The sequence below is a fragment of the Fannyhessea sp. C0108B2 genome (genome assembly GCF_056583915.1).
Genome location: NZ_JBWPJQ010000001.1, coordinates 115,343 through 173,013, shown reverse-complemented (window position 1 = coordinate 173,013; position 57,671 = coordinate 115,343). Strand labels below are relative to the sequence as shown.

The 57,671-nt window shown below is 42.0% G+C and carries 50 protein-coding genes and 2 tRNA genes (2 of these 52 running past the window's edge); 35 read left to right on the top strand and 17 right to left on the bottom strand.

What is annotated here, in order from left to right; genetic code table 11:
• The 4 genes from aroA to AC1DBT_RS00780 all read right to left on the bottom strand — a co-directional run.
• Positions 1–59, bottom strand: partial view of a 3-phosphoshikimate 1-carboxyvinyltransferase gene (aroA, locus tag AC1DBT_RS00795; RefSeq protein WP_480018212.1) — the beginning only. Its footprint begins 1,294 nt before the window's first position; the window shows 59 of its 1,353 coding nt (coding positions 1–59); the start codon lies at positions 57–59; the stop codon falls past the left edge of the window.
• A 155-nt stretch (positions 60–214) separates the two neighbouring features.
• Positions 215–1,327: a 3-dehydroquinate synthase gene (aroB, locus tag AC1DBT_RS00790; protein WP_480018211.1), complete on the bottom strand. Its 1,113-nt coding sequence runs from the start codon at positions 1,325–1,327 to the stop codon at positions 215–217.
• On the bottom strand, positions 1,324–2,289 hold the full coding sequence (locus tag AC1DBT_RS00785) for a prephenate dehydrogenase (protein WP_480018210.1): 966 nt from the start codon (positions 2,287–2,289) through the stop codon (positions 1,324–1,326). The genes aroB and AC1DBT_RS00785 overlap by 4 nt, the downstream gene beginning before the upstream one ends.
• Positions 2,290–2,307: 18 nt before the next feature.
• Positions 2,308–2,384: transfer RNA gene (locus AC1DBT_RS00780), tRNA-Arg, on the bottom strand.
• A 155-nt stretch (positions 2,385–2,539) separates the two neighbouring features.
• On the opposite strand from AC1DBT_RS00780, the gene AC1DBT_RS00775 reads away from it, so the two are divergent.
• From AC1DBT_RS00775 to AC1DBT_RS00710, 14 genes are all read left to right on the top strand, one after another.
• The gene (locus AC1DBT_RS00775) at positions 2,540–4,984 is read left to right on the top strand and encodes an HAD-IC family P-type ATPase (protein WP_480018209.1); all 2,445 of its coding nucleotides are present in this window, start codon (positions 2,540–2,542) and stop codon (positions 4,982–4,984) included.
• Between the two features lie 153 nt (positions 4,985–5,137).
• Positions 5,138–6,160, top strand: coding sequence for a zinc ribbon domain-containing protein (locus AC1DBT_RS00770; RefSeq protein ID WP_480018208.1), 1,023 nt, complete (start codon positions 5,138–5,140; stop codon positions 6,158–6,160).
• 129 nt (positions 6,161–6,289) lie between these two features.
• Positions 6,290–6,823 carry a peptidylprolyl isomerase gene (locus AC1DBT_RS00765; RefSeq protein WP_480018207.1) on the top strand — a complete coding sequence of 178 codons (534 nt, stop codon included), beginning with the start codon at positions 6,290–6,292 and terminating at the stop codon, positions 6,821–6,823.
• Positions 6,824–6,849: 26 nt separating this feature from the next.
• Complete coding sequence (locus AC1DBT_RS00760) at positions 6,850–8,169, top strand: tetratricopeptide repeat protein (RefSeq protein ID WP_480018206.1); 1,320 nt, start codon at positions 6,850–6,852, stop codon at positions 8,167–8,169.
• A 41-nt stretch (positions 8,170–8,210) separates the two neighbouring features.
• The gene (gene mreB / locus AC1DBT_RS00755) at positions 8,211–9,254 is read left to right on the top strand and encodes a rod shape-determining protein MreB (RefSeq protein ID WP_480018205.1); all 1,044 of its coding nucleotides are present in this window, start codon (positions 8,211–8,213) and stop codon (positions 9,252–9,254) included.
• 21 nt (positions 9,255–9,275) lie between these two features.
• Positions 9,276–10,322 carry a rod shape-determining protein MreC gene (gene mreC, locus AC1DBT_RS00750; protein WP_480018204.1) on the top strand — a complete coding sequence of 349 codons (1,047 nt, stop codon included), beginning with the start codon at positions 9,276–9,278 and terminating at the stop codon, positions 10,320–10,322.
• 1 nt (position 10,323) lies between these two features.
• Positions 10,324–10,881: a rod shape-determining protein MreD gene (mreD, locus tag AC1DBT_RS00745; RefSeq protein WP_480018203.1), complete on the top strand. Its 558-nt coding sequence runs from the start codon at positions 10,324–10,326 to the stop codon at positions 10,879–10,881.
• A gap of 9 nt (positions 10,882–10,890) precedes the next feature.
• On the top strand, positions 10,891–12,927 hold the full coding sequence (gene mrdA, locus AC1DBT_RS00740) for a penicillin-binding protein 2 (RefSeq protein WP_480018202.1): 2,037 nt from the start codon (positions 10,891–10,893) through the stop codon (positions 12,925–12,927).
• A gap of 9 nt (positions 12,928–12,936) precedes the next feature.
• Positions 12,937–14,223: an FtsW/RodA/SpoVE family cell cycle protein gene (locus AC1DBT_RS00735; protein WP_480018201.1), complete on the top strand. Its 1,287-nt coding sequence runs from the start codon at positions 12,937–12,939 to the stop codon at positions 14,221–14,223.
• Positions 14,224–14,298: 75 nt separating this feature from the next.
• Positions 14,299–15,639, top strand: coding sequence for a hypothetical protein (locus AC1DBT_RS00730; protein ID WP_480018200.1), 1,341 nt, complete (start codon positions 14,299–14,301; stop codon positions 15,637–15,639).
• A 226-nt stretch (positions 15,640–15,865) separates the two neighbouring features.
• Complete coding sequence (rplU, locus tag AC1DBT_RS00725; protein WP_006303003.1) at positions 15,866–16,216, top strand: 50S ribosomal protein L21; 351 nt, start codon at positions 15,866–15,868, stop codon at positions 16,214–16,216.
• 51 nt (positions 16,217–16,267) lie between these two features.
• Positions 16,268–16,516 carry a 50S ribosomal protein L27 gene (gene rpmA, locus AC1DBT_RS00720; protein ID WP_006303002.1) on the top strand — a complete coding sequence of 83 codons (249 nt, stop codon included), beginning with the start codon at positions 16,268–16,270 and terminating at the stop codon, positions 16,514–16,516.
• 145 nt (positions 16,517–16,661) lie between these two features.
• Complete coding sequence (gene trpS, locus AC1DBT_RS00715) at positions 16,662–17,711, top strand: tryptophan--tRNA ligase (protein ID WP_048597108.1); 1,050 nt, start codon at positions 16,662–16,664, stop codon at positions 17,709–17,711.
• A 204-nt stretch (positions 17,712–17,915) separates the two neighbouring features.
• Positions 17,916–17,990, top strand: a tRNA-Val gene (locus AC1DBT_RS00710).
• A 130-nt stretch (positions 17,991–18,120) separates the two neighbouring features.
• Here the strand turns inward: AC1DBT_RS00710 and AC1DBT_RS00705 are convergent.
• The 3 genes from AC1DBT_RS00705 to AC1DBT_RS00695 form a co-directional block, all read right to left on the bottom strand.
• A complete protein-coding gene (locus tag AC1DBT_RS00705; protein WP_480018199.1) occupies positions 18,121–19,401 on the bottom strand; it encodes a lysylphosphatidylglycerol synthase transmembrane domain-containing protein in 1,281 nt (426 codons plus the stop codon).
• Positions 19,402–19,488: 87 nt separating this feature from the next.
• On the bottom strand, positions 19,489–20,721 hold the full coding sequence (gene mnmA / locus AC1DBT_RS00700; RefSeq protein WP_480018198.1) for a tRNA 2-thiouridine(34) synthase MnmA: 1,233 nt from the start codon (positions 20,719–20,721) through the stop codon (positions 19,489–19,491).
• A gap of 84 nt (positions 20,722–20,805) precedes the next feature.
• On the bottom strand, positions 20,806–22,023 hold the full coding sequence (locus AC1DBT_RS00695; RefSeq protein WP_480018197.1) for a cysteine desulfurase family protein: 1,218 nt from the start codon (positions 22,021–22,023) through the stop codon (positions 20,806–20,808).
• Positions 22,024–22,344: 321 nt separating this feature from the next.
• Here AC1DBT_RS00695 and AC1DBT_RS00690 point away from each other — a divergent pair, with 321 nt between their 5' ends.
• The 3 genes from AC1DBT_RS00690 to AC1DBT_RS00680 all read left to right on the top strand — a co-directional run bounded on the left by AC1DBT_RS00690 (position 22,345) and on the right by AC1DBT_RS00680 (position 24,100).
• Positions 22,345–22,908 carry a TetR/AcrR family transcriptional regulator gene (locus tag AC1DBT_RS00690; RefSeq protein WP_480018196.1) on the top strand — a complete coding sequence of 188 codons (564 nt, stop codon included), beginning with the start codon at positions 22,345–22,347 and terminating at the stop codon, positions 22,906–22,908.
• A gap of 86 nt (positions 22,909–22,994) precedes the next feature.
• Complete coding sequence (locus tag AC1DBT_RS00685) at positions 22,995–23,672, top strand: hypothetical protein (RefSeq protein WP_480018195.1); 678 nt, start codon at positions 22,995–22,997, stop codon at positions 23,670–23,672.
• Complete coding sequence (locus AC1DBT_RS00680; RefSeq protein ID WP_480018194.1) at positions 23,612–24,100, top strand: DUF2871 domain-containing protein; 489 nt, start codon at positions 23,612–23,614, stop codon at positions 24,098–24,100. Before AC1DBT_RS00685 ends, AC1DBT_RS00680 begins: the two co-directional genes overlap by 61 nt.
• Positions 24,101–24,460: 360 nt before the next feature.
• On the opposite strand, the gene AC1DBT_RS00675 is transcribed toward AC1DBT_RS00680, so the two are convergent.
• Positions 24,461–30,400 carry a SpaA isopeptide-forming pilin-related protein gene (locus AC1DBT_RS00675; protein ID WP_480018193.1) on the bottom strand — a complete coding sequence of 1,980 codons (5,940 nt, stop codon included), beginning with the start codon at positions 30,398–30,400 and terminating at the stop codon, positions 24,461–24,463.
• Positions 30,401–31,064: 664 nt separating this feature from the next.
• Between AC1DBT_RS00675 and AC1DBT_RS00670 the strand changes: the two genes are divergently transcribed.
• Both AC1DBT_RS00670 and AC1DBT_RS00665 read left to right on the top strand, forming a co-directional pair.
• Positions 31,065–32,198 carry an ABC transporter substrate-binding protein gene (locus tag AC1DBT_RS00670; protein ID WP_480018192.1) on the top strand — a complete coding sequence of 378 codons (1,134 nt, stop codon included), beginning with the start codon at positions 31,065–31,067 and terminating at the stop codon, positions 32,196–32,198.
• A 32-nt stretch (positions 32,199–32,230) separates the two neighbouring features.
• Positions 32,231–32,872 carry an IMPACT family protein gene (locus AC1DBT_RS00665; protein ID WP_480018191.1) on the top strand — a complete coding sequence of 214 codons (642 nt, stop codon included), beginning with the start codon at positions 32,231–32,233 and terminating at the stop codon, positions 32,870–32,872.
• A gap of 118 nt (positions 32,873–32,990) precedes the next feature.
• Here AC1DBT_RS00665 and AC1DBT_RS00660 read toward each other — a convergent pair whose 3' ends face one another.
• On the bottom strand, positions 32,991–34,514 hold the full coding sequence (locus AC1DBT_RS00660; protein ID WP_480018190.1) for a C1 family peptidase: 1,524 nt from the start codon (positions 34,512–34,514) through the stop codon (positions 32,991–32,993).
• 187 nt (positions 34,515–34,701) lie between these two features.
• Here AC1DBT_RS00660 and AC1DBT_RS00655 point away from each other — a divergent pair, with 187 nt between their 5' ends.
• Complete coding sequence (locus AC1DBT_RS00655; RefSeq protein ID WP_480018246.1) at positions 34,702–36,132, top strand: CCA tRNA nucleotidyltransferase; 1,431 nt, start codon at positions 34,702–34,704, stop codon at positions 36,130–36,132.
• An 82-nt stretch (positions 36,133–36,214) separates the two neighbouring features.
• On the opposite strand, the gene AC1DBT_RS00650 is transcribed toward AC1DBT_RS00655, so the two are convergent.
• From AC1DBT_RS00650 to AC1DBT_RS00640, 3 genes are all read right to left on the bottom strand, one after another.
• Positions 36,215–36,745 carry a dihydrofolate reductase gene (locus AC1DBT_RS00650; protein ID WP_353584731.1) on the bottom strand — a complete coding sequence of 177 codons (531 nt, stop codon included), beginning with the start codon at positions 36,743–36,745 and terminating at the stop codon, positions 36,215–36,217.
• 66 nt (positions 36,746–36,811) lie between these two features.
• Positions 36,812–37,660, bottom strand: a complete 849-nt coding sequence (thyA, locus tag AC1DBT_RS00645) for a thymidylate synthase (RefSeq protein ID WP_006302985.1) — start codon at positions 37,658–37,660, stop codon at positions 36,812–36,814.
• Positions 37,661–37,769: 109 nt separating this feature from the next.
• Positions 37,770–38,189 carry a (deoxy)nucleoside triphosphate pyrophosphohydrolase gene (locus AC1DBT_RS00640; protein ID WP_048596975.1) on the bottom strand — a complete coding sequence of 140 codons (420 nt, stop codon included), beginning with the start codon at positions 38,187–38,189 and terminating at the stop codon, positions 37,770–37,772.
• Positions 38,190–38,309: 120 nt separating this feature from the next.
• On the opposite strand from AC1DBT_RS00640, the gene rnd reads away from it, so the two are divergent.
• The 6 genes from rnd (at position 38,310) to AC1DBT_RS00610 (ending at position 43,808) form a co-directional block, all read left to right on the top strand.
• On the top strand, positions 38,310–39,512 hold the full coding sequence (rnd, locus tag AC1DBT_RS00635) for a ribonuclease D (protein WP_480018189.1): 1,203 nt from the start codon (positions 38,310–38,312) through the stop codon (positions 39,510–39,512).
• A gap of 127 nt (positions 39,513–39,639) precedes the next feature.
• Positions 39,640–40,335 (top strand): zinc metallopeptidase, encoded by a 696-nt coding sequence (locus AC1DBT_RS00630; RefSeq protein WP_353584732.1) that lies wholly within the window; start codon positions 39,640–39,642, stop codon positions 40,333–40,335.
• Between the two features lie 106 nt (positions 40,336–40,441).
• Complete coding sequence (gene xseA / locus AC1DBT_RS00625; RefSeq protein WP_480018188.1) at positions 40,442–41,794, top strand: exodeoxyribonuclease VII large subunit; 1,353 nt, start codon at positions 40,442–40,444, stop codon at positions 41,792–41,794.
• A 97-nt stretch (positions 41,795–41,891) separates the two neighbouring features.
• Complete coding sequence (gene xseB / locus AC1DBT_RS00620; RefSeq protein ID WP_174220914.1) at positions 41,892–42,185, top strand: exodeoxyribonuclease VII small subunit; 294 nt, start codon at positions 41,892–41,894, stop codon at positions 42,183–42,185.
• Between the two features lie 8 nt (positions 42,186–42,193).
• Positions 42,194–42,544: an HIT domain-containing protein gene (locus tag AC1DBT_RS00615; RefSeq protein WP_480018187.1), complete on the top strand. Its 351-nt coding sequence runs from the start codon at positions 42,194–42,196 to the stop codon at positions 42,542–42,544.
• 94 nt (positions 42,545–42,638) lie between these two features.
• A complete protein-coding gene (locus AC1DBT_RS00610) occupies positions 42,639–43,808 on the top strand; it encodes an acetate/propionate family kinase (protein WP_480018186.1) in 1,170 nt (389 codons plus the stop codon).
• Positions 43,809–44,080: 272 nt separating this feature from the next.
• On the opposite strand, the gene AC1DBT_RS00605 is transcribed toward AC1DBT_RS00610, so the two are convergent.
• Positions 44,081–44,260, bottom strand: a complete 180-nt coding sequence (locus AC1DBT_RS00605) for a 2-hydroxymuconate tautomerase (RefSeq protein WP_006302975.1) — start codon at positions 44,258–44,260, stop codon at positions 44,081–44,083.
• Positions 44,261–44,455: 195 nt separating this feature from the next.
• On the opposite strand from AC1DBT_RS00605, the gene AC1DBT_RS00600 reads away from it, so the two are divergent.
• The 6 genes from AC1DBT_RS00600 (at position 44,456) to AC1DBT_RS00575 (ending at position 49,834) form a co-directional block, all read left to right on the top strand.
• Positions 44,456–44,902 (top strand): hypothetical protein, encoded by a 447-nt coding sequence (locus AC1DBT_RS00600; protein WP_480018185.1) that lies wholly within the window; start codon positions 44,456–44,458, stop codon positions 44,900–44,902.
• 14 nt (positions 44,903–44,916) lie between these two features.
• Positions 44,917–45,552, top strand: coding sequence for a dephospho-CoA kinase (gene coaE, locus AC1DBT_RS00595; RefSeq protein ID WP_480018184.1), 636 nt, complete (start codon positions 44,917–44,919; stop codon positions 45,550–45,552).
• A 2-nt stretch (positions 45,553–45,554) separates the two neighbouring features.
• Complete coding sequence (locus AC1DBT_RS00590; RefSeq protein ID WP_480018183.1) at positions 45,555–46,142, top strand: lytic transglycosylase domain-containing protein; 588 nt, start codon at positions 45,555–45,557, stop codon at positions 46,140–46,142.
• A gap of 10 nt (positions 46,143–46,152) precedes the next feature.
• Positions 46,153–48,381, top strand: coding sequence for an excinuclease ABC subunit UvrB (uvrB, locus tag AC1DBT_RS00585; protein ID WP_480018182.1), 2,229 nt, complete (start codon positions 46,153–46,155; stop codon positions 48,379–48,381).
• A gap of 405 nt (positions 48,382–48,786) precedes the next feature.
• Positions 48,787–49,434 carry a GntR family transcriptional regulator gene (locus AC1DBT_RS00580; protein ID WP_480018181.1) on the top strand — a complete coding sequence of 216 codons (648 nt, stop codon included), beginning with the start codon at positions 48,787–48,789 and terminating at the stop codon, positions 49,432–49,434.
• 109 nt (positions 49,435–49,543) lie between these two features.
• Positions 49,544–49,834, top strand: coding sequence for a PTS sugar transporter subunit IIB (locus tag AC1DBT_RS00575; protein WP_480018180.1), 291 nt, complete (start codon positions 49,544–49,546; stop codon positions 49,832–49,834).
• A gap of 53 nt (positions 49,835–49,887) precedes the next feature.
• Here the strand turns inward: AC1DBT_RS00575 and AC1DBT_RS00570 are convergent, their stop codons facing one another.
• The 3 genes from AC1DBT_RS00570 to AC1DBT_RS00560 all read right to left on the bottom strand — a co-directional run bounded on the left by AC1DBT_RS00570 (position 49,888) and on the right by AC1DBT_RS00560 (position 53,990).
• Positions 49,888–51,642, bottom strand: a complete 1,755-nt coding sequence (locus AC1DBT_RS00570) for an NAD(P)/FAD-dependent oxidoreductase (protein WP_480018179.1) — start codon at positions 51,640–51,642, stop codon at positions 49,888–49,890.
• 2 nt (positions 51,643–51,644) lie between these two features.
• Entirely contained in the window at positions 51,645–53,027 is a 1,383-nt protein-coding gene (locus AC1DBT_RS00565) for an aminoacetone oxidase family FAD-binding enzyme (protein WP_480018178.1), read from the bottom strand.
• A gap of 93 nt (positions 53,028–53,120) precedes the next feature.
• Positions 53,121–53,990 (bottom strand): Mrp/NBP35 family ATP-binding protein, encoded by an 870-nt coding sequence (locus AC1DBT_RS00560; protein ID WP_480018177.1) that lies wholly within the window; start codon positions 53,988–53,990, stop codon positions 53,121–53,123.
• 267 nt (positions 53,991–54,257) lie between these two features.
• On the opposite strand from AC1DBT_RS00560, the gene rfbA reads away from it, so the two are divergent.
• From rfbA to rfbB, 3 genes are read left to right on the top strand one after another with little or no spacing between them, the layout of a single operon-like run.
• Positions 54,258–55,160, top strand: a complete 903-nt coding sequence (gene rfbA / locus AC1DBT_RS00555; RefSeq protein ID WP_480018176.1) for a glucose-1-phosphate thymidylyltransferase RfbA — start codon at positions 54,258–54,260, stop codon at positions 55,158–55,160.
• Complete coding sequence (rfbD, locus tag AC1DBT_RS00550; RefSeq protein ID WP_480018175.1) at positions 55,160–56,089, top strand: dTDP-4-dehydrorhamnose reductase; 930 nt, start codon at positions 55,160–55,162, stop codon at positions 56,087–56,089. Before rfbA ends, rfbD begins: the two co-directional genes overlap by 1 nt.
• A 52-nt stretch (positions 56,090–56,141) precedes the next feature.
• Positions 56,142–57,245 carry a dTDP-glucose 4,6-dehydratase gene (gene rfbB, locus AC1DBT_RS00545; RefSeq protein ID WP_480018174.1) on the top strand — a complete coding sequence of 368 codons (1,104 nt, stop codon included), beginning with the start codon at positions 56,142–56,144 and terminating at the stop codon, positions 57,243–57,245.
• Positions 57,246–57,298: 53 nt separating this feature from the next.
• On the opposite strand, the gene AC1DBT_RS00540 is transcribed toward rfbB, so the two are convergent.
• On the bottom strand, positions 57,299–57,671 hold the 3' portion of the coding sequence (locus AC1DBT_RS00540; RefSeq protein ID WP_480018173.1) for a DUF2304 domain-containing protein. Its footprint extends 26 nt past the window's final position; the window shows 373 of its 399 coding nt (coding positions 27–399); its start codon lies off the right edge, out of view; it ends in the stop codon at positions 57,299–57,301.

The window sequence follows — 57,671 nt, the reverse complement described above, 5'->3', positions numbered from 1 at the left end:
TTAGACGCTATTGCACTTACGGTACCTTGTAAACCATGCGGTTGAATAACTACATTCATGTAAACCTCGAACTTTTATCAATTTTCATTCATTACATCATACTCGATTTGTAGCCATTTTTGACCGCGTAATTGTTGTTGATAAGAGTATCTAAGACGCGGACATTTTGCGCCGCTTTGTAAGCTGAGACGCATAAGTTAGGCGAGCGCTTAAGCTATGCGCGCGCATACGAAAGAAATGCCTTAAATTCGTCGAGCGACATACGCTGAATATATACCTGTCCAATTTCTTGGGGGATAACAACATTTATCGAATTACCATGGCGTTTTTTATCGTGTGTTGCATAGTGGTAGAGAACATCTGTTTCTATATTGGTAGTAGTTGGGAGTTGATAGGTACGTACAAGGTTAATAATTTCGTTCATTGTTTGCGCGCTACACAGATTTTCGTGATAGGCGGCGCGTGCGATACAGCACATACCTGCTGCAACGCATGATCCGTGCCCTTGTTCAAAGTTCATAGCTGCCTCAATGGCATGACCTATGGTGTGTCCAAAATTAAGAATCTGTCTTAAACCGCCTTCAGTTTCGTCTTTACTTACAACAGAACTTTTTATTTCGATACAGCGTTTAATAATTTCACCAAGTTGGTGTAGGTCTTGAGACGTTCCTTGAGTGCGCTCTTTGTCGTAGAGTTTCACCTGATTATGAGTAGCTAAGAGATGCCACAGGTTTTTGTCGGCAATAACTGCATATTTAAGAATTTCACCCCATGAATCACAAAAAAGCTTTTGATCAAGGGTAGTAAGAACAGACGTATCTACAAAAACGCCAACAGGTTGTGTAAAGGTGCCTGCAAGATTTTTGCCAGCTTTAAGATCAATAGCGGTTTTTCCTCCTATCGAAGAATCAACCATTGATAGCAGCGAGGTTGGCACATGGATGAGCTTAATTCCTCGTAGGTAAACAGCAGATGCCAATCCTGCAATATCACCTACAACACCTCCGCCCAACGCAAGAATTGCATCGTCGCGCGTAAGTTCGCCTGCTGCAAGCTCTTCTAAGATAAACGAGAGTGTCTGAATATTTTTATGTGCTTCACCATGAGGAATTACTATATGAGATACGCGATAACCTGCGTTTGTAAGCGACTGCGTAATACAAGATCCATACAGAGGATATACATGATCGTCACTCACGATGCAAATTTTGGTAGCTTTCATAAGAGGCACGAGATAGTTTCCTATGGAATCGTAAAAAGCTGAGCCAACATACACCTTATACGAGTGCGAAGGTGTTGATACCGGTACAGTGGTAAGGTTATTCATGATTGTTCTGCCTTCTTCTTTAAAGCATCGCCTTCCGCGAGCAAACGATGAAGCATGTGTTCATCTGCGGTGTCTAAGGCGTCTTTGTATTCTTGTAGATGAGAGATCATAAGGCTTATCTCGTGTGAAAGATTATCTTTATTAGCCAAAAAGAGCTCGGTCCACATATCGGCATTAAGCCTTGCCACACGGGTGAGGTCTTTATATGAACCAGCAGAAAATCCTTTGTGAGCTTGTGCGGCAGGACTTTTAACATAAGCATTAGAAACAACGTGAGCAAGTTGAGAAGTGTATGCAATTTGCTGGTCGTGAAATTGAGCATTTGTGCAGCGATAACTTCCAAACTTACACGAAGCTAGGAGCTTTTGTAGGCGCCAGCACAACTGTTCTTGTTGCCCAGAGGTGTACGAATCGGGGAAAACTACCACCATGGGAGCATGGTGGAACATGTTTGCGCGCGCATGCGCAAAGCCTGAATATTGCGTTCCTGCCATGGGATGACAACCAATAAATTCCCATGGATAATCGTGCGCGAGTGCAAAACAGCGCTTGCAGGTAGTTCTTTTTACACCGCCCGTATCAATGACAAGAGCATCTGGCGAAATTTGGGATGCGTGTTGCTCAAGCCATGTTTCATTTGCATGAGGATAAGCTGCCAAAATGATAAGTTCGCACTTAGATATGTTTTCATTATCAAGCGCAAGCGCGTGACAATCCGCACATGCCTGCTTCATAACTTCTTGGTTTCTATTAAAGAGATAGAGTTTTTGCGCGTCCTGGCAAAGTGCTTTTGCAAACGATCCACCAATAAGACCAAGTCCTACAATTCCTACGGCACCAGGAATAAATGACGTTGTATGCTCACAGGTAGACGGCTTGTCTTGTGGGGATTTTTCTGCGCGTGTTGGGGTGTGAGTGACAAAGGTAGAAGAACTTGTTTGTTGTGGATTTAAACGCGCCACCTATATCACCTCAAAAAATGGTGACTCCAGCGGGGTTCGAACCCGCGACCTTTCGCTCCGGAGGCGAACGCTCTAATCCACTGAGCTATGGAGCCGCGTTGTTGTACATAGACGTATTTGCATGACACTATGGTACCTGATTATACGTACTTTGTTAGTAATTTATTTATTTTTCTTAAATGTCACGATATTAGTGCAAACTTATGAAATATTATCAAGTTGTTTTTGTATAGGTGTATAAGGAGCGTGCATGAGTGTTAAATCTTCATCTACGATAGCCGATGAAACACCCAATCCAGGGCTTAGTGCAGCCGAGGTTGCACAAAGAGTATCTCAAGGTTTAAGCAACGTTAATGCCGATGTCAAAACACTTTCAATTCCTCAGATTTTTGCAAAGCACGCATTGACACTTTTCAATGTAGTCAATTTATTTCTTGCGTTCTTGGTGCTTACTACCTATGAATTTAGAAACATTCTTTTTATGGTTATCGTTGCGCTTAACTTAGGGATAGGCGTGTTTCAAGAGATTCGTGCCAAACTTTTAGTTGATAAACTTTCTATTCTTACCACCAAGCTCGTGCGCGTACGCCGCGAAGGGCGCGTTATAGAAGTTGGTATTCAAGATATCGTTCGCGATGATCTGGTGCTTTTGTCGCGTGGCGATCAAGTTCCTGCCGATGGAGTGGTTGTCGAGGGCTATGCATCTATGGACGAAAGCCTGCTTACAGGAGAGAGCAACCCCATTGAGAAAAAGCCAGGTAGCACCATTCTTTCTGGTTCATTTGTTGACTCAGGAAGCATTGTTTTACGTCTTACCAAGGTTGGCCTTTCCTCCTATGCTGCACGCATAAATTCCGAGGCAAAATATCTTAAACCCGTTCGCTCCGAAATACTTGATACCGTGCGTATGATTATTCGCTTTTCAACCTGTATTCTGATTCCTTTAGGAATTTGTTTGTTTGTGCGCATTTACTTTTTTAGTGGCAGGTCCTACGACGACGCAATTTTACAGTCTGTTGCAGCTACGGTAGGTATGATTCCGCAAGGTTTGGTTTTGCTCACCTCAACCATTTTTGCCATTGCAACTACCAAGTTGGCGCGCAAACAGGTTTTAGTCCAGCAAAGCTATTGTGTAGAAACACTTGCGCGAACAGATGTTGTTTGTTTGGATAAAACTGGTACGATTACTACAGGTTCTATGGAGTTAGCTCATATGTGTGACGCTAGCGGAAATGATTCTAGCTCTGCTTGCGCCGAGCTTACACAGGCTTTGGCAACTATCGTATATGCTGGTAAAGATTCTTCTAACGAAACAGCACGCGCGCTCATGCATGCAATTTCTCAGCAAAACGTTAAACCTGCTGAAATTTCGCGCGTTATTGCGTTTTCCTCGCGTACTAAATTTTCGGGTTGCGTAACTGCTGCAGGTGAAGCTCTTGTTATGGGAGCTGCTCAATTTGTTCTGCGCGATGAATATCACAAATATCAGCATGTGCTTAATACGTTTGCGCCCACGCATCGCGTGTTGGTTGTTGGTCGTGCACCGGGTTTTGACAAACAAGGGGCGCTCATAGGAACTGGTGCGGATATTGTTGTACTTGGTTTTGTAACAATTCGCGAAGAAATTCGTCCAAGTGCAGCTGCAACAATTGCTTATTTTGCACGCGAAGGTGTGGATGTGCGCGTTATCTCTGGCGATGACCCAAAAACCGTTTCTCATATTGCGGGAGAAGTTGGGGTAGCTGCTGCTCAAGATTATGTTGATTGCACGAGTCTTTCGCGCGATGAGGATTTTTTGGCTGCTGCTGCTAAGTATCACATCTTTGGCCGCGTAACGCCTGCTGCAAAACGCAAACTTGTACGCGCCCTGCAAACGCTTGGACATTGTGTAACTATGACTGGTGACGGCGTAAACGATGTACTAGCTCTTAAAGAAGCAGATTGTTCGGTGGCAATGTCTTCGGGCTCAGCTGCGGCACGTAATGTTTCTGAGCTTGTGTTAGCTGATAATGATTTTTCGCATTTGCCTGACGTTGTGTCTGAAGGTAGACGCTCCATCAATAATTTGCAACGTTCAGCTGCACTCTTTTTAACTAAAACCGTCTATTCTGCTTTGTTAGCATTGGTTTGTTTGCTTATTCCACCATATCCGTTTATCCCCATTCAAATGTCATTGATTAACGTGGCAGCTATTGGTGTTCCTTCATTTTTATTGGCGCTTGAGGTAAACCACGAACGCGTGCGCGGCTCGTTTGTGGTCAATGTTTTTGAGAGAAGTTTGCCTGCCTCAGCTGCAATTGTTGGTGAACTTATGGTGACCATGATTTTATGTCGCGTGTTTGAGATACCTCAAGAAACCATGTCTACGCTGTGCATGATAGAGATGGCATTGGTTGGAATTGCGCTTATTTATAAAATATCGTTGCCGCTTAATAAGCTTCGTAGTGCTGTTCTTGTATTGTGTATAGCACTTGTCTTTGTAGGCTGTACGTTCTTGCATGACTTCTTGCGCATTGGTGTGTTGGGTATGTCCGAACTTGGTTTATGTGCTGGTTTGTCGGCGTGTGGCCTGGTGCTTTTTCATGTATTGTATAAAGCAACGGTTGAGCATAAAGCACTTGATGGATTTTTTAGCCTGGTAAAGCGCGCAACTTCGACAAGAACATTTGACGCGCTCAAGCGTGCCTCTAAGTAAGTGTACGCATGTATAGAGAGCCTTGCCTTTGCAGGCGTATCATCTAAGAATGAAATTACCGCATGATTTGTTTTGTTTTCTTCTTGTTTTACGCTTTAGCTAAGTAGGGTAGTATGAATATGCAAAGATTGATTAAGGAAAGAAAGGTATGCTGTGATTTGTCCTAATTGCGGAGCACATATTGCCTCATCTGCACTTCGGTGTCCTTCGTGTCGTGCCGATGTGGATTGCACACGTACACTTCCAAAACAATCTACATCGTATTGTGCCCGTTGTGGCAGTAGAGTTCCAACGGGTTTGCGCGCGTGTCCGTATTGCAATTGTCCTGTTGTGAGTGATGTGTTTACCTCAAAGGTAAATGCGCGCGCACCTCATACGCACGTTACAGATCGCGCCCTTGATATCGAGCAAGAATTATCCGAGGCCGATCTTACAACAAGTATTCCTCGAATTGGCAGCGCAATACCTTGTATGCCAACTGGTAACGGCTCAGATGATGTGCGTGACCGCTTGCCGCGTTTGCGTATTCTTATGGTTTCTTTGTGTTTTGCGGTAGTTTTTGTCAGTGGAGTTGTGCTCTATATTACCCACCCTTGGAATCCCAATATTTACGATACCAAAGCTAAAGTCGCAGCCGATACAACACATGCTGGTTTTCCGGGAACAAAAGATGAGCTTCAAAGCCAAGATAGAAGTAGTGTTGCTCAAGAAGACGTTACCCAATCTGCCGATGATGCTACCTACGATAAGTTAAAGGATGCTTACGAATCGTTAGGTAAACTTTCTACTGCGGTAGAAGATAACGAAAAGCTGTTTCGTGATAGTTATGCAACAGCTTCGAAAGACGACCTACAAAAAGGTATAGCTACCGCAAATGATATTTCGCTGAAAATTAGTAATACCGTAAAACAAATTAATGCAACAAATATAGAAAGCGGTACGTATCAACAAGACAGATCGCATCTGATCTCGCTTTCAAACTGGCTGCGCAATCATATGGACAAGCTTAAGCATGGATGGGATACAGCTTATAAGTATTATGGAAAAAAATCCTGCGCTGCGCGAGTAAACGCCGTGTTTCCTATGGGCGATCAGGCTGCTTCTGGTTCATTTAAAACGCTGTTCGACCAACACTATCAAGAATATAAACCTGTTTATCGTGAAGCTACGCAATAATTGATCTGCCGAAAATGTGAATAGCGCATCAACTTGTTAAAATTTAAGGATATAATAAGATGCATGTATGTAGTTTGTTTACATGATTAAAAGTTGACATAAGCTTTTCAAGGAAAGAATGAGGATTATATGGCTACCTATACACCAAGTTATCAGCTTCAAGGAGACGAGATTGCAGTTTTTACCACGAATAAGGGGGAGATTCGTGTAAAACTTGATGGCGAAGGTGCTCCTATTCATGTTGCAAATTTCTGCGAACTTGCAGAAAAGGGCTTTTACGACAATCTTAAGTTTCATCGTTTTGTTCCTGGCTTTGTTATTCAGGGAGGTTGTCCTTTTACAAGAAATATGACTTCCGAAGAAGTTGCCCAAGGAGCAATGGGTAAAGATGGTATGCCTGGTACAGGCGGCCCTGGTTATTGCATTAAAGAAGAGTTTACAACCAATCCTCATAACTCCCATGTAGATTGCGCACTTGCCATGGCACGCGCTCAAGATCCAAATTCTGCTGGTTCACAATTTTATTTTTGTTTAGGCGCACAACATATGCTTGATTCAGGATATACTGTCTTTGGAACAACCTTAGAAGGTAAAGATGTGATTTCTGCTCTTCGTCAAGGCGATGTGATAGAACATATCGTAATTAAGCATGAAAGAGTTTAATGTGAGAGGTGAGGTGAGGAGATATCGTGAATTATCAGGCATTCGAACAAGCTAAACAAGCTTATAAACAGGGTAATTTTTCTGCAGCCATTAATTTTTTGCATCTCGCTAAAGCTGATGGTAAACCTTGCGGTGTTGTAGATCACTTACTTGGTAATTCTTATATGAAGCAAGGCTTATTTGAGCTTGCTTCCCAAAGCTATGAACTTGCTTTATCTGATGCATCCTATGGTCACGTTGGTTCACTTGCATGTAATAGAGGTAGGGCACTATTGGCTCTCAAGAAGCCATCAGAAGCTGTAAGCGTGTTGCGTATGGCGTTAAAAGACGATTCATATAAAACACCTTATAAGATTTACCTTGCACTTGGTAGTGCATATATGCAATTAAATAATCCGCGTGATGCTGGTGTTTCGTTTCGAAGTGCGGCAATTGACGAAAACAATCCGCAACCTGCCGTTGCTCTTAAACAACTTGGTCATTGCTTTATGCTTTTAACGCGCTATGTTGATGCAATTGAAGCATACCGAACGGCTTTGGATTTTTCATCCCCTGCAAGCGATCAAAATGCGGTGTATTCAGAACTTGGTCTTGCTTATGTTGCAGCAAATCGCATGAATGAAGCGGTTGATGCATTTACTAAGGCTACATCTGATGGCTCGTTTAAACTGTCTGACGATGCACAAGCTGCTTTTGAGGGTGCTCAAAAAGCAGTTGCAGCTCTGTCAGGATCAACACCATCACAAACAGATGCTATGCTGGCTCAGGCTGGTTATGCTGCATCAGGTATTGATCCACTTGATCCTACTGGTAAATCGGGTACGTTTATGCCATCTCCAGAAGATACGGGCTTTTTCTCGCTTTCTGAGGCTGAACTTGTTGAGCAAGATAAAAAAGAGCAAAAAGCAAAGAGGAAACATAAGCATACGTTCCTTAAGGTATTCTTAACTTTGCTGGTTTTGGTTCTTATTCTTGCTGGCGTTGCTGGGTTTGCCTTTTATAAAGGTTATGGTTGGCCTACTCAAGAAATGGTTACCGAGCAGCTTTTTGCATCTAAAAGCCAAGGTTCGCTTAACTCTGAGCTTATCGCATCGTCACTTACTCCTAAGCAACGAGATGATTTATCTAACTTGCTTCCTGATGGTTCGTCTTCGGTAAGTGTTACTGGTATCGATCGTAGCATGAATGAATCTTTGGTATACGCAACTGCTTCACTTTCAAAAGGTGGTAAGCAAGATTATAAGATTTCGTTCGTTCGTGAAGGCCTTCAGTGGAAAGTGTACGGCGTTGAGGTTGTATACGCTGCTAAGTCTTCACCTGCTCAGACGCAAAAGACGTCCCACTAGAAGATTAAATTGGTATCAGTGTATGTTTGTTAGGATATAACATGTCTTTGCTCGATTCATTGTTTGGTCAATACGAAGGCGATCTAGCTATCGATCTTGGTACTGCAAATACTCTTGTTGCAGTACGTGGTCAAGGCATTGTACTTAACGAGCCGTCGGTTGTAGCTATTGATAAAAGCGAAGACCGCGTTTTAGCCGTTGGCGCAGATGCTAAACGTATGATTGGTAGAACGCCAGGTTCAATTGCTGCCGAGCGGCCTCTTAAAGACGGCGTTATTGCAGACTTTGACGTCACAGAAGTAATGTTGCGTTACTTTATAGAAAAGGCGCGCGGTACCAGAAGATATCCTTGGAGTCCTCGTCCAAGTGTTGTTGTATGCGTGCCATCTGGTGTTACGTCTGTCGAAAAACGTGCAGTTTTTGAAGCAACTATTTCTGCTGGTGCACGTCAGGCTTACCTTATCGAAGAGCCTATGGCTGCAGCTATCGGCGCCGATCTACCAATTGAAGATCCTACAGGGTCTATGGTGGTAGATATTGGTGGCGGTACTACCGAAGTAGCGGTTATTGCTATGGGTGGTATTGTTGTTTCGCAATCCATTCGTACCGCCGGCGACGAGTTTGACCAAACAATTCTTGAACATGTTCGTGATGCCTATAATCTCTCTATTGGTGAGCGAACAGCAGAAGATATTAAAATTAAAGTTGGTTCGGCGGCTCCTCTTGCCGAAGAACTTGATGTTGAAGTAAACGGGCGCGATGTTATGAGCGGTCTTCCTAAGACAGTTCGTATAGAAAGCGAAGAAATCCGTCGCGCGCTTGATAAGCCTTTGGATGAGGTTACCAAAACCGTTAAGGATGCACTTGACTTAACACCTCCAGATTTGGCAAGTGACCTTATGTATTATGGTGTTTTGCTTACCGGTGGCGGTGGTTTGTTGCGCGGCTTGGATCAGCGCTTACGCGATGAAACAGGCGTTCCGGTAAATGTAAGTCCTACTTCTTTGGAAAATGTTGTTAATGGTTGCGCTAAAGTTTTGGAAGCAAATGCACTTTCGGGTGGTTTTGTACAGAGCTCAAGTTAATTGGAGTGTTAAGTAATGCCTATGCATAAAAGGCGTTCAACAGTTGGACTCAAAAAACAATCTCAATCATTGAGCTTGCGCATTCTTATTTTTTGCGTAGTAAGTTCTCTTACTTTATTTGCTTTTAGCGTCCGTGAACAGGCTACAGGTCCGTTTTCAATTGCTCGTAGTGTGGTGGGAACCCTTTGTATTCCTATTCATTATGCTGGCAGTTTGGTTACCTTTCCTTTTAGAGTAGCCGCAACCGCGTTTAGTAATGCAGGCGCTTCGTCTGAAACTCTTTCTGAGCTAAAACAAGAAAATGCTACGCTATCTGCGCGTGTAAGCGAGCTCGAAGAAGCAAAGAAAACCACCGATAGGCTTCAAGATCTTCTTGCGCTTAAAAGCACCTATAATTTGCAATCATGTGCCGCACGCATTATTTCGGGCTCACACAGTTCATGGGAAAATTGCGTAACCATTGATAAGGGCAGTACTTCAGGTCTTTCTGTTGGCATGCCGGTTATGGATTCAAACGGAGCTATTGGTCAAATTATTGAATGTAATGCAACTTCATCGGTTGTTCGTTTGCTTAGCGACGAAAAATCAAGTATTCCAGCAATGATACAGTCTAGTAGAGCTCAAGGTGTTGTGCAGGGTTCTGTGGATGGAACTATCCGCTTAACTCTTATCAATTCTAATCTAAAAGCCGAGGTGGGCGATATTGTTCTTACCAGTGGTTTGGGCGGTATTTTCCCTAAGGGCGTTCCGCTTGGAAAAATTACAACGGTAGATAAGGTACCAGGATCGCTGTATTATAGCATTCACATAGCAAAACTTTCGCCTACCGAAAATCTTGAAGAGGTTCTTGTTGTTACTTCTCTTACCGAAGAACAAAAAGCCACTGATAAGGATATCTCTGAAGCCGATGCCCAAGATAGTGTTGCCAATCAGGATCTAACTTCTGTTAAATCTGATGATAGCGCGTCGTCTTCTTCTAAGGCTTCTTCTTCCAAGAGTTCTTCTTCAGCAAAATCGAGCTCATCTACATCAGATTCGAGCGCTGACTCAACCAAGAAAGAGGAATAACATGCTTGCGCCTGCTGTATCGCAGAAGAAAAATCGGATACTTCCTTTTGCGTGTATATGTTTCATACTTCAAGTTGCATTGGCACCCGATATTGTTTTAGCTGCTGGACAAATTAATTTTGCGCTTATTTTTGTGGTTATCTGTTCGCTTTCAAAACGCGATAATTCCTCGATTATATACGCTTTTGTGGCAGGTTTGCTCTTTGATTTACTCAGTAGTGAACCTGTTGGAATTATGTCATGCTTGCTCAGCATTGTGTCATATGTAACTATCACTAAAATTCATCTTAATGTTTTTGAAGATGTAGCTACTTCGTCTCTGGTATTTAGTGCACTCACGCTTGCGCTATGCCTTATTCATTTTATAGTTATGCTTGCCTGTGGCGAGGTAACATCATTTGTGACAGCTCTTATTTATCGTGTTTTGCCAGTCTTTATTTTAACCTCGTGTGCCTTTGTGCCTCTGGTATTGATTTTCCGCAAACTAAGCGGTACAACGTCTGGTCGTTCGCGCATGTCTCAGCTGCGTTCATCTCACAGTCCTTCGCTACATCTTTAGGACGCTGCGATGAATTTTATAGTAATTCTTATTATTCTCTTAACAATTTTAATTTGCACGCTTATTGCGGTATTTTTGCTTAAAGTAAAGTCTTCAAGTCGTTTTACCCTTGATATAGGCGGCGGCAGTACACCGCGGGCGTCGGGTGGTGTCGAAAACTCGCCTTCCTCACATTTTAAGCCTCGTATTATTGGAACTGGCGTTTTTGCAGGATCAGTTATTGCGGCCTTGTTTATGCGTTTGTGGAATATGCAGGTTATTTCCTCGTCTTCTTATACCGAGCAGGCCGAAAAAAACCGTACGCGTTCAATTTCAACGCATGCCGCGCGTGGTCGCATTCTCGATAGAAATGGTGCCGTTTTGGTTGGCAATCGTCCAAGTTTGGTGGTTATTGCTGAACAAAGCGTCCTCGAAGATGAAATAGAGATGCAGCTTCTTTCAACCCTTATCGGTATTCCAAAGGCTGTGCTTCGTCTTAAGATCGAAGATTCTTTGCAAGGTTTGCAGCGTGGTCGTGTTATTGCGGTTGATGTTTCTCGTCGCGTTGTTTCTTATATCAATGCGCACCCTTCGCTTTTTAGTGGTGTTTCAATTGAAGCGCGTAGTCAACGCTCGTATCCTTTAGGATCGCTCGCTGGCCAAGTGTTGGGTTATACCGGTGTTATTACGTCTGATCAGCTCAAATCATCTCAAGACTCTCAAGACGAAGGGAAAATTGTTTATGAGCCCGGAGATGTGGTCGGCCAATCGGGGATTGAAGCGTCGTATGAAAACGTATTGCAAGGCATTAAGGGTGAACAGGTAGTATTTGTTGATGCTGACGGCAATATTGTCACTCAAAGCAGCAGTGTGGATGCACAAAGTGGTTCGGATGTTGTACTCACCATTGACGCCGATATACAAAAAGCAGCAGAAGATTCGCTTGATGCAACCATTAAACGCTTACAAAGCAGCGGCAAGCGTGATTGTTGTGCTGGTTGCGCTATGGTTATGGACGTTACCAACGGAGAAATACTGGCCATGGCTTCGGCTCCTTCTTTTTCGCCTAATATGTTTGTTGGCGGTATTTCTAGCGATGATTGGGATATGCTCTCATCCAAATCTAGCCATAATCCCTTATTGAATAGAGGTATTGCAGGTCAATATCCGCCTGCTTCTACTATTAAGTCACTTTCGACACTTGCTGCGCTTAATGAAGGAATTGCTACACCGCAGTCAAGTTATATGTGTACGGGATATTGGACGGGCTTTGGCTCTGCGTTTGGACAGTACTGTTGGTTGCATACTGGACATGGTCCTATGACGCTTCAAACGGGTATTACTAATTCGTGCGACGTTGTATTTTACGAAGTTGGTAAGAGGTTTTTCTATTCATCTAATAGAGATGGTTTGCAACAAACGTTCAAAAAATGGGGTCTTGGCTCAAAATTTCATATAGATTTACCTGGTGAGCTTCAAGGTCGTATTCCAGATGAAAAATGGAAACGTGAATATTTTGCTTCCTATCCTGACGATGCAAAAGCCTGGCAGGGTGGTGATAATACAAACCTTGCTATAGGACAGGGTGATTTACTTGTTACGCCGCTCCAAATGATGTGCATCTATGCTGGCATTGCTAATCGCGGAACAATTCCTCAACCTCATCTTATGAAATCAATTAAATCAACGTCTAACTCTGGATCGATTATCGATTACAAGTGTTCTACCAGCATTTCCGTTGATGAAAATGATGAATACATGGATTTGGTACAAAGAGGTTTGTATGGTGTGATTTATGAAGAATCGCGAGCGCAAGCCTCACATTTTACCAATATGAAAGAAAAAGTTGCAGGTAAAACTGGTACTGCCGAAACGTCTCATGAGACGCCAACAGGATGGTTTATTGCTTATGCGCCTTATGATAATCCACGTTATGTTGTTGCAAGTGTTCTTGAAAACAGTGGTTATGGTAGCGAAGGCGCTATGTACGTGGTGCGTGATATATTAGGTGCTATCTATCATGAGCCTGATACCTCAACGTTGGTTGATAAGATGGGTGCACGATAAGGGATTATTATGAACAAAGAACCTAACGCAAAACAACATTACACGTTTGCACGGAGCCATCGCAAATCCCGGTTAACTTCTGCACACAAAGATACACACCGTACTTTTGCCTCATCAAAAGTGAGGTCATCTTTATCAGTCTTCTTTGCACGTCTCGCAGGATTTAAGTCTACCTATGGACACTTTGATGGACCGCTGTATCTTATGCAACTTATTCCAGCCTTGCTTATTGTTGCATTCGGTGCGCTCATCATTTATACAGCGTCACTTACCATACCAAAGGCGTCTTTTGTACGACATGTTGGTGGAATTGTATTTGGACTTGTTTTAGCAGCCGCTTTGTGGAAATATGACTATCGAGCACTTTCTCGCATGAATTCCTCACTTTTGGTGTTGGTCATTATTCTTATTTTGATGCCGCTTATTCCAGGCCTTGGAGTTCAAGCAAAAGGTTTAACGGGCTGGGTAAAGTTGCCGCTTTTGGGTTTGCGTTTTCAACCATCCGAGCCTGCTAAAATCGTTGTTATTTTGCTCATGGCATCGCTTTCGAGCGCATATAACGGCAAAATAGAATCGTTGAAAGATTATATTAAGCTTTGTGCCATTTTATGCATTCCGTTTATTTTGATTTTGCTTCAACCCGACCTTGGTACTGGTCTTATTGTTATGGTGGTTGGCGCGTCAATTATTATTTGCTCCGGCGCAAAAAAAGCCTGGGTATTGAGTACAATTGCTCTTATCGTTTTATTAGCCGCGGTTGTTATTTTTTGCTCGATGACCGAAGGTTTGCCCCATATTCTTAAACAGTATCAAATGAATCGACTTATTGTGTTTATGGATCCCACGGTTGATCCTGGTGGTTTTGGTTACAACCTTCAGCAGGCTAAAATTGCTGTTGGATCAGGAGGCATTTGGGGTAAAGGTATTGGCGGTGCTTCTCAGGCAGGAAGTGGATTTTTGCCCGAGGCACATACCGACTTTGTTTTTGCTCTGCTTGCCGAAGAATTTGGCTTTGTCGGTTCTTGTATTTTGTTGGCGCTTTTTGGCCTCATGATTTTTTCAACATTGCTGCTCGCGCAAAAAATTGATCTTCCCTTTGGTAAACTTGTACTTGTTGGTTGTGCTACGATGTGGGCGTTTCAGTTATTACAAAATGTCGGCATGTGTATTGGCATTATGCCTATTACAGGTATTCCGCTCCCATTTGTAAGTTTTGGTTCTTCTTCTATGGTGGCGCAGTTATTAAGCGTTGGTCTTGTTCAATCGGTTTGGCATCATCGACCTAAAGCTGCATAAAAGCGTGCAAGGCCTCAAGCGTTGTATATGCAAGACAGAGAAAAGTATTGCGTGTTCTAAGAGAATGGCTGTGATATGAATGACATAAATTTTTCTTCTGGGGATACACCTCATCATACGGGTGCAAAAACGCTTGTCTTTGCTTTATATACTTTGCAGCCTGCACCTTTGTTTAACCTTGTGCAATCCTATCTTGCGCCTCAAACACGTGACGTAGAGATCGTGCAGCTTTCGGATGGTGATCATCTACCAAATGATTGCAATGCTTTATTTCTTATAGGCGACGAGGAAAAATCCTCTTGCGGTCATCCTTGCGATCACAGCAACCATCAAAGCTCTTCTTTGTGCACTCATCCGCTTTTAGATCTTATCCAAGAAGCCGATGCTGCTTTGGTGCCTCTCGTAAGTATTGCTAAAAACCGCACGCCTTCTGCCATATCAAATATTTTACAAGGTAGTGCTCCTTGCGAAACGCAAGTTGTTTCATATCTTGTACAAACGTCCAATGCGTGCAGAGCTGAGCTTTCACAGTATTTTGCACGTTATCACGCTTCTTACCAGGCTCAACTAGTTCGTGCGTATCCATGGTTTAAGCAGGCTTTAGCACACGAAATTGTACATCGTCATCGGCGTAATATCACCGATATAGCATCTACTCATTCGCTGTTGCATCCTTTTTTACCAAAGATTTTGCGCTTAGGTGATATGCCGCGTATGATTGCCGAAGAGTTTAAGCTCTTGCATGAGCTTTCACGTTTATATCCAAAACCTACACAGGCTCATGATGCTTCTTATATATTTTCACAGGATGCAGTGGGGGATTGTACAAATTCTAGTACAGGTAAATCTTTGCAGTATGTATCTTCAGATGTCGACGCTGATGCTAATGCAGGCGCACATGTTGGTACCAGCGCAGTTGCCGATACCGATCATAAGATCCTCGATGTTGCAGGCCTTATCTGCTTAGGATATATAAGCCGCAGTGTTGCACGCGGCCTTACTAAGCGGCTTCCTTTGCTTTCGCCTGTCATCAAGCCTTGTATTGCTTATGGTGCAGTTACCCTTATGGGGCATGGATATGTCCTTTTACATAGTTCAGATTTTGTTAAACGTGTTGTTGACGCTCTACAGCGTAATCAGCGTACGGCATTGCATAGCACGGGAGCACAAGAAACAATTCATACAGGTAAAACCCTATCCTCACAACACAACGATCAGATCCATGGTGGTTATGTTCTTAATCGTCACTTACAAAATTTGCAAGATGACAATGTGTCCACGCCTATAAGTTGCGCATCTTCTGTGTATCCGATAATTTTTAGTTCACATATGCACAAAACAGAAGATAATAATGTGTGGTCTTCTGATAGGCATCATCAAGATAAAGAACACTATATCGAGATCAAAAGCTCTTAGATTGGCTTGCTCATAGTTTTATACTCTATTTGGGAGAGTATTGTTTTTTATTTTGTGATTATTATGAAGACAACCATACGTTTGGTAAAAAATGTGCATTCAACTGCACGTTCTTATCTTGCCATGCGGCTGTATAAAAAGTCTTCTTTCCCTTTATTGACTTTACCGCAGGTTTTAGAGTAAGATTGGGAGCTGTTGCACAGATACTGTAATGAAGGGTTAGCACATGTACGCAATCGTTACCACTGGTGGCAAGCAGTATAAGGTTGCCAAGGGCGACATTATTAGTGTTGAGAAGCTCGACGCGCAACCTGGCGACAAGGTTAAGCTTGACGTTCTTATGCTCAATGATGGTAAAAAAACCATTTGTGATGCCGCTACGTTATCAAAGAAAAAAGTTACCTGTGAGGTACTTGAGCAATACAAAGACAAAAAGGTCATTGTGTTTAAGCTCAAGAAACGTAAACGTTATCACCGCACAAAGGGACATCGTCAAAACCTTACTAAGCTTGTTGTGTCAAGCTTACCAACTACTCGTTCTGCCGCTGCTAAAAAGGCAGACAGTACCGAAGCTTAAGGCTTATGGGTTGCAAGATTAAGTTGATTGAACGTATAAGGTAGGTTAGTTATGGCACATAAAAAAGGTTTGGGTTCATCCCGTAATGGTCGTGATTCCAACGCACAGCGCCTTGGTACCAAGGTTTTTGGTGGCCAAGACATTAAAGCTGGTCAGATTATTGTTCGTCAACGTGGTACACACATTACTCCTGGTGAGAATGTTGGTCGCGGCAAAGACGATACATTGTTTGCATTAGCAGACGGTAAAGTTGAGTTTGTAAAAGGTGCAAAACATTTTGTACACGTTCGTACTGCATAGTTTTGTAATTTACAAACAAGATTTTATATAGTGATCTAACATAAACCCGTCTGATTGAGGCGGGTTATTTTGTATCTGTTTGAAGATGCCAAGGGCGTGTTCTGTAAGCATAAGCTATGGTCAGGTAAAGTTGTGAGGTGTTAAGATGCCCAACGAAAAAAGTTATGAGAAAGCATTAGAAACAAGTAATGCTATTCAGCAAGATCTTGCTGTTCATCCGCAATCATATACTATGCTTACTGGCGATAGACCAACGGGCAGGCTTCATCTGGGGCATTACTTTGGGACGCTCAAAGAGCGTGTTCGTCTGCAAAATATGGGTATTAACACCAATATTGTAATTGCCGATTACCAAGTTATTACCGATCGAGACACCACCGAGCACATTGCTGATAATGTTTATAACATGGTTATTGACTATCTTGCCTGTGGTATAGATCCAGATAAAACTATGATTTTTACGCACTCGGCTATTCCTGCTGAAAATCAGTTAATGCTTCCGTTTTTGTCGCTTCTTACCGAAGCCGAAATGGAGCGCAATCCTACCGTTAAAGCCGAACAAGAAGCCTCTGGTCATGCACTTACGGGCTTGTTGCTTACCTATCCAGTTCATCAGGCTTGCGATATTCTCTTTTGCAAGGGAAATATCGTTCCAGTTGGACGCGATCAGCTTCCACATATTGAAGCTACCAATAAAATTGCTCATCGTTTTAATGCGCGCTATGGTAATGTTTTTCCCGAGGTAAACGGCTTACTTACGTCTATGCCACTGCTTCCGGGCTTAGACGGACGCAAGATGAGCAAATCCTATGGCAATGCTATTTCTTTGTGTATGGATGAGCAGCAAACTGCAAAACTTATTAAGAAGTCAAAGACCGACTCCGAGCGTATGATTACCTTTGATCCTGAGGCTCGCCCAGGTGTTTCGGCACTGCTTACCACGGCAGGTATTTGCCTTAATCGTGATCCACAAGAAATTGCCGAAGAGATTGGTAACGCAGGCTCAGGCGCGCTTAAATCTTTAGTTATTGATGCTGTTAATTCCTACTTTGAGCCAATTCGCGCAAAGCGTCGTGAGCTTGAGCAGGATATGTCTTACATTAAAGATGTTTTACACCAAGGCAATGCGCGCGCTTGTGCCAAAGCAGAGCAGACGCTTGCAGAAGTTCGTGAGGCAATGGGTATGGTTTACTAAGGTAGAAGTAGGGTCAAAGGGTTTGTGTCCGCACAAACCTTTATGTGTACTCACCTTGGTTTGTATGTTTCTTTTGAATATAGACACATAAGGCGCGTCTTTACTTGCATGTGCGCGTGTTTTCATTTATAGTAGCTTACGCACTGTTGTTAGGGGTTGTGTTACGGTACATGTTTATACCCTAAGATGTGCTTTGTTTGATGTGGGCGTTTAGCTCAGGGGGAGAGCGCTTCCCTGACACGGAAGAGGTCAGAAGTTCAAATCTTCTAACGCCCACCATTTTCTTTTAATCCATGTATAAGGTAATAATTTAAAGTATATAACTTTGTTTATGCTTCCTAGAGGCATAAACGCCATGTTTAGGAGCTTATCGACGTAATACTTTATAGGCTTATTGTTGCTATAATCTTTATTTCTTTTTTGATCTAGATTTTGTTTTGCTATGTATAGCAATTCTTACCCCATCGCTGTGAGGCGATGTATATTCTTTAATGCCTCTTTGTGCGAGGCGTTTAACTCGTTTTTCTAGGTGAGTCCATCGTGCATGTATAGTTGCTTGGTGTGTGGAGCGTAGTCCCAGTAATGGAACAGCTGCAAGAACGGGTAAGAAATACTCGACCATACGCCATACTACATAACCTGCAGCGGTATTTACCCCAAACATTGGCATGAATAGGAACGCAAAACCGCCTTCGGCACCAAGTGTACCACCTGGTAGCGGAACAGCGGAGGTGAGCAATTCGAGCATACTTCCACAGGCAAGGCACGTGAGAAGATCTGCAGGTAAACCAAATGCTTTAAGAACAAACCATGGCAGGGCATATAAGCAGCCCAGCTGAAACAGTGTTATAACAAGAGCAAGAAACATTTCTGGCAGATTTTTTGCAGCCGATTTAAAACCGTGAGAAAATTCTATAATCTGCGTTTCCAGTGTTGCTGACCATGCTTGACAGGTTTTTCTAAAGTAGCCAATGTGAGACATCATACGAAGTACAAACTTAGCAATACTTGCGATACTTTGTGGCCAAAGGCAAACGGCAAGTAGGCCAAATACCTGCAGAATTTTAAAGAGGAACAGTGCTGCCCCTACGTAAAATACATCGCCGTAGGTTTCAAAGAAATAGTGGCCTCTAAAAATCATCATAAGGGCTGCGAATATGCCTTCGCCTGCTTCGTAAATAATAAAACGAGTATATTCAAGGGCTCCTGCTTGCGCAATTGAAAGTCCTGCACGCGTCAGCCTAAAAATTTGTGAAGGAGGACCTCCTGCACCGTTAGGCGTTAAGTTGTAGAAAAATATGCCCGACGCTTCTACACTCATAAGATCGCGTATACCAACAGGACTATGTGGGTCTTTGATAACTGCTATAACATACGCGCTTACGCCTAAAATGTAGTAGACTACGTAGCAGAGCATGGCATATATAACCCAATCGGTGTTAACACCTTGAAGAGCTTCAATAAATTCGTCTAGCTGACCTGAAAATACCAGATAAAGAAGATATGCTACCCCAACAGCACATAAAAATAGTAAGCTCTTACGAACAAGAGACATACTTTGCTGTTCTGCTTGTTCTTGGTTCTCGCTGACACTTGATGATGCTGATACGCGTATCGAAACTTTTTTTGCTGCGCGATTTTTTACATCACGAGTTGTTTTGCTTTGACGAGTTGCCTGTGGCTGTTGCAAGGTAGCACCTCCTTTCGTGTGTGTTTGTGCTCTGTAGGCTTTTGTAGAACAGATGCTCAACAGGTTTATATTTTACCGCATGTTCTTTTAACACCACGAAAGATGCAGGGGTTGCTTTTGAATTATGCCGCCACCTACACAAATTTTTCCTTGATAGATAACAGCACTTTGTCCTGCAGCAATTTTTGGCACAGCACTTTCAAAATACAGCTCTATTTTATGATCATGTATTGGTTTTACATGCACATCTTGAAGTTTTCCGGTATGACGAAGGCGGACTTGATATAGGGCGCGTTCGTCAATTGATTCATTAAGAAGATATACATCGTCTAATACCATGGTTTGGCACCATAAATCAGGACATTTGGTATTGGCGGTAACATATACACGATTTTTTTCGGTATCGGTACCAACAACATAGCGTGCAGGTCCTCCACCCAAATTTAAGCCTTTGCGCTGGCCAATGGTGTACAGAAATGCTCCGTCATGATGACCTAAAACATTACCAGTTTCCCATTCAACAATGTCACCTGCACGTTTGGAGAGTGTATCAAGTAAAAATGTGCGAATACCTACCTCGCCAATAAAACAGATGCCGTCCGAATCTGGTTTTGATTCTATGCCTAAGCCGCGTGTAGCGCACATATGGCGAACAATTTCTTTAGACGCAATTGATCCGATAGGGAATATAGTTTTTTCAAGCAAGGAAGGCTTTACACGCCAAAGAAAATACGTCTGATCTTTATGTTCGTCTGCTGCTCGTAACAAATGCACGTGGCTGTGGCTATCGGTATAGACGCGCGCATAATGTCCCGTTGCAATAAAATCTGCTCCGTGCTCAAAGGCGCGCGTTGCAAAGGTGCCAAACTTTACCGTTTGATTGCACATTACATCAGGGTTTGGTGTAAATCCGTGCTGGTATGCATTTATGAGGTAGTCAACAACTGTTTCTTTGTACTCTTTTTCGCAATCCCACACTTCTAGGGTAAGGCCTAATTTAACAGCAAGTCGCTCTGCATCCGCTAGATCATCTGCCCATGTGCACTTAAAACCTGGTAAATCGCGCGACCAGTTGCGCATGTAGATTGCTTTAACGTCATACCCCCATTCTTGGAGCAAGGCAGCAGATAATGCCGAATCTACGCCACCACTCATACCAAGATATACGCGCGCGCCGAAAGGAGCGTATGAAGGGCGTGCAGGCATTTCTTGAGCCGAGGTAATTACGGCATTGAGCAGGGTGTCTAAATCTGCTTCAGGTTTTAGCGGGGAAGGCGTATCAAGGGCTGTGTCTGTTTCGTGTGGTGTATTTGTTGTCATAAGCTCATCCGTTCTAGGTGTTTGATGTGGACATTGCTTGTAAAATATACGTTTAAACACATGCGCATGAAAACTGTTGATGCGTTATGCAGTAGTATGCAGCGCTGTTACAGATTCATTATTCATTCTTTCGCATATGATTTTGTCAGTAAGGTTAAGGCGATGCATTTCAGAGTTAACTGCCTTTTCTATACTAGAAATTGCATAGGTTATTTCTTCTTGAGTCGTGTGCTTGCCAAGGGTAATTCGCAAGGATCCCTGTGCTATGTATTCTGGTATTCCAAGTGCTTTGAGTACATGGGAAATTTTCATCTTACTAGCTGCACATGCAGAACCTGTTGCAACGTAGACGCCCATATTTTCCAATAAAATAATAAGGCGACGTGCTTCTAGATAGGGAAATGATATGTGTAACAACCCTGGTAAGCGATGTCGATCGTTGCGAGGGCCCGAAATTACCGCGCATTTGAATAAACGAGTTAATTGTTTTTGCATAAAATTTCTATTGCGCTTAAGTTCTTGAAGTCCTGAACTTGTTCGATATTGTTGAGCGAGTTCTAAAGCTTTGGCAAATGCTATGGTACCTGCAACATTTTCGGTACCAGAACGCATGCCGCCTTCTTGTCCGCCACCTAAAATCTGTGGTTTGAGTGCAACGTTTGGCGATACGTACAAAAGCCCAACCTGTTTTGGTCCATAAATTTTAGCCGCCGATAAGGTCATAAGGTCTACGCCTAATGAGGACACATTAACCGAGCAGGTAAGAGCTGCTTGAGATGCATCCGCGTGAAAAAACAAAGGGGTTGTTTCATGATGAACAAGCCTGCGGTAACGTTCTTGTTCGATAACTTTAGCAAGCTCTCGTAGCGGCTGTATTACCCCGATTTCGCCATTTGCATATTCTATAGAAACCAGTTGTGTCTGTGGTGTAAGAGCTTGTTGGAGGTTCTCAGGTGTAATAAAACCCTCTTTTGTGGGGCACAGCAGCGTATGCTCGCGTTGATTAACACATGCCAAGATACTATCGTGCTCAAGCGAATCAGAGATCACGGGGCCAGTTACACATGCTAAAGCAAGATTATTTGCCTCTGTTGCGCCTGCCGTCATAACTATTGATGCGCTTTTTGTACCAAGTGTTTGTGCAATATGCGTCTTTGCATTATTGAGATCTTGCCGAATTTTTTGCGCTACACAATAAGAAGCAGAAGGGTTGTAAAACTTCTGAGTAAAGTAGGGGAGTTGTGCCTCGTAAACCTCTTTATCCATAGGGGTTGCTGCTGCGTAGTCAAGATAAACTTCCATGGTGTCCTTTTACATGTTGATGTAAGCGTTTTTAAGGTTATGCATATGGCTGATTATGCCTGTTGCACGTTTTTTACATGCTTGTAATTATACATGATGAAAGGGTTCAAGAGCACATATCGGTAGTTGTCACGCATTTTTCAGAGACGTAGTTGTTTTAGTTAGTGTTCGACTTACGTGTGTAATTAACCACCGTTTTTATTGCGCGAGCCTTATTCTGATATCGCAATCATAAGCCTCGGTAATAGGATTGACAGCGAGCTGCAGGGGTCCTACAATTCTAACTATGCAAACTGAACAATGTTCAGTAGGGAGGTGAAAATGAATACAGCCGTAACTTCAAGAGAAGAGATACTTACTGCTTGTCGTCAACTTGTTGCCACGTCTGGTTTGACTGCTGTCAATATGAGGAAAGTAGCGCAGCTCTGTCATGTGGCATTAGGCTCGCTGTATTATTATTTCCCTTCTAAAGATGAACTTCTATTGGCAACTGTCGAGAGTGTTTGGGATGATATTTTTAACAGTGAAAAATTAACTCATGCGGCTTTACCTTTCGATCGCTATATTACGAATTTCTTTGAGCATCTTAAGCGGGGAATCCTGAAATACCCCAATTTCTTTACGGTCCATTCGCTTAGTTTTTCTACGCGAGGTCAGGCAAAGGGACAAAAGACGATGCAAAACTATTTGGCGAAGATGAAAACAAATATGCTGCAGGTTTTGCAAAACGATCAGGCGGTACAGCCTGACGTATTCAGTGATGTCTTTACAGAAGATGAGTTTGTTGATTTTATTATCATGCATATGATGTCTCTGATGCTGCAGAAAGATTTTAATTCTACGGTTTTGATCGAGATAATTAGACGAATTATTTATTGCAAATAAGAATTTTCTCGCTTTCCCTTTTGGATGCGCGGAGAAAATTTTATTTTGGACCAAATCGAACAATGTTCATATTATAAGGAGGAATAATGCAAGCCGTTTTTGAAACGATTTTTGATGCCACCTATTTGGTGGTAGTAATCTGTGCAGGTTTTAAGTTAGTTACATCAGCTGGTGATATCAAACAATTTCGTTTGTTTGGGATTATGGCATTGGTTTTGGGCATAGGAGATACTTTTCACTTGGTACCAAGGATAATTGCCTTGAATACTTTAGGTATAGCAGCTTATCCATTTGCCTTGGGTATTGGAAAATTGATCACATCATTGACCATGACACTATTCTATCTTCTGCTTTACTACGTTTGGCGTGAACGGTATCAGATTAAGCAGCAGAAGGGTCTAACGTTTTTGGTGTGGTTCTTGGTAGCGTTGCGAGGATTATTAGTGCTTTTACCTCAAAACGAGTGGCTAAGTTCACAACCTCCTTTAATGTGGGGAATTTATCGAAATATTCCTTTTACGCTCATAGGTTTACTGTTGCTTGTCCTGTTTTACCGTTGTGCTTATCAGAAAAAAGATGCTGATTTTCGTTATCTTTGGGTGACGATCGCGCTCAGTTTTGCTTTTTATCTGCCAGTAGTTGTTGCTTCTGAGACGTTTCCTGCAATCGGAATTTTGATGGTTCCAAAAACTTGTGCATATTTGTGGATGATCCAAATTGCTTATCAGGCTTGGAAAAAGGAGAGAAAGGAAGCTTTATTATGAACAGAAAATATTTTAATTTGACTTTGTGTTATGCAGGAGCAGCAGCAGCTAGCGGTATTTTTTATCGTGAGTTTACCAAATACTGTGATTTTAGTGGCGTGACAAGCTTAGGTAAAGTGCATACGCATCTTTTTATTTTAGGAATGTTTGTATTTTTACTCTTGGCATTATTTACCCGTACGCAGGCGTTGGAGAAAAACAAAACGTTTCGCATTTTTTTGTATGTGTATAATCTTGGCTTGCCGAGCTTGGCTTTATCTATGACTATGCGAGGCATAATCCAGGTTACAAGATGCACCATTTCACAGCAACTTTCGATGGTCTTGACGGGCTTTGCTGGTATATCTCATGTGCTGGTGGGCACTGGACTTGTTTTGTTGCTACTTTCTTTAAGAAATGCGTCAGCAGAATCTTTTTCGGAAAAGTAGCATGTACACGGAATTGCTCCATGTCTCGTCAAAAGTCTAGGAATATTGTAAGTTTAGGTATTCTTTGCAAGAAGAAAACGATGGAGGAAAATAATAAGCAGTTTTGCTTGTCTAAAACACAGCTGCATATGTCTTATTCAAGGTGTTTCTGGCAATATGTCAGAGGCTCTCCTTATATAGGATAGTTTGTATGTAGGCATGGATACATTTCTTCTATCAAAAATGGCACATACGCCCCGAACAAGGTCACAGGGAGTAAACATTATATATGATCTCGCCCATGATTTTTAACACAAAGACGGTAGTCACAATCTCGTGACCACCGTCTTATTTTATGTGAGCCTATATTAGAGTGCGTCTTTAGTGCTTATGAGTGTTTTTACGTTTGCGGTATATACCGTATGAGATAAGCCCTATACCCGTGCCTAAAGCTAGAAGTCCAAGTCCCATACGAGTAATATCGGAAGTCTTTGCAAGCGACTCATGGGACGTGTCAGATGGCACGTCAGGTGGTTCGTCCGCTGGTTTGTTAGGTGGTGTGACAGGTGGGGTTGGCGGCACATCAGTCGGTGTGACAGGCGGTGCTGGTGGTTTTGGAGTCTCTATAGTCGGTGGCAAGCATGGCGGACATACGGGCGGAGTCGGCGGACATACGGGCGGAGTCGGTGGGCACACGGGCGGCTCTGGTGGTGTAACAGGCGGAGTCGGTGGGCACACGGGCGGCTCTGGTGGTTTTGGAGGATTTGTAAAGCGTACGCTTTGATCTTCTTCGTCTAAGTCTTTTTCACTACAGATGATGTTTCCATCTTTATCTTTGAGTGTAGCAAATGCTACAACGCTTTTACCATTAAGACCTTTAGCATTGAAGGTATACACAAGCTTTACCCTATCAGATGCTATACGTGCGGTAAAGGTTTTCTCTACACGTATATCCTTACCTTGCGCGTCTTGTAGTGGCTCTCCTGTATCTTTTTCTACTAAGTATCCGCTTACCGTATACGTTGCACCTACGTTTAAGTTCTCAAAGGAAAGCGTATCGGTGAGGGTAGTTTTTTCTTCTGCATAAGCACTATGATTTGAGTTAGTACTTAAAAGCTCAGTGATAAAAGATTCAGCTGGCTTATTATTAAGCGTTCCTAGAATCAGGTTATAACGAGGACGGGTGAGATGTATATCAAAGCTTATGAGCTTTTTACCCTTGTTTTGAGGAGATCTAAGCTCTTGAATGGTATAGGTATCATAAGGAAGTGCTCCTAACGTATCACTAGGCTTTGCTCCATCTTTAGTATCTTTTGTACCACCAAACCATACACCTACATCTGTCACAAGCTTAGTTGTGTCACATGTACCATCAGCATTCAAAGCACTATCGTTTTGATTAGTTTTATATGAATGCTTTACAAACTCAGATGATGTATTGATTCCACCATTTTCATCAGTCATAAGCAGATGAGTTTCACCAGTTGTTTTACTTGTAAGCTTAAAGATAACGCCGCTCATAGGTTTCTGCGTTTCATCATCTCGTTTAATAAGACGAATATCGCCACGGTTTACCTGATCGTCTACTGATTCTTTCTCGCTTGATAAGTCATATATAGTTCCATCTTTTCTGACTTTAACTTCACGAGACCATTCACTATTAAGTTCATATCCTTCTGGCGCTTTGGTTTCGCAAATGGTATAGGTTCCATAGGGTAGCATATGTTTATCTGTTACAACACAACCAGTTTTATCAGTAGTAATGGTAGTTGCTAGATCGCCTGGTTGAATAAGCTTTCCATCTACCATAACAGCAGCTGTACTCTTGTTATATACACTAAACTCTGCGCCTTCAAGAGTAGCTCCACCTTGTGGGGTGTGTACGTTTAGTTCTTTGTCTATCTTTCCAAGCTTGATACCACCTCGTACGACACTATCTTTAGCACAGGTTTTTACATCTGTAAGACTTACCAGTTCTTTATCTTTAGTGATATTGAACGTAGCTTCAAAATTATCATTTACGTACGAATCATTAGAACTTTCCTCATAGATTCTATAGTGTCCATAAGGCAGGTCTTTATCAGATGTTTGAGCTATAAAGTGACCATCTTTGTTGGTTGTAGTAATACGAGCACAAACATGTTGTGGCTCACACATACCCATAGATGTTTTAACAGCTTTATCATTGAGGTTTACAACGGCAAAGGTAATGCCTTCAAGTGTAGCGTCACCTTGAGCTTTGTTGCTCATAAGCTCTTTATCCATCTTTTCGATGCGTACACTACCACGTTGTACTTGATCATCTACTGATTCTTTTTCACTTGATAAGTCATATATAGTTCCATCTTTTCTGATTTTAACCGTACGGTTCCATGTGCTATTAAGTTCATAACCTCTAGGAGCTTTGGTTTCTTGTACAAGATATGTACCATATGGAAGGCAATGATCACTTAAGCTGGCATACCCATCTTTATTAGCGGTAACAGTAGTTGCTAGATCGCCTGGTTTAATAAGTTTTCCATTCACCATAACAGCAGCTGTACTCTTGTTATATACACTAAATTCCGCACCTTCAAGAGTAGCACCACCTTGTGCATTATGCTTGTTAAGATCTTTATCTATCTTTCCAAGCTTAATACCACCTCGTACAACACTATCTTGAGCACATGAATTAGTATCTGTAAGACTTACCAGTTCTTGATCCTTAGTGATATCGAACTCAGCTTTAAATCCATCATTAAGATATGAATCATTAGAGCTTTCCTCATAAATCTTGTAGTGTCCATAAGGCAAGTCTTTATCAAGTGTTTGTGCTATAAAGTGACCATCTTTATTGGTGGTAGTAATGCGAGCACACACTTTATTAGGCTCACACATACCCATAGATGTTTTAACAGCGTTATCGTTGAGGTTTACAACGGCAAAGGTAATACCTTCAAGTGTTGCATCGCCTTGAGCAGAGTTACTCATGAGATCTTTATCCATCTTTTCGATGCGTACACTACCACGTTGTACTTGATCGTCTACAGATTCTTTCTCGCTTGACAAGTCATATATAGTTGAATCTTTTAAGATTTTTACATATCGCTCCCACGCATTGTTTAGTTCATAACCTATTGGTGCTTTAGTTTCTTGTACAAGATATGTACCATAAGGTAGCATGCGTTTATCTGTTACCACGCAACCTGTTTTATCAGTTTTAAGTACGGTAACAAGCTCATTAGGCGCTACGAGTTTATCACCTATTTTTACAACAGATGCACTCTTGTTATATACGCTAAACTCTGCGCCTTCAAGTGTTGCTGCGCCTTGTGCATTATGTTTGTTAAGTTCTTTGTCTATCTTTCCGAGCTTAATACCACCTCTTACGACACTATCTTGGGCACAGTTACTAATCTGTGTTAAGTCTACGATCTGTTTATTTCGGTCTATATCAAATTCAGCTTCAAAACCATCGTTTAAGTATGAATTGTTAGAACTTTCCTCATAGATTCTATAGTGTCCATAAGGCAGGTCTTTATCAGATGTTTGAGCTATAAAGTGACCATCTTTGTTGGTTGTAGTAATACGAGCACATACTTGTTGAGGATCACACATACCCATAGACGTTTTAACAGCTTTATCATTGAGGTTTACAACGGCAAAGGTAATGCCTTCAAGTGTTGCATCGCCTTGAGCTTTGTTACTCATAAGTTCGCGGTCTATCTTTTCAATATGGATACCACCGCGTTGTACTAAATCATCTACTGATTCTTTCTCACTTGATAAGTCATATACAGTTCCATCTTTTCTGATTTTTACAACGCGTTGCCACGTGCTATTAAGCTCATATCCTTTTGGAGCTTTGGTTTCTTTTATAAGATATGTACCATAAGGTAGTGCGTGATCATCTAAACTAGCATATCCATCTTTATCTGTTGTAATGGTAGTTGCTAGATCTCCTGGTTGAATAAGTTTTCCTTCTACCATAACTGCGGCTTTGCTACTGTTATATACACTGAACTGTGCACCTTCGAGGGTAGCGCCACCTTGTGGGGTGTGTACGTTTAGTTCTCTATCTATTTTCCCAAGCTTAATGCCACCTCGTACAACGCTATCTTGAGCGCATGAATTAGCATCTGTGAGACTTACTAGTTCTTGATCGTGGGTAATATCAAATTCAGCTTTAAATCCATCATTGAGGTACGAGTCATTAGAGCTTTCCTCATAGATCTTGTAGTGTCCAAAAGGTAGATCTTGATCAGATGTTTGTGCTATAAAGTGACCATCTTTATTGGTGGTAGTAATACGAGCGCATACCTGATGTGGTTCACACATACCCATAGAAGTTTTAACAGCTTGCGTATTGAGGTTTACAACTGCAAAGGTAATACCTTCAAGTGTTGCATCGCCTTGCGCACGACTTTGTACCAATTCTTTATCCAGTTTAATGATTTCTACGCCACCGCGTTGTACTGAATCATCTACTGATTCTTTTATACTTGATAAGTCGTATACTGTTCCATTCTTTCTAATTTTTACCGTGCGTTCCCATGTGCTATTAAGTTTATAGCCTTTTGGAGCTTGTGTTTCACAAATGGTATAGGTTCCATAGGGAAGACAGTGATCACTTAAACTGGCATACCCATCTCTATCTGTTGTAATGGTAGTTGCTAGATCTCCTGGTTGAATAAGTTTTCCTTCTACCATAACTGCGGCTTTGCTACTGTTATATACACTGAACTGTGCACCTTCGAGGGTAGCGCCACCTTGTGGGGTGTGTACGTTTAGTTCTCTATCTATTTTCCCAAGCTTAATGCCACCTCGTACAACGCTATCTTGAGCGCATGAATTAGCATCTGTGAGACTTACTAGTTCTTGATCGTGGGTAATATCAAATTCAGCTTTAAATCCATCATTGAGGTACGAGTCATTAGAGCTTTCCTCATAGATCTTGTAGTGTCCAAAAGGTAGATCTTGATCAGATGTTTGTGCTATAAAGTGACCATCTTTATTGGTGGTAGTAATACGAGCGCATACCTGATGTGGTTCACACATACCCATAGAAGTTTTAACAGCTTGCGTATTGAGGTTTACAACTGCAAAGGTAATACCTTCAAGTGTTGCATCACCCTGTGCTGAGTTACTCATCAGTTCGCGGTCTATCTTTTCGATACGGATGCCACCGCGGTTTACTTGATCTTTATGTTTGGGAACAACATAGCTGTGTACTTCTTCTTCGTTCGTATTGTCAGATGTAATATGCACGGTGTGAACATCGTGGGAATTAAGTAGATAGCCGCTCGGTGCTTTTGTTTCCTCAATAGTAAGTGTACCCAGGGGCAGGGTTGACCTTCCTTGTGAATCAAGATAAAAATTTTGTCCTTTTACAAAATATTGACCATATGTTGTAGATGCTTGTAAAAGTGATGCTACACCGTCCTTATCAGTTTTAAGTACCCATGTGCGTGCTGGCATGCCTGTTGCACTTTCACGCGGATAGAATTTTAAGGTAAATTCAGCTCCTGCAAGCGTTGCTGCTCCTTCGCTGGTAGGGGTTTGCGTATCTGCGTCTATTTTTTGTACAACCATACGAACAGGGTCATTTTGAGGAATATCTGTTAGCGTTAGTTTTTGAGTTTCGCCTGCTGAAACATCTACAGCATGTCCTTGGGTATCAAGCGCGTAACCTTTTGGTGCGGTTCGTTCCCATACCTTATAGCTACCCAGTATAAGTTCATGTGAACATCCGTATCCTTTTTTATCGGTTGTAATGGTATCTACAATGCTTCCTTGTGAGTCATAAATGTCATATACTGCACCTTCAAGGGAATACATGGAGTTGTTATTGCTACAATCGGGATTTGAGCTAGCTTTCTGAATTACAATCCAGCCAGTCATGCGCGGTGCCCATTTTGGATGGCAACCAGCTGTAGAGGTGTTTTGCCCGATACTACTATGTCCATAACTCCAGTCTACATCTGTTCCATACCCTGCATATCTTACAGATACTTCCGAATGGACAGTTATCTCATAGGCTTTCCCAGTTGAATCAGGAACTGCTGTGAATGAGTAGGTTCCATCGGCAGAAACGAATCTATCTGGGTTGATGCATTGCGTTCTGATGACTGCACCATCTGGCATAGTGACAATAAAATTGGCAAGATTATCGTCGGGATTGATAGCACGACCACGTTTATAGCGTTGTAAGTCAAACTGTTGATAGCATGTGCCTGTAATTGTACCATCTGAATGAAGCTCAACCGTGCCACCACCAGCTAAATGAACGGGCTTTGCTTGAGAAAATGTTGTAAACAGTAAGCAGGAAAATAAACTCAGCATAAGTATTATTGTTTGATAGTTTGCTTGATTTAAACTATGTAGACGCACAAAATGCCGGAAGGCATATAAATTTTGGATATGCGCCGCAAATTTATTGAGCGCAATACGCCAGATATAATATAGCTGTTTGGCATGAAGATGCCATGATTTATGTGCGAATGTTATTCCTTTTGTGGGATGTCGGTGCATAAAGAGCGCACTCCTTTCTCATAACGACGACTGAAGATTTCTAGAGTGCGTAATATTGTTGTACTGCAATATGTACTACAAATTTTTTTTGAAAATTAGGCTGATTCATTCTTGCGCATGATTGCATAAGAATCAGAAGTTATAGCTATGTTTTAATGGTGTTTGACGCGTTTTTCGCATGATACGTTTTCTTTGCACAACTTGAATTAAAGCCGATGCAGCACAAACTTGACACTCATTTGTTACAAATCATTGCGAAGAAAACGGGGTCTGATTTGATACATGAAATCTACACCATCTAATCTGTAAAGTCAATGGATATTTTTGATCAATTTTATCCAAAGTTACTTTCATTGCATATTTTATACCATTTATCGAATATTGATCGAGGGAGTAATTATCTTGGCGGTATAGTTCACTTAATATCACAAATGATTGTGGTTGAGGTGTCCTTGTCAACAGAATTGAGGATGATATGAATACTCTTTCGAGAAGGTCGTTTTTAGCTTCTTCAGCTGCTCTTTCTTTGTCTGCCTTGTTAGGTGGTTGTAGTTCAGGTGCAGGCTCAAACGGTGGTGCTTCTTCCAGTGATTTGGATCGCATCGCAACTCAAGATGTTATTGATGCTGCAAAGAAAGACAAAGAGCTTATTGTTTATGGCTCATGTGATGAGCCGTATCTTGCAGTTGTCTGCGAAAAATTTAAGGAGCTTTTTGGTATAGATGCTCAATTCCAACGTATGTCAACAGGCGAGGTTCAGGCAAAAATCGAAGAAGAAAATGGGCATCCATCAGGTGATGTTTGGTTTGGTGGTACTACCGATCCTTATAATATTGCAGCTGCAAAAGGCTTGCTTGAGCCGTATAAAGCTCGTAATGATTCTCATCTTAGGGCTTCGCGTTACAAGGATGCACAAGATATGTGGCATGGAATTTATAAGGGTTCCTTGGGCTTTTTCTATAATTCCGACGAAGTAAAACGTCTTAATTTGGATGTTCCTAAAGACTGGCCTGACCTGCTTGACCCTAAGTATAAAGGGCTTATATGGTCATCTAACTACTATACGGCAGGTACTGCGAAACTTATTTGCAATACGGCAATTCAAAAATATGGTCATGACAAGGGAATTCAATATCTTGTTGATCTGGATAAAAACATTGCTGTATACACAAAGAGTGGTGCGGGTCCTGCTAAAAATGTTGGTACGGGTGAATGTATTCTTGGTATTGGATTCTTAAGTCAGGCAATTGAACAAATTGTTTCAAACGGATACACTAACATTAACCTCATCACGCCATCTTCGGGTTCGGGATACGAGATTGGTGCTACGGCCATCATGAAGGGTTGCAAGCATCCAGACGCAGCTAAGCTTTGGGTTGAGTTTGCGCTTTCACCGCAGTGCGTAAACCTTGCGCAAACGGTTGGATCTAATCAATTCTTGGTTATTGATGATGGTCAGCAGCCTCAGGCTCCGCTTGATTTGGGCCTCGATCCTAATTTCGACGACCTTATGCAGTACGATTTTGAGGACGCTAAACAAAATACCGAGAAGTACGTTCAAGAAGTTATGGCCGCGCTTCACGGTGGTGATGACCGCTTTAAGAAGTAATGCTTACACGTTATGTGGTACCGTAGGGGATTATGCAGGAATTTAAGACGATAAAAGCTGGTTGTGAACCGCTTGGCATCTATGCTGAAAAGTCAAGTAAATTTATAGCTTATCTCAGTCGTGTTACACATAAGTCTGAAGCACAAACATATATAGAACAAAAACGAGCCGAACATCCTCATGCACGTCATGTATGTTCGGCTTGGCTTTTACCTGAGGGTATATCGCATGTGAGCGATGATGGTGAGCCTTCTAAAACCGCAGGAATCCCCATATTATCTGTGTTACAACATTATGAGTTACATGCTTGTGTTGGAGTAGTCGTACGCTACTTTGGTGGTATTTTGTTAGGCACTGGTGGTCTTAAGCGAGCTTACAGCACGGCTACCGAAAAAGCGTGCGAAGATGCATGCATGCATAAGCAACTAGTTAGCATGGGTATAGTAGAAAATCTTGTGATCTCATGCTCGTATGCTTTATATGGCAGTGTTCAAAGTTGTATTGCACGCTATCAAGGAACTATTGCGGATACACTTTTTGAAACATCTATACAGGTTACGGTGCGTTTTATTGCTCAAGACGAGAGAGCCAAGCGTTGTTTAGAAGAACTTAAAGATCTCTCCTGTGGTCAGATTGATGGCTTTATAACCGATAAATATATTCACGAGATATAAATACGCGCACGGAAAACCGTGCGCGTATAAATTCGTAATTTTATACTGTTACAGCAGTTAGTGCAGCTAGAGCAGTTAGAACAATTACAAAAGTTAGAGCACCATTTTTGCTCTAACCCTATTTTTTACGCAGATTAAGAGCTCGTCCCATGTTAGACCATGGCATAACTTCTATATCAACTCCATTATCCCAAATATCCAATAATTGAGAGGAAAGATACGTTCTTGCGATATCAATTTCTCCACCATAGAGTCTAAACCAGTCGGCGCTCATAATAAGATATCCATCTTTACCTGCGTCTTTACCCCAGCTGTTTTCAATCCTCCAAGCTTGTGGTTTGCCTTTTTTATCAAGTTGAACTCCCTGGAACGTCATAGCGTGCGTTAAACCAGTTTCATGAGTATCTATCATTGAGGGTCTGCTCATATCAAAATCAATTCCAAACAAACCATTCATGTCAACAGTATCCGTTGCCAATATATACTTAAAGTCATCAATATAACGCGGGAATTGCTGGCAAACATCACATGCCATTGATACGGGGCGTCCGTCTTTAAGAGCACTAATAGCCGCCTGCTCAAGCACTTCAGGTTCGACATTTAAGAAACGTGCAGCAAATCCGCCTAAAACAGAATCATCAAATTGAACGTGATACACCTTGTTATATTCAAATTTTGATGATGGAATCGAAGTAAGCTGAATGTACTCCTCGGGCTTAAAAGGCACATATTTCTTGGTAAATTCTTGAGGAGTTAGGTTGGTGTCATACAAAACGGTTACGCGATCTTTATGCTCTTTTTCCTCAGTCTCATCCTTAGCTTTACCCTTACCCTTAGCTTTAGACTTTTGAGAATCATCTTTTTCATCATCTTGAGGTTCTGGTAAAACAGTGTGAATCTTAGAGGCATCAGCTTTACATTTGGAACCAACTTCAATATGAAGGTCAAAGCTTTCGGGTGGGTTGCCAAGACAAATACACAAGAACGTGTAAACTTCTTTAAGCATGTCATCCTTGAGTTCGTGAAGGGTTTCTACAGATGCTCCTTGTTCTGCTTGTGTGCGCAACTCAAAAATATCCTTATGTAAGAGTCGTGCAAGTTGATTGTCCATCTGTTCAGAATTTTCGGAACATGCAGTTTCTGGCATAGCTTCTTTAGGGACAACGCCCCATTTGCGAATAAGGTTCATGGCATAAAAGAAATATCCACCGTCAGCTGCAACGCCGTCTAATAAGTATTCAACTTCTCTACTTTCAAGATCTTTATCTCGGGTTGAGATAATGTATTCAAGCGTGGCGTTTGCTTTTTCGAGCTTATCGTAGAACATTCCATAGGCTTGACTAAATTCAAAGGTATCAACGTCAAGGAACTTCATGGTTTCTTGGCGTGCAACATTGTACGACGCAAACATCCAACAACGACCGCTGTGGCGTTGGTTGGTAATTTCTCCCACTTTGGGAATTGCTATTCCATAGGTGTCAGTATATGTTCTCATGGTAGAAATGTCGCGTGCTGCGCTCATAATGTCCATGGAGGTAACAGCATTACGTGCGATTTTATTGGCTCTCTGTTTAGTAAAACGCCTATTTTGTTGTTTTGCCCATGCAGGTGAAAGCGTGTTGTGTGAACTTACTTGTGCCATATGGCCTCCTTATTAAGCAATACAATTTGAATTTCATAAATTGATCATGTTATACATCCAACGATGTAAAATTATACAAAACCTTTGTACAATACGGTAAAACTACGTATTTATTTTTTGAAAAGGAAACATCTTTGTGGTCACTTCTTTAAAACATACCAATGATAGGAACACTTCTTTGGAACAGATGTCTTTCGATTGGGATGTGCCTTATCAGGCAATACGTATTCTTAACATACTTGAATCGCATGGTTGGAGTGCGTGGATAGTAGGCGGATGGGTGCGCGATATGGTTATGAGACAACCATCTCATGATATTGACATAGCAACCTCTGCACCATGGCAACAAAGTGAGCAACTCTTCTGTGATAGTGGATGTAGTGTTTTTAGAACTGGCTGTAAGCATGGAACTATTACCGTTGTACTGGATCATTATGCTTTTGAAGTGACAACGTATCGAAGCGAAACAACGTATAGCGATCATCGCCATCCCGATTCTGTTACGTTTGTTGATTCTATCCAAAAAGATCTTGCGCGTCGTGATTTTACATGTAATGCGCTTGCTTATCATCAAGAGCGTAAGCTTTTGGACGTATACGGTGGAATAGACGATATACATGCACATATATTGCGCTGTGTTGGCAAAGCCGATGTTCGTTTTGCAGAAGACGCTCTACGCATGCTGCGTGCCTTGCGATTTCAAGCTACCTTACATTTTGTGCTCGATAGCGATATTCAAACTGCACTTGACAGGCATTATCTCGAATTGTTGCGTATTGCCCCTGAGCGCATTGGTTCAGAAATTATTAAACTCTCAACCTCAGGTTTATTCTTTAGTAGTTTGCGAATGCATCAAAAAATTTTTACGGTGTGCATACCAGAATTTAAGGAGCTGTATAAGTGTCTTGGTGACCGTGATTTTTCCCAGTACAGTATCGCTGAAACAGCTATTGCTCGCCTTATGCCAGTTGATGAACGTTTCATCTCGATGGTGCTTCTCATATCAGAAGCATTGCCTGTGCAGGTATTACAAGATTTTTATAAGCGCCTAGAAAGATTCAATGTGCCTCGTGCACAAAGTATGCGAATCATTAGAGAGCATGAAGTATTGCATAGACTTATAAAGGTATACATTTGTTGCGATAGTGATACGCAAGATAGCGCTCAGCAAAATGGTGATACGCAAAATAGCGAAACGCAAAATTGCATGGATGATGTTCGCAGGCGCTCAATGCGAAAAGAGCTTATCTCTGATTTACACTATCTTTTATTGAAAAAAAGTCCAGATCCTTATATTGAGATGTTTCATCTGTTGACGTTTGCGCGCCTGTATTGCCGTACATTTATGAAAGTGCCTACTCATGCATGCATACGAATTGAAGATCTACGTTATATGCTTTGGTGTATAAAGCAGCAGAAAGTGCCTTTGTCTTGTAAAGAGCTTGCAATAAATGGTTACGATGTGATGGAAGTTTGCAACATGAGCGCTGGCAAAGGGGTAGCGTACACTCTTGAACATGTGCTTGCACTTGTACAGGAAGGTTGTTTAGTTAATAGCCGCTGTGTCTTACGCGCATATTTGAAAAATTTAAAGACCTGCGAACATACAAGCCGCTGATAACAGGATAAGAAAAAAGGCGCGCAAAAGGCGCGCCTATCGATTATGATCTAAACTCTAACGTTTAAGTTAAAGGTGAGGGTTATACATGTTGGTATGTTACAAATGAAAAGTGCACGCCTTCAGAAGTTACGCCGCCTTCTGTGGTGCTTGTTATGCGCCAGTCGTCCATCTTGTCTAAATTAGGAAAATATGCATCTGCCTGGCATACGCAGTCGTTTTTAGTGACTACAATTTCTGTGCAATAGGGAAGAAATTGTTGATAGGTATAGGCTCCTCCAAGAATCCATACATCTTCATCAGGTTTTATGTGAGAGAGCGCTTCTTGGGTTGATGTGTATACCTCGTAATTTTGCACGGATGTTCCTTGCTCTGTACAGGTAGTTTTTGGAAAACCTTCGCGTTCATAGGAATGTGTTTGCGCTAAGACGATATTGCGTCTATTTTTAAGTGGGCCTTTTGGTAATGTTTCAAATGTTGTTGAACCCATAATAACGCATGCTCCAGTGGTCATACGTACAAAGTGCTGCATGTCAGCTTTGTTGGGGACAAGGAGCTCGCCTTTATATCCAATACCCCAGTCTTGTGTAACAGAAACGATTGCTTTAATCATTACATTTCCTTTGATAGGTTTAGATTTCACTTTGAGTGCTTGTAACGTTACGAGGTAGCACAACCACTACACTGCAATAGGAATACCCTTAACTTGAGGTCCATGTTGATAGTTTTCAACGATGAGATCATCAGTTGTAAATTCATAAAAGTTATGAATATCAGGATTCAGATGCACTAGGGGAGCGGGATATGTTGGACGCGTAATAAGTTCTTTTACAATGTCAACATGACGGTCATAAATATGTGCATCAGAAATCATATGAACGAGCTCTCCTGCCTGCATATGATTAACTTGTGCAACCATCATAAGAAGGATCGCATATTGACATACGTTCCAGTTGTTTGCCGCCAATATATCTTGTGAACGTTGAATGAGTAGCATGTTGAGGGTTGGTTGAGGGTTTCCTTCTTCGTGCGTAACATTATAAATTGCACTGTAAGCACAAGGATAGAGATTCATCTGAGATAAATCAGCAAAGGTGTAGGTTGACGTCATAATACGTCGTGAATATGGATTATGTTTAAGGTCGTATAAGACTTTATCCATTTGATCCATATCACCTTCGGGATAATGGTTTTTAACACCAATTTGATACCCGTATGCTTTTCCAATTGATCCAGTTTCATCGGCCCATGAATCCCAAATATGCGAATGTAGGTCATGAATATTGTTTGACTTTTTTTGATAAATCCAAAGAATCTCGTCCATAGCACTTTTAAGTGCGGTTCTGCGCAGCGTAAGAGCAGGGAACTCTTCACGCAAATCATAGCGATTACATACACCAAATTTTTTAATGGTATAAGCACTTGTTCCGTCTTCCCAATGCGGACGGACTTTTTCTCCTTGAGTAGTTGTTCCATGCTCTATGATGTCTTTGCACATCGATATAAATAGATTGTCAGCTTTACTCATTTGTGCTCCTTTGTGATGGTTTGCGACTTACGTGAACTTGACTTTTGTTGTCAAGTTTTACCATGTCGTGCAAAACAGCTTTAACTCTAGTTCAACTCTACGTATGTGCTTAGCAACCATGAGAGGTGTAAAATAGTTCGCCCCAGGCCAGCCCAACAGATGTGGCAAGTTGTTTATCGGGTACAAGCCAATCAAGCGTGAGTAAGTCACCATATTCAAGCCATGTATATTCTGAATGTGCCACCAGCGTTATGGTTGCTCCACAGGGAAAATGGCAGCCAAATGCATGAAGAACAATATGGGTATCGTCCACATCGTATTCAATACAATCAAGTGGCCATATAGATCCAAGCTCTATGTCAAGCTCTTCTTTAATTTCTCTTCTTAGCGCTGCTTCTGGAGTTTCGCCTTCTTCTATTTTTCCGCCAGGGAATTCCCAATAGTGATCCTCAACAGGTTGCAGGCGTTTTGCAGCTAAAACTTTTTCGTCGTGTTCGATAACAGCCGCTGCAACATGAATTGTTTTCATAGCACCTCTTTGTGTAAATTGTGAGCCAATGTTGGTAGGTATTACATTTATTTTTTATCTATTGTAATAAATTAGTGTTGCTTGTTGATTGTCTCATAGAAATTCTAGGATTTTAAACGTATGAATGGCGCTCAAATTTGTAACGTATATTACAATGGTTTTGTAAAATTCATTCTTCAGGAGACGGAACTTTTGTATATAGAAACCTATGAACAGCTTGCCAGTTTTTGTGAGCGTGCAACAAAAAGCGATGTATTAGCAATTGATACAGAATTTATGCGTGAAAAAACCTTTTACCCTAAGCTTTGTTTGATTCAGCTCGCTACGCGTTCAGAAATAGTTCTGGTTGATCCGTTGTCTATACCTGATCTTACAGACTTGCGCAAGCTTTTTTTGGATAAAAAAATTACTAAAATATTTCATGCGTGCTCCCAAGACCTTGAGCTTATTTATGATGTTTTTTCGTGCCTTCCAAAACCGGTGTTTGACACGCAAGTTGCTGCAGCATTTTTGGGTCATCGTTTTCAGATTGGTTATGGGCCTTTGGTTGATGCTCTTTGTCATGTGCATTTGCCAAAAGCCGAATCGCTTACCGATTGGACGCGTCGCCCTTTGGCAGAAGAGCAGCTTGAATATGCAGCAGATGATGTACGGTATTTGCCGCGTATTTATGACACGCTTTTACACGAACTGAAAGAAAAAGAGCGTTATGCATGGTTTTTGGAAGAAATGCATGAAGTTTGTAGCGAACATCATGTAATTAAAAAACCTCAAGAGGCATATCTTCATATGCGTCGCATTTCTTCTTTAACGAGAAAACAGCTGGCTATTGCCCGAGAAATTGGCATCTGGCGCGATGTTATTGCGTCACATAAGGATATTCCACGCAAATGGGTTATTCCCGATGAAATTGTTATCGACCTGTGTAAAAGCGCACCTAAAACAATGGAGCGTCTTGAGCGCATTCGTTCGGTTGATACGCTTTCTATTGAAGATAAACAAACGCTTTTGCAAGCAATCGAAAAGGGTGTGGCGTGTCCTCGCGAATTATATCCAACTACAAAACGTCACGAACGTGCATCTCAGGAGATGGAAAGTGTTGTTGATCTTATGTATGCGCTTGTAAGATTACAATCTGAAAAAACCGGTGTTGCAACGCAACTTTTGGCAACGCGCGATGATTTATGTGCCTTTGTGCGTGGTGTATCAGATACACAATTGTCTGATTCGTGGCGTTTTGAGATGATTGGGCAAAAATTGCAGGCGCTTATGGAAGGTCGGGTTGGACTTACCGTAAAAGATGGTAAGGTTGAGCTTTTATAAGGTAATTATGGTTTACCTCATAATGCGTACGTGCCCTTTGTTGGTGCTTTGCATTAATGTCCGCGCGATGTGGTATAAAATAATCTAGATACTTTAATCTGTTGGCTTTTAAAGTTATGAGGTACTTATGTTATACGGATATATGTTCGGCTTCGATCCAATCTATATGGGCATAGTCGTTGTTTCGCTGGTCATTGGTGCTTTATCTCAATCCTATATTAAAAAAACGTATGCACGTTGGTCTCAGATCGAAACATCTTTTAGTCTAACAGGCGCGCAAATTGCGCAAAATATGTTATCTGATTTAGGTAGTGCTTCTACGAGCATTGGCCATGTTGATGGTGACTTAACCGATTATTTTGACCCGCGCGATAATAGTTTGCACTTAAGTCCTGCCAACTTTTCGCAAGCAAGTGTAGCCTCTGTTGCGGTTGCTTGTCACGAGGCAGGACACGCGGTACAACATGCACGGGGTTTTGTATTTGCACAGTTGCGCTCGTTATGTGTGCCTTTGGTTAATTTTGCACAAAATAGCTGGAGCGCCATTTTGTTTATGGGTGTTTTTCTTAACGTTATTCAGCTTGTTCAGTTTGGTGTTCTTCTCTTTTTTGCGGTTGTGATTTTTCAGATTATTACGCTTCCCGTAGAAATAGATGCTTCGCGTAGAGCCCTGGCATATCTTAGACAAGCAGGTACTCCCATCGACGAAGCAGGTGCTCGCTCGGTGCTTATTGCCGCGGCACTTACCTATGTATCAGCTGCACTTATTTCTATTCTTCAGTTGGTTTATATGCTAAGTCGTGTACGGGGTAGTCGCGATTAGGTGGGGGAGAATTTAATGATTTTCGGCACTCATGTCTTGTGTATAACAACTTGCCCTGCAGTATAAAAGACGATGTAGAGCATTGTATAAGGAGTGGATAAGATATATGGAAAACGATAAACCTATTTCTGTATGTGACGCTGTTGCACAAGCCCAGTCCTGTGTTAAAACCATGCCTTCTTTGTGTGTCAATGGCGAGGTAAGTGGTTATAGAGGTCCTAACGCTCGTTCAGGGCATTGTTACTTTCAGCTTAAAGACGCACAATCAAGCATGGACGTCATTATGTGGCGATCCACCTTCAATGCCTGCAACTTTCAGATGAAAGATGGTCTTCAACTTGAGGTTCGTGGTGCTTTTAATATTTATGGTGCAAGCGGAAAACTTTCGTTTGTTATAACGTCTGCTCATGTTGCAGGTGAAGGTCTTTTACGCATGCAGGTAGCACAGCTTGCTAAAAAGCTTGAGGCCGAAGGTTTGATGTCCGACGCGCGCAAACGCCCTATTCCGCGCTTTTGCTCAAGAATTGTTGTTTGCACATCGCTTTCTGGAAGCGTTATCGAAGACGTTAAAAGAACGCTTGCACGCAGGAATCCTTTAGTTGAAATACAAGCGGTAGGGTGCTCTGTTCAGGGTGCTCAAGCTCCTGCTACCATTTGTCGTGCACTGGCAATAGCTGCACAGGCAAAGCCCGATGCCATTCTTTTGGTGAGAGGCGGTGGCTCGTTTGAAGACCTTATGTGCTTTAACGATGAAAGCGTCGCGCGTGCCGTAGCAGCGTCTCCAATACCTGTGATTACAGGAATCGGTCATGAACCCGATACGTCCATTTGCGATTTGGTTTCTGATAGAAGAACGTCTACGCCCACCGCTGCTGCCGAATCGGTTGCACCTGCTTTTGACGAGGTACAGGGTCAAATTTGGGAACGTCAGAGAAGACTTGCTCAAGCCATGTCAGCAATTTTAAAAACGCAGCGTGTAAATATCGAAAGTCTTTCTCAGAGCGCAAACCGTGTTATACACTCTAAACTTGCCGAAACAAAAGTATATCTTGATCATATTTCATCGCGTAAGTGTCTTACTAGTCCTGATGCGTTTATCAGCGAAAAACAAACATCTTTAGAGCTTACAGCCGAGCGACTTTTTGCCGCGATGCCACGTGATATTTCACGTTTTCGCGAGCGTACCACGCCGCTTTTCATGCGTTTTAATAAGGCAGGTGTAAGTTTCTTACAACCGTATAAACATGCTTTAAGTTTGTATGCTCAAGCACTTGATACGCTTTCGCCACTTAAATCGCTTGCACGCGGATATAGCATCGTTCAAGCAGATGACGGCCATGTTGTTTCGTCTGCTTTAGATGTTAACGTTGGAGACCGTATTGCTATTATGCTTGGCACAGGCTCACTTCATGCGTCTGTGAGCGATATTTGCACCACCAATAAACTTTCAAAGAGCTAAGCATTACGTAAGGTGTGTATTTTGTCTGTTAGATAGCAGATAGTTACCTATGAGTACAAGCGAAAACTTTGTTTTCGCACAAGAGAAAGGTTCTGTTATGTCAAACCAAGAAGAAAAAAGTGCAGTGTCTCAAGCACAAGACGTTGAAGCAATGAGCTTTAAAGAAGCATCTATTGAGCTTGAACGCATTGTTCGTAGCCTTGAAAGCGGTGATTTAGAGCTTGAAGCATCGCTTGAGAATTATAGCCGTGGCGTAGAGTTACTTAAAAGTCTTCGTCAAAGACTTGAGCATGCTGAACAAAAGGTGCAGGTTCTTGTAGATGCATCTTCAGAATCGCTTGAAACATCCGATACCTGTGCTGCTCCGTCTGTTGCATATATAGATGAATAGGACTTGTTATGAAAATAGTAGATGATTGTATTTTTTGCAAGATTATAGAAGGAAAAATTCCTTCAGAATTTGTATATGAAGATGATCTTGTTTGCGCTTTTAAAGACTTAAATCCGCTGGCACCAGTTCATATTTTAATTGTTCCCAAACATCACTATGCCGACATACTCGATGATGTAGATGCTGATACGCTATCTGCGTTGGTGCATGCTGCGCACGAAATAGCTGCGCATTACAAGTTAGAGCATGGACTTCGCCTGGTAACCAATAAAGGTGATGATGCAGGACAAAGCGTGCACCACCTACACATTCATCTTTTGGGTGCAGCTCCGCTTTCAAATTCGTTTGGAAAAGCTTAATTTATGTAGCTCTTTTATGTTGGGTATGTTTTGTCAAATATATGCAACAATGTTTGAGTCTGTAACGTTTTGATTTAATGCTTGAGAGGTTGCTATGAATGTACTTGTGATTAACGCGGGAAGTTCTTCGCTTAAATATCAGCTGCTAAATCCTGATACCAAAGAGGTATTTGCAAAAGGAAATTGTGAGCGTATTGGTATTGATGGCTCCTTTATTGGTCACGAAGAGCTTGGTGGCGAAAAGCAGATTATGAACGTTGCCCTTCCTACGCACAAGGACGCTATCAAGTACGTTTTTGAGATTATTAAGCCTTTGGGCAAAGAAGTTGCAGGAATTGGACACCGTGTTGTACAGGGCGGTTGGTACATTCCCGAATCGCAGATTGTAACTGATGAAAATATGCGTTGGGTTCGTGAAGTTGCACCACTTGCACCGCTTCACAATCCTGTTGAAGCCGATGTAATTGACATCTGCCGCACTATGTTTCCTTCTATTCCCAATGTAATTGTGTGTGATACTTCGTTTCATTTTCATATGCCTGAGGAAGCATCTCGCTACGCATTGCCTCGTGATGTTGCCCAAAAATTACATATTAGAAAATATGGTGCGCACGGTACTTCGCATCGTTTTATTTGGAAAGCTGCTCACGAATTCACGGATGGCGCTATTCATAAACTTGTAAGCTGTCACTTAGGATCGGGTGCGTCGCTTTGTGCAATTAAGGACGGAAAATCCATTGATACAACCATGGGCTTAACACCACTTGACGGACTTATTATGGGTACTCGTTGTGGAACGCTCGATCCAGCTGTTGTCTTTTATCTTGTGCGTGAGGGTCATTATACTATCGATGAAATTGATACCATGATGAATAAGCAGTCTGGCCTAAAGGCTCTCTCAGCTATTTCATCTGATTCTCGTGATATTGAACAAGGTGCGCAAGAAGGAAATAAAGATTGCCAACTTACACTCAACATGTATTACTATCGTTGCGCTGCTCTTATTGCAGAGATGGCGCAAGCTATGCAGGGCTTTGATGCTATGGCATTTTCTGCAGGTATTGGTGAAAATTCAGCAATTGTTCGTGCGGGCGTTGCCAAACGCCTTGAATGGCTTGGAGTTAAAATTGACGCCGAGAAAAATGCTGTGAGAAGTGGGGAAGTCCGCGATATTTCTGCACCAGATTCAAAGATTCGTGTGCTTGTTGTTCCTACTAACGAAGAGCTTATGATTGCTTTGGACGTACAAAAATTGGTTGGTTAGTTGAACTCGCGTTTCTAGATGCTGGGCCTTAGCTAAAGCATTTTGCGTGTAATGGACGTGATGAAACGCATTCCGAATACCATATCGAAAGACATATAGAAACTCCCGAGCAGCCTCGCAACTCATATTGAGTTAAACGAATGTGCACTCGGGAGTTTTTCTTACATCGAAGCTGTGCAGTCAAATCGCACGTATCTCATGCATACCGCGTTTGCTCATCACGTGCTCACAAATTGCATACTGATGGAGCTGCTGGTTACAGCTGGTTGGTTTTACTTGTTTGATCCTTCTTCATGGAAGTAGTTTGAGCGTTTCATATCGTTAAAAATCACATGAATATGCTCTTTAGGTGCGTTAGCATAGGTGTGTATGGTCTCAATAATTTCTTGAGCCATCTTTTTCTTTGCTTCGTCAGATCTTCCTTCGATAAGTTCTACATGTACTAAAGGCATACTCTGCTCCTTAATCTAAAATGTTTATGTACGTGTTACTACACAGATTTAAGTATACGCTTATCTTGAGGAAACGATGTAAAAATAGCATCCAAAATGTTGTACAATACAGATGTATTAGCAGTTTAAAGTTTTGTGCACAGGCTTGCATGCCTCTAAAAGGTTGTGCGGTCTTGCAATATATGAGGTAGGAATATGGCACGCATGCAAAATCTCAATCGTTCATCACGTAATTCAGAATCATTGAGCCAACAAATTGGTGATTTTTTGCAAGGACGCAACGGATTGGATGAGCTTTCCCTGTTTTTGCTTGAGATCGCCGTTATTTTGTTCGTACTTAATACGCTTTTGTTTCACCAGCTCTTTCTTGCATGGTTAATTGTATTTCTTGTGGTTTATATCGTGTTTAGGTGCATGTCTTATAACATTTCCGCACGTCGCAAAGAATCTTATGCTGTGGTAAGTAAATTAGGAGCTTTTCGTCTGTGCATTTCTCAACCGCTTCTTTTTGCGAAAGAAGTAAAAGATTACAAACACCTCAGTTGTGCCCAATGTCATCAGCACATGCGTGTGCCTCGTGGAAAGGGAATTATTCGCGTAACCTGCCCTAAGTGTAATCACACGTTTGAGAGCAAATCGTAAAGGTGAAAAACGCTTTGTCATCACCTTATATCGTATTTCTTACCGGAGGAATCGCATCGGGTAAGTCGCTTGTGGGGCACTATCTTGAAACACTTGGTGCTGTGCGTATTGATTTGGATGAGTTGTATCACCAAATTTTGGCCTCAGATACACTATGTCTCCAGCAGCTTGTAACCTCTTTTGGAGTAGAAATACTGTCTCAGGGCATCATCGACCGCCAAGCCCTTGCACATAAGGTATTTGGTGATCCTAATGCATTGGCAGAACTTGAACGTATTACACATCCTTTTGTTTTTTGTGCACTTAAGTCGCGCATACAAGAGCTTTGTGTGTGTTCAAAATCCTCATCGTCTCAGCGTATGATTGTAATTGAGGTTCCGCTTATTGATAAAGTTTCGGAAGTGAGCTATTTAGCAGATGAAATACTAGCTCTTATTGCACCCATGAAGGCTCGTTTGCGCTATGCACAAGTTCGCGGGCTCTCGAGAGAACAGATGTGTGCGCGTATGGATGCACAAGTGGGAAATTCACTGCTTTGTCATAAGAGCGATACACTTATATTAAATGCAGGTTCGGTATCAATGCTTAAACATCACGTTAAAGCGTGGTATCTGAGCCGTATGAAACGGATGATCGGTAAAGGATTGTAAATATGGGTAAGCCTCGGTTTTTTCGCTGGTTTAGAGTAATACCACTTATTTTTGTGATAGGTATATCGGCTGTTGTTCTTTTTGTTCATCTAAGCCAAGATAAACAGATTGCAAAAACGTTCTATCCAGTTCCGTATGCAAAAATTATTAAACAGGCTTCTCAAAAATATGGTGTTGATCCCTATCTTGTGTGTGCGGTTATCAAATGTGAGTCTAATTGGAATAAAGACGCTAAGTCTCAAGCAGGTGCGGTTGGACTTATGCAGATTTTGCCCGACACTGCTCAGCATATGGCAAACAAAGGTTTAATTTCTCCCAAAACGTATCCCTACCAGGATCTTTTTAATCCTCGGAATAATATTGAGTACGGTGTTGCGTATCTTGCGTATTTGCAGTCTCAACTTTCAAGTCGAGATGAAGTTGTTGCCGCTTATAATGCAGGTCCAGGCAAAGTTCAAGAATGGAAGCACGGCAGTGATGATCCCATTCATAAAAATATAACCTATGCCGAAACCAGCATTTATCTGGCTAATGTTAATCAGACCTATGAAATTTATAAGCATCTTTATCCCGACGGTATTGATTCTTAAAGGACGCATGATGAGTGCTTACAATCATTTTGGCGCAGAACTTGTTCGATTTGGACATTCAAAACAGCAGCAACCCTTTCAAGTTGTTGCTGATTTTGCACCAAAAGGAGACCAACCTCGTGCAATTAACGCCCTTACTAAAGGCGTCATGCAGGACAAGCTGCGTTATCAAACGCTTCTTGGTGTAACGGGTTCGGGCAAAACATTTACCATGGCAAATCTTATTGAGCAAACGCAAAAAACAACGCTTATTATTGAGCCAAATAAAACGCTTGCCGCGCAAGTTGCAAGCGAAATGAAAACGCTTTTCCCTCATAATGCGGTTGTCTATTTTGTTTCGTACTACGATTACTATCAACCCGAAGCGTATATTCCGCAGACTGATACCTATATAGAAAAAGATTCGTCCATCAACGAGGAAGTCGAAAAATTACGACATCAAACAACTTCAAGTTTGCTTTCACGCCGTGATGTAATTGTAGTCGCGTCTGTATCGTGCATTTACGGTATTGGAAGTCCGCAAGATTATGCAGGTCTTGCTCCTACTATTGACAAAAATACGCCGCTTGAACGTGATGATTTTATACGAAGTCTTATTGATATTCAATATGATCGAAACGATGTTGATTTAATCCGTGGAACGTTTCGTGTACGTGGTGATTGCGTTGATGTGTTTACTCCTTATGGTGAGCATCCCATTCGTGTGTCATTTTTTGGCGATGAGATAGAGATGATTGCCGAATTTGACGAGGTAACCGGAGATACTCTTTCACAGTATGATGCACTTCCCATTTGGCCGGCTACGCATTATGTGAGCGCGCGTCCTAAGATAAATCATGCAATTCTTACGATTAGAGATGAGCTTGAAGCGCGCGTGCAAGAGCTAAAAGCACATAATATGCTTCTTGAAGCCCAGCGTTTGCAGCAAAGGTGCAGTTACGATTTGGAAATGCTCGAAACGATGGGATTTTGTTCGGGTATCGAAAATTATTCGCGCCATTTGGATGGCCGCAAGCCCGGTGAGGCTCCCTATACGCTTATAGATTATTTTCCTGAGGATATGCTGTGCATTATTGATGAGTCACATGTAAGTATTCCTCAAATTAGAGGCATGTATGAAGGTGACCGATCGCGCAAAATTACCCTTGTTGACCACGGTTTTAGGCTCCCTTGTGCTCTTGATAATCGTCCTTTGCGTTATGACGAATTTGAGCAACGTATACCGCAATTTGTGTTTGTATCGGCAACACCGGGCGATTACGAGCTGAGTGTAAGTCAAAACGTTGTTGAGCAAGTTATTCGCCCTACAGGTTTACTAGATCCTCGTGTTGAAATTCGTCCCACCCGTGGTCAAATTGACGATTTGGCCGATGAAATTCGCATGCGTGTGGCAAAGCATGAACGTGTACTTGTTACAACGCTTACCAAACATATGGCAGAAGATCTTACTGAACATTTGCTTGACGAGGGCTTTAAGGTAAACTACATGCACTCTGACACCGCCACGCTTGACCGTATTGATATTATTCGCGCTTTGCGCACAGGCACGTTGGATGTTTTAGTGGGCATTAATCTTTTGCGTGAAGGTCTTGATATTCCCGAAGTCTCACTTGTAGCTATTCTTGATGCAGATAAAGAGGGGTTTCTTCGTAATAAACGTTCGCTCATTCAAACTATGGGGCGTGCAGCACGAAATGCAGAAGGTTCAGTTATTATGTACGCAGATCGTATGACAGATTCTATGCAAATTGCCATAGACGAAACAAAACGCAGGCGCACGTTGCAAATGCGTTACAACGCTCGGCATCATATTGTTCCGCAAACTATAAAAAAATCGATGTTGGACGTTACAAGTTTTATACAAGCGGCACATGAAACGCTCGATTCCAAACAGCGTAAAGATGGCGTTTTCTATACTGCTTCAGGTACGCTTTCTGACAACAATGAAAACCATACACCTGCACACAACGTGGGCGAAAATTCTGCAACTCAGCTTTGTTCGTCGCTTGAGGGGATGCCAAAAGAAGATGTTGCCAAGATTATGGGTGCACTGCAAGACGAAATGCTTGCAGCTTCGGCTTCTATGGATTTTGAACGTGCAGCAAAGTTACGTGACCAAATTGTTGAACTCCAAAGCGTTCTAGAAGGTTTGTCCGCCGACGATATACTTGCCCGTCTCAAAGTACGTGCTCGCTCAAAAAGTAGCTTTGGACGTGCACGTAGTAGATTTAAGAAATAAGCTCTTGCGCGTTGTATACGTTCTTGGTCTGGCAAGCACGGTGTAATATGTATGTTCGCCGCAAAACTGCTTAGCACAGTTTACTTTTCCTCTATGAACACCTCATACCTTACTAGTTTCGTCTGCTTAAACATGCATGTTTGTGGTGCTTGTCTTTATAATTTTTAGGTTATTAATATGATAAAATTATGATTCACCCTATTTGATATATACTAAGTTCCCCTTGGTGTGTAAGATTCTTATGCACTATATACAAGCCGGTCTCATTACCGTGTAAATATGATTTTATTTGGGTAGTAAGTTATTGAAATTTGGATAGTAAGTGATTGAATTCCATAAGCTCAAAGCTACACGAACGCATTTCACTGAACACGATGAGAGTTAGTTAGAAGGTACGGAGGAAACATGGATCAATACAGACCGCTTAATGATCATGTCTACGAGTATGTTATCGCATTAATTAATGATGGAAAGATTACCGCCGGTGACCGCGTAAGTGAACAAATGATCTGCGATGCTATGGGTGTCTCGCGTACGCCCGTACGTGAAGCGCTTATCAAGCTGTCTGACGATGGTTATTTAGACAATGAGCTGCGCAAAGGTTTTCGCGTTCATGGATTTGATGAACAGGCTGCTGTTGAGATTTTCCAAATTATAGGACCGCTTGAAGGTCAAGCTGCTTGTCTTGCGGCTCAGCATTTAACGGATAGTGATTACCAGCAGTTGCAATTTTTAATCGATTCCATGGATCTTGCAATTCGTGGAGGTCTTCTTTCGCAGTACGATCAGCTTCAGCGCGCGTTTCATGAGTATTTTGTTTCACGTTGTGGCAATGAGCGTTTAATAAGCCTTCTTCAGCAGCAAAAACGTTATTTTATTCGTCGTGAGCACGTGAGCAATCATACCGAAAGAATGCTTGAGGTTGTTCGTTCTGCTAACGAAGACCATCAGAAAATTGTTGATTTGCTTAAAGCTCACAAATTGGATGAACTCTTTACGTTTATTTGCAATGTTCATTGGGACTCATCAAAAACTAATCTTGTAACATGGTAAGGTGGATCATCTCGATTTATCTTTAAAGTGCAAACTTTTTTTGCAGAGCAGATAGAATATATGGTATTCTATCTGCTCATCTGTCTAGAACGTATAAGGAGGCTGTTAGATGAAACCAAAAATTATTGTTGCGTGTGGAACTGGTGTTGCTTCTTCTCAGATTGTTGCAGCCAAACTTATGCAATTTTGTAATAAACATTCATTTGATGTTGAGATCAAGTGTGTACCAATTAAGGATTTACCTTGTGCGCTTAAAGATGCTGCGGTTTATGTTTCTCTTGTTAAATCATCTCAATACAATGATGTGCCTGTGATTAACGGAATACCGTTTTTGACTGGTAAGGGAGCGCGTGTTGAACTTGCGCATCTTACGCAGATTCTTAAAGACTTACATGCTTAAACATGTAAACGCCTCAAGACTTAAACATCCAAACTTCCTAAGCTAACAGGCAATTAATCGCTGTGCGTTGAAGAAGTGAGACTTTGAGTAAGCGCTTGTGCCGCGCGTAGACCGTCAGTTGCTGCACTCATGATTCCTCCTGCATATCCAGCTCCTTCTCCGCAAGGCATGAGTCCTTTCGTTGAAAGAGATTCAAGGGTTTCGCTCCGTGTAAGCCTAAGCGGTGAACTTGAACGCGTTTCGACTCCTGTTAAAACAGCGTCTTCGCAGTTAAATCCATGTAATTTTTTGTCGAGCTCTGGCAATGCTTCACGTAGGGTTTGCGTAATATAGTTTGGCAAACACAGTGTTATATCGGTCCATGTTACGCCAAGTGGATATGTGGGAGAAACGCTTCTGGCGCCGGTGGATGCTCGATGCTGCAAAAAGTCGCCTACCAATTGTGCAGGTGCTTGATACGTTTTGCCCGCAATGGTATATGCTTTTTGTTCGCACTCCTCTTGTAATTTTAATCCTGCAAGAACATCTGCGCTGTCTAAATCTTCGGGGAATACATTGGCAAGAAAACCTGCATTTGCGTTAGTTCCTGCACGTGTTGAAAGGCTCATACCGTTTGTTACCACTGCGTGTTTTTCGCTTGTTGCCGCAACTACATAACCACCTGGGCACATGCAAAAGCTAAACGCGCTTCTTTTGGATCCAAGATGACAAGCTATTTTGTAATCTGCTGCTCCTAAAATTTTTGTAGCAGGATTTAAGCCATACTGCGCGGCATTTATTGCGGATTGCAAATGCTCAATTCTCACTCCCATAGCAAACGTCTTTTTTTCCATATATATTCCCGCGCGATGCAACATGGTATAGGTATCACGTGCGGAATGTCCCGTGGCAAGAATCACATGATGCGTTGTAATGTGTTCTTCGCTACGAAGGGCATCGTGCGCTGTTGAACTGAGCCAAATACCTGTAACTTGTTTGTTCTTAAGCTCCAGCTGTGTCATCAAGGTAGAAAAGCGAACTTCGCCACCGAACGCTTCTATTTCTTTTACCATATTGGTAACAATACGTGGCAAAATATCAGAACCAATATGAGGTTTTGCATCCCATAGTATGTGCTCAGGTGCACCCATACGAACAAACGTTTCTAGGATAAGCTTATGCAACGGGCTTTTTGTACCAGTTCCTAGCTTGCCATCAGAAAACGTTCCTGCACCGCCTATGCCAAACTGAATATTGCTGTTGGTATTAAGCGTCTTGTGAGCTATAAACTCTTGTATTGAATGCATGCGTGCAGAAGCCGATTCTCCGCGCTCGATGAGCAGTGGCTTTAATCCTGCGTGTGCAAGATACAGCGCGGCAAAGAGACCGGCGCATCCGGCTCCCACTACAACAATTGGATAGGTGAGTGCAAGATCGCACGAAGCTGGAAATTGTGGCGAGGATTGCGCTTCGCAATACGTTACTCGTGCATAAGATACTTTATGATGGATACCTTTACGAGCACCTTTGTGATTAGAGCAGGTGCTGTGTGCCGCGCGCTTTGCATGAGTTTGATTTTTGTTGTAGGTATCAATGAGTTGCTGTTCGTAAGCTGCTCCTTGTTTTAGAGCAATACGAACATGGTACAGCATGGTAAGAGCACCCTTATGACGCGCATCAAGTGATTTTCGGATAATGAGGCAGTTGTCTATTTCATGATCAGAAATGCCAAACATACCGCAAAGTTGTTGAATAATCCAGTGTTTTTCATCGGCATGCCAACGTTTATATGTTTGTAAACTGCAAGTAAGTGAAGATATATCAATCATGTTTATTGTTCCTTAAGAGTTTTGTATGACGCGCATATGCTTTGAGCAGCACTCATGCCAGACTTCCATGCCCACGAGAGATTATACCCGCCACACATACCGTCTATGTCAAGGGATTCTCCTATAACGTATAAGCCAGGAATATGATGAGCTTCCAATGTGTGAGGATTTATATCGGTGCTAGAAACACCACCTCGATGTACCTGTGCTGACGTAGTTTGAGTAGTTGAAATAAACTTAAGTTTATAGTTTTGTATAAGTGAGCGTAAAGCACCTGCGCGTGTGTTTAGATCGGTAGATTTTTGAGTCTTTTGGTTGAGGTTTATAAAACTTGTTTTTGCAAAAAACTGAGCAAGTTCGGGTGTAAAGATGCCACTAAGCGCACAAGCTAGGTCGCGTTCAGTATACGTCTTTTGTGCTACGGCTACAGAATTATGTACGTTACACGCGCGCTCTTTGTAGGATAAAAGCGTGTTGTAGATAAGTTCATAAGCCTGTGAAGTTGTATATTCAGGCAAAAAGTTAACAACTATATGATCTTGCGTCCGCGCAAATCGTGATGCATTAAAACTTACAATACCCGATATGCCATAGTCACGTATGAGTACCTCACCTGCTTCTTGCCAAATTACCTTATCTGCGCGTTCAAGAGATAATTTTGCTTGTGCGCGTAATCCATTTAACACAAAAAGTGGATCATCGGCGCAAAGCAAAGGGCATAAGAGGGGAGTAAAGTTAGTTGTTGATAGTTGAGATGGAAGTATTGGCAGATTGTTTTTTCCGCCACATGCAATCACAACGTTTTGCGCAACAATTGTTTTGCGTATACGATCGTGAGTTGCACGCTGCATTGTTTGCACATCCCATAAGTTCTCATAGCTAATTTTAAAACCCGTATCTTGTTGGTCAATACGAGTAACCGTACGTCCGCATATATGAGTGTGCTTATAGGATTCTAGAGTATTCAGTAACACTGAAGTTACCGACGAAGCTTGCAACGAGTGAGGATAGAGTCGGTCTTGTTTTGAACACCATAAGAGACCGCATCGTTTAAAGAATTCATAAATATCCTCAAGCGCACAAGGCCCAAAGGATTGCTCAACAAAATGTGGATTGTTATAACCTAAGGGATTAAGATTTGTTGTTGAGAAATTACATGCTCCATTACCAGTAGGAAGAATGGAAGTTCCCAGTTCTAGGTTTTGTTCGATAATGCAAGGGGAGATACCATGCTCAGCCAAGGTAATGGCGCACGCTAAACCAGCGGCACCTCCTCCTATGATTACAACATCTGCGCTACGAGGAGCCGTGACTTCATAAGCCTGTTGGATAAGTTGCGCCGTCCGCGCGCTTCGTGAAGGTTTTTTCCAAGTGGTATGTTTCATGCGTAGTATCCTAAAATCACAGCAGCTCACATGTTTGCAGAGTTAAGTTTGTGTTCTTATGCAGCTTCGTATTGGTTAATAGCTATCCTGCACTTAGTTTTGTTGTGCTTCAAGATCAGTTAACACCTTAAGTGTCTTTGGTATAAGACCTGTTTGTAAGGTAGTCTCCAGTAATCCCGTATCACAGCTTTGAGCTATGTAGGGCATGATTTCTACCTGATCAAGTGCGCAAACATTAAAATGTTGTGACGTTTCTAACAAATGCGACTCGCCATAGGGGTAGATCGTTTTGTCGCAATCAGGGCATTTTATAAAAGACATGTTTTCAACAATGCCCAAAATATCAACTTGCATCATTTTTGCCATTTTGAGAGCTTTTCCAACAACCATTTGCACCAAATCTTGCGGCGAGGACACAATAATTACGCCGTCTATGGGCATCGACTGAAAAACAGTTATGGCAACATCGCCCGTTCCAGGAGGCATATCAATAAGCAAATAATCAAGGTTGCCCCAAAGAGTGTCCTCAAAAAACTGTTTGAGGGCGCCCATAAGCATAGGTCCACGCCATAGGACGGGATCGGTTTCATGTTCAACAACCAAATTGGTGCTCATGATTTTTATGTCTTGAGACGAGCGCGCAGGAATGATCTTGTCATCTTTTCCATAGGCATGTTGTCCAGAAAGTCCAAACATCTTAGGAATAGACGGTCCTGTAATATCTGCATCCAATATGCCAACGTTAAAGCCCAGACGTTTGAGCTCAATTGCACATGCTCCACAGATGAGTGACTTACCAACACCGCCTTTGCCCGATATAACGCCAATAATATGCTTTACATGGGCATGTTCAGTAAGCTCAAAGAGTTGAGGTGATCTTAGTTGTTGTTCGTGAGCGCGCCCGTGGCCTAAGGTCTGAGCTACCTCGCGCCTGAGCGCCTCTTTATCAATATCGACTGCCACAAATACTCCTTTTATTGCATGTATGAGCATGCTGTGTTGTGTGGTAAGTTATCTTGTATTAAAAATATACCCCACTTGAACATAATTTTTTAGGCAAAGTAATTGATTCAATAGTATTACCACGCTCGTTTATCTATACGCGCGCGAAAGTGTTGCTGACATCAATAGTCCTATGTTGCAACTGTTGTGATTTTCACGTTTATGCATGTTCATGTTAGACTTAGTACGTTGAGATAACTTAAAAGGACACTTCTGTAAGGGGTTCATGTGAAAGGTATCATTTTAGCAGGTGGTTCGGGTACAAGACTTTATCCACTTACCACTGTCACAAGCAAACAGCTTTTGCCTGTATATGATAAACCAATGGTGTATTACCCGTTGTCAACCCTTATGCTTGCAGGTATTCGTGACATTATGATTATCTCAACGCCTCATGATTTACCTAATTTTAAACGCCTGTTAGGTACAGGAGCTGATTTTGGTATTTCTCTTTCGTATGCTGTTCAACCAAGTCCAGATGGACTTGCCCAAGCTTTTGTTATAGGCAAAGATTTTGTTGGAACAGATGCATGTGCATTAGTGCTGGGCGACAATATTTTTTATGGTAACGGCCTTGCGCTTCGTATGCGCAAAGCTTCTGCACGTGCGCAACAAGGACGCGCAACGGTATTTGGTTATCGAGTTGATGATCCCGAGCGTTTTGGTGTGGTTGAATTTGATAAGCATTTTAACGCGGTTTCTATTGAAGAAAAGCCTTTGGTGCCTAAAAGCAATTATGCAGTTACAGGGCTCTATTTTTATGATAATCGCGTCGTTGATTTTGCATCAAAAGTTACACCATCCGCGCGTGGTGAGTATGAAATAACCGATCTCAATCGTATGTACCTAGATGATGGTAGTTTAGATGTTGTTACTTTGGGTCGCGGTTTTGCCTGGCTTGATACGGGAACCATGGAATCGTTGTTTGAAGCATCGCAATTTGTACGTACGGTTGAACAGGCTCAGGATTTACCTGTGAGTGTCCCCGAAGAAATTGCATACGAAAATGGATGGATCACCCAAGACCAGCTGGTTTCCTGCGCTGATCGTTACGGAAAAAGTGATTACGGACGACATCTTAAAGCTGTTGCCGAAGGTAAAATCATACCAAGTGAAAAGGATTTTGAGTAATGAAACCACTTCATATTCTTGTTACAGGCTCTCACGGCCAGCTTGGCTGCGAATTGCGACGTCTTTTGAGCACCTTACAAGCCGAAATAGGGCCAGTGCCTTGTGAGTATGCGCACGCCTGTATTGATTACGTAGATCTTGAAGATCTAGACATTTCTGATTATGAAGCTGTACGTGCCTATGTTGCTAGTAGAGATCCTTATGATTTGGTTATTAACGGTGCAGCTATGACCAACGTCGACGGATGTGAGCAACACGAGGCAGCTGCCTTTAGTGCCAATGCACAAGGACCGCTTAATCTTGCACGAATATGTGCAGAACAAGGTGCAAAACTCGTTCAAGTTTCTACCGATTATGTTTTTAGCGGAACCGAAGCACGTCCTCGCACCGAAGATGATTATCCATGTCCGATAAGTGCATACGGTCGTACTAAGCTTGCTGGTGAAGCTTTAGTTTTGGCGCAAAATCCAAAATCATTTGTTGTTCGAGCTGCTTGGCTTTATGGATATGTCGGCAAGAATTTTGTACAAACCATGATTGGGCTTGGTAAAACCCATGACCAGATTTCTGTTGTTTGCGATCAGATGGGAAATCCAACTTCTGCCAATGATTTGGCATACGAGATTTTGCGTATAGCCCAAACTCAGTCCTATGGAATTTATCATGTGACAAATGAAGGAACTTGTTCATGGTTCGATTTTGCTTCAGCTATTATGAAACACGCACAGCTTGCGTGTAAAGTTGTTGCGTGTACTTCCCAAGAGTATAAGCGTATGAACCCTCAAGCGGCGCAGCGCCCTCATTATTCAAGTTTAGAAAACAAGCATCTTGTGCAAACCATAGGCAACGAAATGCGCCCTTGGCCCGATGCGCTGGCAAGCTATTTTGAACATATCGAATATGTACAGAGCTCTTTGAGCGCGCACTAACTTTTGTCAGCATGCGTTTACATGCAACCTCGCAAACGTGAAAGGAACAATCATGAAAACATATCTGGTTACCGGCGGTGCAGGCTTTATTGGCTCTAATTTTATCCTTTATATGCTGCGTAACTATACCGATATCCGTATCGTTAACATGGACTGCCTTACCTATGCAGGAAATCTTGAAAACTTGCGTTCCATAGAAGATGATCCGCGGTATGCCTTTGAGCGTGTGGACATTCGTGATGCCTGTGAGGTGTCGCGCGTACTGCGTACGTATAAGCCTAACTATGTGGTAAATTTTGCAGCTGAGTCCCATGTAGATCGCTCCATTGAGACTCCTCAAATTTTTGTCGAAACAAATGTTTTAGGCTGTGTTACCCTTCTTAACTGTTGCAAAAAGCTTTGGCTTGATGATAAAGGAAGTTTTGGCGATCATCGATTTTTACAAGTTTCAACCGACGAAGTTTACGGCGCGCTTGCAATTCCAGACGAGGTGAATCCAAACGGGAGCCCTAAAAATCCTGCACATGCCACCTATTTTCACGAGGATACGCCTCTGTGTGGGCATAGCCCGTATTCTGCCTCAAAAGCTTCTGCTGACATGCTCACGCGCGCTTATTGGGATACGTACAAGTTTCCCGCACTTGTGACGCGCTGTTCAAATAATTACGGACCATTTCAGTTTCCAGAAAAATTGATTCCGCTTATGATTCATAATGCACTTCACCATAAAGAATTGCCGGTCTATGGAGATGGTCTTAATGTGCGCGACTGGCTGTATGTAGACGATCATTGCAAGGCTATTGATATGGTGTTACAACGCGGACGGTTGGGCAATGCCTATAACGTTGGCGGTCATAATGAGCGCTCAAATATCTACATTGTAAAAACCATTGTTGAGCACGTTCGTAACGTTACAGGAGACCATGCTATTACAGAAGATTTAATCCGCTACGTTGGGGATAGAAAAGGTCACGACAGGCGTTATGGAATTGAGCCTACCAAAATTAAAGATGAACTTGGTTGGTACCCAGAAACCACGTATGAAGACGGTATCATTAAAACCATCGATTGGTATTTATCGCATCAAGCGTGGACCGAGCATGTCTGTTCAGGCGCGTATCAAAGCTACTACAAAAAGATGTATGACAATCGTTAAGTTGCCAGCTATTAAATGGAAAGGTCAAATATTAAAACAGATAATTCATACAGCTAAATACGTGTGTTCTTAAATGGCTCAACAGTCTCTTCAAAAGGGAGTTTCTGTTCGTTGTCTTCACGTGTTTTCTTTTGCGCAAGTGCCATTTCTTGCGCGAGTTGATTAACTCTATACTTAAGACGAGAAATTTCAACAGACGAGGTAAAGACCTTAATAAGTAAGATGCCTACGACACATAAAAAGACAAAATTACTGGTAGAAACAAAGCCTAGTATGCGCGAAAAAAAGATCATTACAGCAGGTACCAACGCTATAATAACCACAATTCCCACAAACGATACCCAAAAAAGTGAATCTTCTATCTGTATGCGTGACTTTTTAATGCTTCGTAAAACAACAGCCATAATTCCTACAGCACCTACGATC

What these genes read in the sequence shown, in the direction of transcription:
- AC1DBT_RS00730 (WP_480018200.1), top strand. Translation starts at nt 14,299, where the DNA reads ATGAATGACATAAATTTTTCTTCTGGGGATACACCTCATCATACGGGT.
- AC1DBT_RS00775 (WP_480018209.1), top strand. Translation starts at nt 2,540, where the DNA reads ATGAGTGTTAAATCTTCATCTACGATAGCCGATGAAACACCCAATCCA.
- rnd (WP_480018189.1), top strand. Translation starts at nt 38,310, where the DNA reads ATGAATGGCGCTCAAATTTGTAACGTATATTACAATGGTTTTGTAAAA.
- AC1DBT_RS00640 (WP_048596975.1), bottom strand. Translation starts at nt 38,189, where the DNA reads ATGAAAACAATTCATGTTGCAGCGGCTGTTATCGAACACGACGAAAAA.
- AC1DBT_RS00580 (WP_480018181.1), top strand. Translation starts at nt 48,787, where the DNA reads ATGGATCAATACAGACCGCTTAATGATCATGTCTACGAGTATGTTATC.
- AC1DBT_RS00650 (WP_353584731.1), bottom strand. Translation starts at nt 36,745, where the DNA reads ATGATTAAAGCAATCGTTTCTGTTACACAAGACTGGGGTATTGGATAT.
- rpmA (WP_006303002.1), top strand. Translation starts at nt 16,268, where the DNA reads ATGGCACATAAAAAAGGTTTGGGTTCATCCCGTAATGGTCGTGATTCC.
- AC1DBT_RS00590 (WP_480018183.1), top strand. Translation starts at nt 45,555, where the DNA reads ATGGGTAAGCCTCGGTTTTTTCGCTGGTTTAGAGTAATACCACTTATT.
- rfbD (WP_480018175.1), top strand. Translation starts at nt 55,160, where the DNA reads ATGAAACCACTTCATATTCTTGTTACAGGCTCTCACGGCCAGCTTGGC.
- xseA (WP_480018188.1), top strand. Translation starts at nt 40,442, where the DNA reads ATGGAAAACGATAAACCTATTTCTGTATGTGACGCTGTTGCACAAGCC.
- rplU (WP_006303003.1), top strand. Translation starts at nt 15,866, where the DNA reads ATGTACGCAATCGTTACCACTGGTGGCAAGCAGTATAAGGTTGCCAAG.
- AC1DBT_RS00695 (WP_480018197.1), bottom strand. Translation starts at nt 22,023, where the DNA reads ATGGAAGTTTATCTTGACTACGCAGCAGCAACCCCTATGGATAAAGAG.
- trpS (WP_048597108.1), top strand. Translation starts at nt 16,662, where the DNA reads ATGCCCAACGAAAAAAGTTATGAGAAAGCATTAGAAACAAGTAATGCT.
- AC1DBT_RS00570 (WP_480018179.1), bottom strand. Translation starts at nt 51,642, where the DNA reads ATGATTGATATATCTTCACTTACTTGCAGTTTACAAACATATAAACGT.
- xseB (WP_174220914.1), top strand. Translation starts at nt 41,892, where the DNA reads ATGTCAAACCAAGAAGAAAAAAGTGCAGTGTCTCAAGCACAAGACGTT.
- mreC (WP_480018204.1), top strand. Translation starts at nt 9,276, where the DNA reads ATGCATAAAAGGCGTTCAACAGTTGGACTCAAAAAACAATCTCAATCA.
- uvrB (WP_480018182.1), top strand. Translation starts at nt 46,153, where the DNA reads ATGAGTGCTTACAATCATTTTGGCGCAGAACTTGTTCGATTTGGACAT.
- AC1DBT_RS00610 (WP_480018186.1), top strand. Translation starts at nt 42,639, where the DNA reads ATGAATGTACTTGTGATTAACGCGGGAAGTTCTTCGCTTAAATATCAG.
- aroB (WP_480018211.1), bottom strand. Translation starts at nt 1,327, where the DNA reads ATGAATAACCTTACCACTGTACCGGTATCAACACCTTCGCACTCGTAT.
- AC1DBT_RS00690 (WP_480018196.1), top strand. Translation starts at nt 22,345, where the DNA reads ATGAATACAGCCGTAACTTCAAGAGAAGAGATACTTACTGCTTGTCGT.
- AC1DBT_RS00765 (WP_480018207.1), top strand. Translation starts at nt 6,290, where the DNA reads ATGGCTACCTATACACCAAGTTATCAGCTTCAAGGAGACGAGATTGCA.
- AC1DBT_RS00605 (WP_006302975.1), bottom strand. Translation starts at nt 44,260, where the DNA reads ATGCCTTTAGTACATGTAGAACTTATCGAAGGAAGATCTGACGAAGCA.
- AC1DBT_RS00655 (WP_480018246.1), top strand. Translation starts at nt 34,702, where the DNA reads ATGTCTTTCGATTGGGATGTGCCTTATCAGGCAATACGTATTCTTAAC.
- mreB (WP_480018205.1), top strand. Translation starts at nt 8,211, where the DNA reads ATGTCTTTGCTCGATTCATTGTTTGGTCAATACGAAGGCGATCTAGCT.
- mrdA (WP_480018202.1), top strand. Translation starts at nt 10,891, where the DNA reads ATGAATTTTATAGTAATTCTTATTATTCTCTTAACAATTTTAATTTGC.
- AC1DBT_RS00575 (WP_480018180.1), top strand. Translation starts at nt 49,544, where the DNA reads ATGAAACCAAAAATTATTGTTGCGTGTGGAACTGGTGTTGCTTCTTCT.
- rfbB (WP_480018174.1), top strand. Translation starts at nt 56,142, where the DNA reads ATGAAAACATATCTGGTTACCGGCGGTGCAGGCTTTATTGGCTCTAAT.
- AC1DBT_RS00685 (WP_480018195.1), top strand. Translation starts at nt 22,995, where the DNA reads ATGCAAGCCGTTTTTGAAACGATTTTTGATGCCACCTATTTGGTGGTA.
- AC1DBT_RS00675 (WP_480018193.1), bottom strand. Translation starts at nt 30,400, where the DNA reads ATGCTGAGTTTATTTTCCTGCTTACTGTTTACAACATTTTCTCAAGCA.
- AC1DBT_RS00660 (WP_480018190.1), bottom strand. Translation starts at nt 34,514, where the DNA reads ATGGCACAAGTAAGTTCACACAACACGCTTTCACCTGCATGGGCAAAA.
- mnmA (WP_480018198.1), bottom strand. Translation starts at nt 20,721, where the DNA reads ATGACAACAAATACACCACACGAAACAGACACAGCCCTTGATACGCCT.
- mreD (WP_480018203.1), top strand. Translation starts at nt 10,324, where the DNA reads ATGCTTGCGCCTGCTGTATCGCAGAAGAAAAATCGGATACTTCCTTTT.
- thyA (WP_006302985.1), bottom strand. Translation starts at nt 37,660, where the DNA reads ATGAGTAAAGCTGACAATCTATTTATATCGATGTGCAAAGACATCATA.
- AC1DBT_RS00565 (WP_480018178.1), bottom strand. Translation starts at nt 53,027, where the DNA reads ATGAAACATACCACTTGGAAAAAACCTTCACGAAGCGCGCGGACGGCG.
- AC1DBT_RS00630 (WP_353584732.1), top strand. Translation starts at nt 39,640, where the DNA reads ATGTTATACGGATATATGTTCGGCTTCGATCCAATCTATATGGGCATA.
- AC1DBT_RS00665 (WP_480018191.1), top strand. Translation starts at nt 32,231, where the DNA reads ATGCAGGAATTTAAGACGATAAAAGCTGGTTGTGAACCGCTTGGCATC.
- AC1DBT_RS00670 (WP_480018192.1), top strand. Translation starts at nt 31,065, where the DNA reads ATGAATACTCTTTCGAGAAGGTCGTTTTTAGCTTCTTCAGCTGCTCTT.
- AC1DBT_RS00615 (WP_480018187.1), top strand. Translation starts at nt 42,194, where the DNA reads ATGAAAATAGTAGATGATTGTATTTTTTGCAAGATTATAGAAGGAAAA.
- AC1DBT_RS00600 (WP_480018185.1), top strand. Translation starts at nt 44,456, where the DNA reads ATGGCACGCATGCAAAATCTCAATCGTTCATCACGTAATTCAGAATCA.
- AC1DBT_RS00735 (WP_480018201.1), top strand. Translation starts at nt 12,937, where the DNA reads ATGAACAAAGAACCTAACGCAAAACAACATTACACGTTTGCACGGAGC.